Below are 44,269 nucleotides of genomic sequence, written 5' to 3' on the forward strand. Positions count from 1 at the left end.
GACCCCGCGCAACACCCCGGCGCCGTCACCTCGCCGATGGTCGGCACCGCCTATCTTTCCCCCGAGCCGGGCGCCGACCCGTTCGTGACGGTGGGCGCGCAGGTCAGCGAGGGCCAGACCGTGCTGATCATCGAAGCCATGAAGACCATGAACCACATCCCCGCCCCCCGCGCGGGTACCGTGAAACGCATTCTTGTCAGCGACGCCTCGGCCGTGGAATACGGCGCGCCGCTGATGATCATCGAATAAATCGGGGCGGCGATGCTTCTGAAAAAGATCCTGATCGCCAACCGCGGCGAGATCGCGCTTCGCGTCATCCGCGCCTGCCGCGAGATGGGCATCGAGTCGGTCGCGGTGCATTCCACGGCTGATGCCGATGCGATGCATGTGCGCATGGCGGACGAGGCCTTGTGCATCGGCCCGCCCTCGGCCAGCGAGAGCTATCTTTCGATCCCTGCGATCATCTCGGCCTGCGAGATCACCGGCGCCGAAGCCATCCATCCCGGCTATGGATTCCTGTCGGAGAATGCGAAATTCGTGCAGATCGTCGAGGATCACGGCCTGACCTTCATCGGCCCCTCGGCCGAACATATCCGCATGATGGGCGACAAGATCACCGCCAAGGAAACCATGCGCGCGCTCGGCGTGCCCTGCGTGCCCGGCTCCGAGGGTGGCGTGCCCGACCTGGAGGCGGCGCGCAAGGTTGCCAGTGAAATCGGCTATCCGGTGATCGTCAAGGCCACCGCGGGCGGCGGCGGGCGTGGCATGAAACTGGCGCGCGACGCCGCCGGGATCGACGCCGCCTTCCAGACCGCGCGCAGCGAGGCCAAGGCCGCCTTCGGCAACGCGGACGTCTATATCGAGAAATACCTCACCCGGCCGCGCCATATCGAGATCCAGGTCTTCGGCGACGGCAAGGGAAATGCCGTGCATCTTGGAGAGCGTGACTGCTCGCTCCAGCGCCGCCACCAGAAAGTGCTCGAAGAGGCCCCCGGCCCGGCCATCGACGCCGAAACCCGCGCGCGGATCGGCAAGGTCTGCGCCGATGCCGTGGCGCGTATCGGCTATTCCGGCGCCGGAACGATCGAGTTTCTCTATGAGGACGGCGAATTCTATTTCATCGAGATGAACACCCGCCTGCAGGTCGAACACCCCGTCACCGAGGCGATCTTCGGCGTCGACCTGGTGCGCGAGCAGATCCGCGTGGCCTCGGGGCTGCCGATGTCCTTCGGGCAGGACGATCTGGTCCTCAACGGCCACGCCATCGAAGTGCGCATCAATGCCGAACGACTACCCAATTTCGCCCCCTGCCCCGGAATGGTGAAGACCTTTCACGCGCCGGGCGGGCTTGGCGTGCGCATGGATTCGGCGCTCTATGGCGGCTACACGATCCCGCCTTATTACGACAGCCTGATCGCCAAGCTGATCGTGCATGGCCGCGACCGGCCCGAAGCACTGGCGCGTCTGCAGCGCGCGCTGGGCGAGCTGATCGTCGACGGCGTGGAGACCACCGTGCCGCTTTTCCACGCGCTTCTGGCCGAACCGGACATCCAGCGCGGCGATTACTCGATCCACTGGCTCGAGAAATTCCTAGCCGAGAAGCTGAATCAGGGCTGAAAACCAGATCCGGGAGCTCTTGCAAGGTGCTTCCGCGCCAGCGCAGGGCTCGAGCACATGCAAAAGCCCCCGCGCGCCCTTTTGCCGGCGGGGGCCTCCGGCGGGGATATTTTTTTCACAGTGAAGGGGAGGAGCGCGCCCTTGATGGCAGGCGCGCACCAGTATACGTGGCGCCGCGCCGGAGCCACGTAACGCCTGTGTCCGGCGGGATCAGACGATCTCGATCATCTCGACATCGAAGGTCAGATCCTTGCCTGCCAGCGGGTGGTTGGCATCAAGCAGGACGGTGTTTTCCGTCACCTCGGCCACCGTTACCGGCATGGCGCGGCCGTCGGGAAGCTGCATCTGCAGGGCCGTGCCCGGATCGAGCGGGATGTTTTCCGGGATCTGGTCGCGCGGGATTTCCTGCCGGCCGTTCGGGTCGTGCTCGCCATAGGCCTCGGCGCAGGGCACCTGCACGGTTTTCTCGTCGCCGGCCTTCATGCCCGGAAGGGCTGCGTCGAGACCGGGGATGATCTGCCCCGAACCGACGGTGAATTCCAGCGGATCGCGCTCGCGCGAGCTGTCGAAGACCGTGCCGTCGTCGAGACGCCCGGTATAATGAATGCGGACGGTGTCGCCCGTCTTGACCTCGGTCATGGATATCTCTCATGTCGGGGATGGGTTTGGGGAGGCCGCGCGTGCGGGTGGCTCCCGGATGAGGCAAGAAGGGTCTGCGATTCTGCCGGGGATGTAAACCCCGCCCCTTTTCGCCCCGCGCGGGCTGTGCCAATCTCGCGCGGTGCCTGACCGTCCAGTCACACCGAACCTGCGCGGCAAACCGAAAAGGGGGGCCCATGCAAACCGAAACCTGCGTGTTCGATGCCTATGGCACGCTGTTCGATGTCGATGCCGCCGCCCGCGCCGTCGCCGGCGCGCCGGGGGGCGAGGCCCTTGCCGCCTGCTGGGAGCGGGTCGCCGCCAACTGGCGGCTCAAGCAGCTTTCCTATACCTGGCTGCGCGGGCTGGCGCGGGCGCATGTCGATTTCTGGACGGTAACGCGCGATGCGCTCGACTGGACGCTCGAGGCCGAGGGCCTTGCCGATCCGGAACTGCGCGACCGGCTGCTTGCGCTTTACTGGGAGTTGCCGGCCTATCCCGAAGTGCCCGCCACGCTCGAGGCGCTGGCCGCGCAGGGCTGCCGCCTGGCGATCCTGTCCAACGGCAGCCCCGACATGCTGCGCGGCGCGATCGAGGCGGCAGGGCTGCAAGGCGCTTTCGCGGCGGTCATCTCGGTCGAGGAGGTGGGCGTGTTCAAGCCTGATCCGCGCGTCTATCGGCTGATCGGGGCGCAACTGGACACCGCGCCCGAGAAGGTGCTCTATGCCTCGGCCAACGGCTGGGACGCGGCCTGCGCCACCGGCTTCGGGCTGCGCACGGCCTGGATCAACCGCACCGGAGCGCCGGCCGAGCGGCTACCCTGGCGCCCGGCGCATGAGTTGCCCGACCTCGGCAAGCTGCCGGGCCTGACCGGGCGGAAGGGGGGCTGATGCCGTATTTCACGGCGGCGGACGGCGCGCGGCTTCATTATGACGACAACGGCCACGGGCTGGCGCTGCTGTGCCTGGCGGGGCTGACGCGGACGGGGCGCGATTTCGACTATCTCGCGCCGCATCTGCCGCCCTTGCGGATGCTCCGCATGGATTATCGCGGGCGCGGGCGCTCGGACTGGACCGGGGCCGAGACCTACACAATCGCGCAGGAGGCCGCCGATGCGCTGGCGCTGCTCGATCACCTCGGGCTGGACGAGGCGGCGGTGCTGGGCACCTCGCGCGGGGGGCTGATCGGCATGTATCTGGCCGCCACCGCAAGGGAGCGGCTGCGCGGGCTGTGCCTCAATGACATCGGCCCGGTGATCGAGCCCGAGGGGCTGGAGCATATCCGCGCCACGCTGGGCCGCAACCCGGAGGCGCGCAGCCATGCGGCGGCGGCGGTCGCGCTGGAACACGCGGCGCAGGGCTTTGCCAACCTGCCCGCCGGGCGATGGCTGGAGGAGGCACGGCGGCGTTATGCCCCGACAGAACAGGGCCTGACCATCAGATATGACCCGGCGCTGCGGCAGGCCTTTCTGGCCGGCATGGCGACAGAGCCTGCGCCGGATCTCTGGCCGATGTTCGACGCCTGCGCGGGGCTGCCGCTGGCGCTGATCCGGGGCGAGAACTCGGCGTTGCTGTCGGCCGAGACAGCCGAGGAAATGTGCCGCCGCCGCCCCGACATGATCTACGAGGAAGTGCCGGATCGCGGGCATGTGCCCTTCCTCGACGAAGCCGAGAGCCTGCGCGCCATTCATCAATTCCTGGGGTTATGCCTGTGAGTGACATTTCCATGATCGAGGCCGCCGCCGGCCGGCTGTCGGGGCATGTGCGGCACACGCCGCTGCTGACTTCGCCCTTTCTCGACGAAATCGCCGGGCGGCGGGTTCTGGTCAAGCCCGAGTGCCTGCAGCATACGGGCTCGTTCAAGTTTCGCGGGGCGTGGTCGGCCGTCTCGGCCCTGCCCGAGGCTGTGCGGGCGCGCGGGGTGATCGCCTATTCCTCGGGCAACCATGCGCAGGGCGTGGCCTGGGCTGCGCGCCAGCACGGGGTGCCGGCGGTGATCATCATGCCCAAGGACGCACCCCGGCTAAAAATCGCCAACACCCGCGCGCTGGGGGCCGAGGTGGTGCTGTATGATCGCGGCACCGAGAGCCGCGAGGAGATCGGCGAGGCGCTGGCCAGCGCGCGCGGCCTCAGCCTGATCCGCCCTTATGACGAGTCGCTGGTGATCGCCGGGCAAGGCACCTGCGGGCTTGAGATCGCTGCGCAGGCCGATGACGCGGGCGTGCATGAGGCCGATGTGCTGGTCTGCTGCGGCGGCGGCGGGCTGACATCGGGCATTGCGCTGGCGCTGGAGGCGCGCGCGCCGGGGCTGCGGGCGCGCCCGGTGGAGCCCGAGGGCTTCGACGACACCGCGCGTTCGCTTGCGGGGGGGCAGATCCTGCGCAACACGGGCCCGGAAAGCGGGCTGTGCGACGCGATCGTGACGCCGCAGCCCGGCGCGCTGACATTTCCGGTGATGGCGCGGCTGTGCGGGCCGGGGCTGGTGGTGAGTGACGACCAGGTGCTGCACGCCATGGCGCTGGCGTTTGCGCGCCTCAAGCTGGTGCTGGAGCCGGGCGGCGCGGTGGCGCTGGCGGCGGCGCTGTTTCAGCCCGAGGCGATGGAGGGCGCGGCGGTGATCGCCGTGGCCTCGGGCGGGAACGTGGATGCCGCGCTGTTTACCCGCGCGCTGGAGCGTTTCGCCCCCTGACGGGCTGCCTTGCGATTTGCCGCACACATATAATTGACACCGCAAACCATATTCTGCATGTTTCTTTTCGAAACAGGGAGGCGATATGCGTACTCAGGTCTGTATCATCGGCGGCGGCCCCTCGGGGGTGCTGCTTTCTCAACTGCTGCACCAGGCTGGCATCGACAGTGTTGTGCTGGAACGCCGCCCGCGCGAGCATGTGCTCGCACGTATCCGGGCGGGCGTGCTGGAATGGGGCACGGTCGAAATGCTGCGCAAGGCCGGCGCGGGCGCGCGGATGGATGCCGAAGGCTTCATCCACGCCGGCACCTATCTTTCGGCACAGAACCGCGGCTTCCGAATCGATTTCGAGGGGCTGACCGGCAAGCGCGTCATGGTCTATGGCCAGACCGAAGTGACACGCGACCTTTACGATGTGCGCGAAAAGTCGGGTGGCGCCATCATCGACCGCGCCGAGGGGGTGCAGCCGCACGGGCTGGATACCGAGGCGCCCTTCGTCACCTATGTGCGTGACGGCGAAACCCAACGGGTCGATTGCGATTTCGTCGCCGGGTGCGACGGGTTCCACGGCATCAGCCGGCAATCCATCCCCGATTCGGTGCTGCGCACCTATGAAAAGGTCTATCCCTTTGGCTGGCTGGGCGTTCTGTCTGAGACCCCGCCCGCGCACGAGGAACTGATCTACGCCAACCACGAACGCGGCTTTGCGCTGTGCTCGATGCGCAACAAGATGCTCAGCCGCTACTACATCCAGGTGCCTCTGGATCACAAGGTTGAAGACTGGCCGGACCAGGCCTTCTGGGACGAATTGCGCCGCCGCATCCCCGCCGACGCGGCCGAAACGCTTGTCACGGGCCCGAGTATCGAGAAATCCATCGCACCGCTGCGGTCCTTCGTGGCCGAGCCGATGCGCTGGGGGCGGCTGTTCCTGGTGGGCGATGCCGCGCATATCGTGCCGCCCACCGGCGCCAAGGGGCTGAACCTGGCGGTGTCGGATGTGCACTACCTCCACGAGGGGCTGCGCGCGCATTACCTCGACAAGGACGATGAGGGGATCGAGCGGTATTCGGAACGCGCGCTGGCCCGCGTCTGGCATTCCGAGCGTTTCTCCTGGCAGATGACGACGCTCCTGCACCGCTTCCCCGACCAGGGGGCCTTTGGCCAGAAGGTGCAGGAAAGCGAGCTGGCCTATCTGGAAATGTCGCGCGCGGCCCGCACCGCGCTGGCCGAAAACTATGTCGGCCTGCCCTTTTGATGAATGACATGAGGAACGCGATGCAAGTTACTGAATTAAATGGAATCCATGTAAATTACCGCGATGAGGGCGAAGGCCCCGCAGTGGTGTTTTGCAATTCGCTGGGCACCGACATGCGCCTGTGGGACAAGGTGCTGCCACTCTTGCGCCCTGGTCTGCGGCTGATCCGCTATGACAAGCGCGGCCACGGGCTGACCGACGCCACCCCCGCGCCATACGGCATGGGCACACTGGTGCGCGATGCCGAGGTGCTGCTCGACCATCTGGAGGTGCGCGATTGTGTCTTCATGGGTTGTTCCATTGGCGGGCTGATCGCGCAGGGGCTGGCGGCCAAGCGGCTGGACCAGGTGCGCGCGCTGGTGCTGTCGAACACCGGCGCCAAGATCGGCACCCGCGAGATGTGGCAGCAGCGGCTTGACCTGATGGCGCGCGAGGGGGTCGAGGCGCTGGCCGACACGATCATGGAGCGCTGGTTCTCGCCCCCCTTCCGCGAGGGGGCCGAGATGATCGCCTGGCGCAACCTGCTCACCCGCACGCCGCTTGCGGGGTATTCGGGCTGCTCGGCGGCCATCGCGGGCACCGATTTCTACACCACGACCGCCGCGCTGAGCCTGCCCGCGCTGGGCATCGCCGGCGGGCATGACGGCTCCACCCCGCCCGATCTGGTGCGCGAAACCATGGGCCTGATCAAGGGATCGCGCTTCGAGTTGATCCAGCAGGCCGGGCATCTGCCGATGATCGAACAGCCCGAAGCCTATGCACAACTGCTCAACACCTTCTTCGAGGAGATCGGCCATGGCTGACGAGATCACCAAACTGGGCGAGGCCACCCGCCGCCGCATCCTGGGCGACGCGCATGTCGAACGCACCCGCCCCAGCCCCGGCCGGATGGACGAGCCCTTCATCGCCATGATCACCGATGCCGCGTGGGGCCATGTCTGGGGCCGCGACACGATCAGCGACCGCGAGCGTTCGATGATGACCATCGCGCTGCTGGCGGGCTTGGGCAATTTCGAAGAACTGGCCATGCATATTCGCGCCACCGCGCGCACCGGCGCCAGCCAGGCCGACGTGACCGAGGCGCTGATGCATGTGGCAATTTACGCCGGCCTGCCGCGCGCCAATCACGGGTTCAAGATCGCCCGCGACATCTTTGCTGAATTGGAAACGGAGGAGAACCGCAAATGACCGACCTAGGCACGTTGATCCCGCGAAACCGGGAGATCCACCCCCCCGCCTATGACGTGGGTTACAAGACCAGTGTCGTGCGTTCGCCGACGCAGCCGCTCCTGTCGATGGAATCGACGCTGACCGAGGAAACCGGCCCGATGTTCGGCCACAGCCTGCTCGGCCCGCTCGATAACAACCTGATCCTCAACTACACCCAGGGCCGCGCCCCGGCGGTGGGCGAGCGCATCCTGGTGCATGGCCGCGTACTCGATGAAAACAACCGCCCGCAAAAGGGCGTTCTGGTCGAGGCCTGGCAGGCCAATGCCGGCGGTCGCTACCGCCACAAGAAGGATGGCTACCTCGCCCCGCTCGACCCCAATTTCGGCGGCTGCGGCCGGGCATTGACCGATGAGAACGGCTATTACGAGTTTCTCACCATCCGCCCCGGCGCCTACCCCTGGCCCAACCGCGGCAATGACTGGCGCCCGATGCACATCCATTTCTCGATCTTCGGCACCGGTTTCGGCCAGCGCCTGATCAGCCAGATGTATTTCGAGGGCGACCCGCTGATCCGCAACTGCCCGATCGCCGCCACGATCAAGAACCGCAGCCACCTCGACCGGCTGGTGGCCCCGCTCGACATGTCGAAGTCGCGCCCGCTCGACCACCTGGCCTACAAGTTCGACATCGTCCTGCGCGGCCGTCGCCAGACCATGTTCGAGAACAAGATGGAAGGGATGTGAAAGATGGTTCAGAAACTCGACACGCTTGAAGAAACCCCGTCGCAAACCGCTGGCCCCTACGTCCATATCGGCTGCATCCCCACGTTCGCCGGGGTCGAGGGCGTCTATCCCGAAGACCTGGGCAAACGTGCCATCGAAGACGGCGCCAAGGGTGAGGTCATCACCATCACCGGCTCGGTATTTGACGGCACCGGCTGGGCGCTGCGTGACGCGATGATGGAAAGCTGGCAGCCCGATGCCGCCGGCAAGTTCCCCGGCCAGAAGGGTGCCGACCCCAAGGTCAACGGATTCTGCCGCTTTGCCGCCGATGGCGAAACCGGCGAATTCACCCTGAAGACCGTCAAACCAGGCAAGGTCCCCTATCGCGAGGGCGGGCACCAGGCGCCCCATATCGCGCTGTGGATCACCGCGCGCGGCATCAATACGGGGCTGCAGACGCGCATCTACTTCGAGGACGAAGACAACGAGGGCGACCCGCTTCTGTCGCGCATCGAACAGCAGCATCGCCGCGACACCCTGATCGCGAAGAAAACCGGCGAGGGGCAGTACCGTTTCGACATCCGCCTTCAGGGCGAGGGCGAGACCGTCTTCCTCGACCTCTGAAAAGCCCGCGCGCGCCTTTCCCGGGCGCGTGCGGCGTGGTTCATTTCCTCCCCCGGCCCCCGCCATGTCTCTGCGTGGCGGGTTTTTTTCGGGGTTCGCGGGAAATCCGGCTTGCCCCTCGCGCTTTGCGCCCGTGGCGGATAAAGTGGCGCCAAATCCCGACTGAAACTGCGGAGTCCCCATGCCCAACCCCTGCATCCTCTGTGTCGCCATCACCGGCTCGGTGCCCACCAGGCAGGACAATCCCGCCGTGCCGATCACCGTGGCCGAACAGATCGAAAGCACCCACGAGGCCTATGAGGCCGGCGCCTCCATCGCCCATTGCCATGTGCGCAACGACGACGGCACCACCAGTTCCGACCCGGAAAAATTCGCCCGCCTCAAGGAAGGGCTGGAGAAGCACTGCCCCGGCATGATCATCCAGTTCTCCACCGGCGGGCGCTCGGGCGCGGGGGCGGCGCGCGGGGGCATGCTTCCGCTGCGGCCCGACATGGCCTCGCTCTCGGTGGGCTCGAACAACTTTCCCACCCGCGTCTACGAGAACCCGCCCGATCTGGTCGAGTGGCTCGCCGCCGAGATGCTGAAATACGACGTGAAGCCCGAGATAGAAGCCTTTGATCTCAGCCACATTTTCCAGGCAGCGAAACTGGCCGAGGCCGGCAAGATCAAGACGCCGCTCTATGTGCAGTTCGTCATGGGCGTGAAAAACGCCATGCCGGTGGATCGCGAGGTGTTCGATTTCTATGTGCGCACGCTCAACCGGCTGGCGCCCGATGCGCAATGGTGCGGCGCCGGGATCGGCGCGCATCAGGTCACGCTCAACGAATGGTCGATCGCCGCGGGCGGCCATACCCGCGCCGGGCTGGAAGACAACATCCGCCTCGACCGCAACACGCTGGCGCCCTCGAACGCGGCCCTGATCCGCCGCGCGGCCGAGCTGTGCGAGAAATACGCGCGCCCCGTCGCCACCCCCGCGCAGGCGCGCAAGATCCTCGGCCTGAGGCCCGCGTGATGGGAGCCTGCGCCTTCGATTCCGCGATTCTCGGCGGGCTCTACCACGACCCGGAAATCTCGCCGCTCTTCACCGACAGCGCCGAGATCCGCGCCATGATGCTGGTCGAGGCTGCCCTGGCCGAGGCCCAGGCCGAAGCCGGCCTGATCCCGCCCGAGGCCGCCGCCGCCATCGCCCGCGCCGCCCACGAGGTGCAGATCGACCCGGCCGCGCTGGCCGCCGAGACCGCCGCCAATGGCGTGCCGGTGCCCGCGCTGGTCGCGGCCTTCCGCAAGGCGATGCAGGCCCCCGAACACGCGCAATACCTGCACTGGGGCGCCACCACGCAGGATATCATGGATACCGGCCTGACCCTGCGCCTGCGCCGGATGCTCGAGATCATGGAAACCCGGCTGAACCGGCTGCTGGCCCGGCTCGCCGACCTGGCCGAGGCACATGCCGAGCAGCCACTGGCGGCGCGCAGCTATGGCCAGGCGGCCACGCCCACCAGCTTCGGCGCCGTGGTCGCAGGCTGGGGCGGGCCGCTCCTGCGCCACCGCGACCGGCTGGCCGAGATGCGCCCGCGCCTGCTGGCCGTCAGCCTGGGCGGGGCCTCGGGCAACCTCTCGGTGATGCAGGGCAAGGGGCCGGAGCTGCGCGCGAGGCTCGCCCGGCGGCTCGGGCTGCACGACCCCGGCGCCAACTGGCACACCTCGCGCGACCGCGTGGTCGAACTGGCCGCCTGGACCACCGCGCTTTCAGCCAGCATCGCCAAGATCGGCGAAGACCTGATCCTGCTCACCCAGACCGGCATCAGCGAGCTGCGCCTGGGCGGCACTGGCGGCTCCTCGACCATGCCGCAAAAGCAGAACCCGGTGGCGCCCTCGGTGCTGGTGGCGCTGGCACGCTTTACGGTAGCGCTCAACGCCGCCGTGCAAGGCGCGGCGCTGCACCGCCAGCAACGCGACGGCGCGGCCTGGTTCACCGAATGGCTCAGCCTGCCGCAGATCTGCCTCGCTTGCGCGCGCAGCCTCGCCATCGCCGGCGATACCGTGGCCGGGCTCACCCCCGACCCCGCGCGCATGGCGGCAGGCCTCGAGGGCGACGGGCTGGGCCTGATCCATGCCGAAGCGCTCAGCTTCGCCCTGGCCGCCCATATGCCCCGCCCCGAAGCCCAGGCCGCGGTCAAGGCACTCTGCGCCGAGGCCCGCCAATCCGCCACGCCGCTGCCGCGCCTCGCGGCCGAACGCTGGCCCGACCTCGGGCTCGACCACACGCTCACACCGCAGGCGCAACTGGGCACCGCCCCCGAAGAGGCCCGCGCCTTCGCCCGCGCCGCCCGCGGCTGAAACCCACCCTGGCGGTCATCTTCTTGGCAAAAATATCCTCGCCGAAGGCATTCGTCAGGCGCCCCGACGGGGGCGTCTGACGAAAACCGCGCGCCCAGCTTCAACGCGGCGCGATCCCCCCCTCGCGGCACAGGAACTCAACGATCTCGCCCACCCCAACGCCCGCGCGCAGCCGTGCCATCACATGGGGCCGGCCTTCGCGCGCGCGGGCCGTGTCGGCCTCCAGCTGCGTCAGATCGACCCCGACATGGGGCGCGAGATCGGTCTTGTTGACCACCAGCAGGTCCGAGCGCGTCACCCCCGGCCCCCGTTTGCGCGGAATGTCCTGCCCGGCGGCGGTGTCGATCACATAGATCGACAGATCGGCCAGTTCCGGGCTGAAGGTCGCGGCCAGATTGTCGCCCCCGGATTCGATCAGCACCAGGTCCAGATCGGGAAACTCGCGGCGCAGATCGGCCACTGCGGCCAGGTTGATCGAGGCATCCTCGCGGATCGCCGTGTGCGGGCAGCCGCCGGTCTCGACCCCGCGGATGCGCGCCTGGGGCAGCACCTGCGCGCGCATCAGGTATTCGGCATCCTCGCGGGTGTAGATGTCATTGGTGATCACCGCCATCGACAGGCGCGGCGCAAGGGCGCGCGCAAGCTGCTCGGTCAGCGTGGTCTTGCCCACACCCACGGGGCCGCCGATACCCACGCGCAAGGGGCCGTTGGGGCTGCTCATGTCCTGAATATCCTCACATCCATGGTTTCGTGGCGCATCGCGGCCAGGTCCGCGGCCAGAACCGCAGTGCCTATCTCCTCGGCTTCGGCACGGGCCGCAGCCTCGGCCAGCCGTTCGATCAGCCCGCCCAACCGCGCCAGCACCCCCTGCCCCTCGGTCTGGCCCAGCGGCACATGACGGATGGCGATGGTCACCAGATTGCCGGCGAATCCGTGCAGGTAAAGGGCGATCACATCGCCCGGCGGCAGGCCCAGCGGCGCAGCCGCCTCGCCCAGCGCGACGGGCAAGGGGCGCGCGGGCAACGCCCGGCCCGTCATCGCGGCCACCGTGCGCGCCAGCGCCACGCCCTGATCGCAACTTTCTGACAGGCGCTCGGCCGAGGGCTGCAGCGCGCGCGCCAGCGCATCCAGCGCGTCCATATCGGCGCCCGCGCGCAGCGCCTGCGCCAGCAGCACCGCATCCTGCCAGCCCGCGCCGTGCTCCAGCACCGCGCGCAGCCAGCGCTCAAGCGATGGCGCATCCGCCACCGCCCCGTCGGCGATCACCTGTTCGAGCCCGTGCGAATAGGCAAATGCTCCGGTGGGAAAGGCAGGCGAGAGCCATTGCACCAGAGAAAGCAGTGCCGCGCGGCTCACCGTTCCGGCCCCGCTGCGGCAACGCTGTGGTGGTGATGGTGGTGGGAAGGCCCGTGGTCGTGCCCCATGGTGCGGCCATGGCCATAGGCGCCGCCTTCGGGGGTGAAGGGCGCCTGCCCCGGCGCAACCTCGGCACCTAGCTGGCGCAGCATCGCCTCGATCACATGATCGGCGCGGATCACCAGCCGGTCAGGTCCGATCTGGCAAGGCGTGTGGCGGTTGCCGATATGCCAGGCCAGGCGGGGCAGATCGCCCCTCACCTGCAGCACCGGCTCAGGCGCGGCGCGCACCGCGATCAGCCGGCCATCGCCCAGCCGGAAGGCATCGCCATCGTCCAGACTGACGGTTTCGGCCAGATTGACCAGAAACCCGGCGCCCGACTTGCAGACCAGACGCTTGCGGCGCAGAAATCGCGCCTCGTAGTCAAGCAGAACCTCGTCCGTCGCCGGGCCTTTCCAGTCACCGGCGCGCGCAATCTCATGGGCTGCGGGCAGGTCGCTCATGCCGCCCCCCCTGTCCGAAGGGCCGGCCCGCCCGCGGCGGGGCAGGCGTTTCTCAGAACATCAGCTTGTCGCGGAAGACATGCTGCACGATCTGGTCGCGGGTCAGGCCGCGGCGCGTAAGCTCGGCATCCGAGAGACTGTTGAGATATTCGATTTCGTCGCGCCGGGCGAGGCATTCCAGATACGCGTTGAAGCCCTGCCCGATGCGGGTAAAGACGCGGTCGATCTGGGCGCGCAGCGCCGGTGCAAACTCGGTTTGCGAAAGATAAGCCATAGGAAACCCCTGGTTCATGTGGTTTCCTCCCCTGCAACCCAAGATAGGCCCGATGATGCGCGGGCACTACTGCCAATGCGGAATTGCTGCGTTGCGGCAAGGTCATGGCTGGTCTTTCCTTCGATGCGGTCAATACAGGAAGTAGCGCTGCGCCAGCGGCAGCTCGCACGCCGGTTCGCAGGTCAGCAGCACGCCGTCGGCGCGCACCTCATAGGTTTCGGGATCGACCTCGATTTGCGGCGTGGCGTCGTTGAGGCGCATGTCGGCCTTGGCCAGCCCCCGGCAGCCCTGCACTGCCAGCGTGCTTTTCGCCAGCCCGAGGGATGCGGCCACGCCGGCCTCCTGCGCGGCGGCGCTGACGAAGGTCACGGACGAAGCCTCGAGGCTGCGGCCCAGCGCACCGAACATCAGCCGCGAATAGACCGGCTGCGGAGTGGGGATCGAGGCATTGGAATCGCCCATCTGCGCCACCGCGATGGTGCCGCCCAGCAGCACCATTTCGGGCTTGGCGCCGAAAAAGGTCGGGTTCCACAACACCAGATCGGCGCGCTTGCCTTCCTCGATGCTGCCGATATGGGCCGCGATACCATGCACGATGGCCGGGTTAATGGTGTATTTCGCGATATAGCGGCGCACGCGGAAATTGTCGTTCTCGCCCTGCTCCTGGGGCAGGCGTCCGCGCTGCTGTTTCATCTTGTGGGCGGTCTGCCAGGTGCGGATGATGACCTCGCCCACCCGGCCCATGGCCTGGCTGTCCGAGGCCATGACCGAGAACGCGCCCAGATCGTGCAGGATATCTTCGGCCGCAATCGTTTCGCGCCGGATGCGGGATTCGGCAAAGGCCACGTCTTCGGGCACTTTGGCGTCCAGGTGGTGACACACCATCAGCATGTCGAGGTGTTCCTCGATGGTGTTGACGGTGTAAGGCATGGTCGGGTTGGTCGAGCTTGGCAGGATGTTCTGGCTGGCCACCACCTTGATGATGTCGGGGGCGTGGCCGCCGCCCGCGCCTTCGGTGTGGTAGGCGTGGATGGTGCGCCCGCCGATGGCCTTGATCGTGTTCTCCACAAAGCCTGACTCGTTGAGTGTATCGGTATGGACCATCACCTGCACATCGGTTTGCTCGGCCACCGACAGGCAGCAGTCGATCGCCGCCGGGGTGGTGCCCCAATCCTCGTGCAGTTTCAGCGCCGCGGCACCCGCGCGCACCTGCTCGTGCAGCGCATCGGGCAGGCTGGCGTTGCCCTTGCCGGCGAATGCGAGGTTCATCGGCAACGCATCGGCTGCCTGCAGCATCCGCCCGATATGCCAGGGCCCCGGCGTGCAGGTAGTGGCCAGCGTGCCATGCGCAGGGCCAGTGCCGCCGCCCAGCATGGTGGTCAGGCCCGAATGCAGCGCATCCTCGATCTGCTGCGGGCAGATGAAGTGGATATGCGCATCAAAGCCCCCGGCGGTGAGGATCTTTCCTTCGGCGGCGACGATCTCGGTGCCGGGGCCGATGATGACATCGACGCCCGCCTGCGTGTCGGGATTGCCCGCCTTGCCGATCTTCGCAATGCGCCCGTCGCGCAGGCCCACATCGGCCTTGTAGATGCCCGTGTGATCGACGATCAGCGCATTGGTGATGACCGTATCCATCGCGCCCTGCGCGCGGGTGATCTGGCTTTGCCCCATGCCGTCGCGGATGACCTTGCCGCCGCCGAACTTGACCTCGTCGCCATAGGTTGTCAGGTCGCGCTCGACCTCGATGATCAGGTCGGTATCGCCAAGGCGCAGCCGGTCGCCCGTGGTGGGGCCATACATGCCGGCGTAATCGGCGCGGGAAATCGTGTAGGGCATCAGATGTCCTTTCGGGAAAGGGCCGGATCAGTGGGCGGGCGACAGGCGTGGAAAATGGTTCTTGGCCACGTCAGCCAGAGGCTTGGCCCGGGTGTCAGCCCGGGCCGCGCCCGCCCCGCCCCCCGGGAGGGCGCTCTGGCGATGCCGCGCAAAGCAGTGACCCTATTCATGCTTTTGAGAAATGCGCTCTGAGTTATCGTCGCGATGCGCCCACCCAGGGTCCGGCGCGTCCCTCTGCGCCACGGGTCCGACGAAGCCACAAAGTAAGATAGCCCAGTGGCCTTGCATTGAAAATGACCCGCCAGCAGCCTGTCACTCCTGCCCGCCACAGCGCCACCCGCACATGGATCACGCCGCGCGGCCATCACAGATCCCCCATCACATGCCCGTTGAAGCCGAACACCCGGCGCGCGCCGCCATAGGGCACAAGCCGCACCTCGCGGCTCTGGCCGGGCTCGAAGCGCACCGCCGTGCCGGCGGGAATATCCAGCCGCTTGCCCCGCGCCGCCGCGCGGTCGAAATCGAGGCCGGGATTGGCCTCGGCGAAATGATAATGCGAGCCCACCTGCACGGGGCGGTCGCCGGTATTGGCCACCATCAGCACCGTAACCTCGGCGCCCTCGTTGAGGGTGATGTCGCCCTTGGCGGGCAGGATCTCTCCGGGGGTCATGGCGTGCCCTCCCCGCTCAGATCACGGCCAGCGCGGCGCCGCCCAGCGCCACGCCGCCGCCGATCATCCGCACCGCCACCGGCCCCAACCGCGCCAGCGCCAGCCCCGCACCGTGCAGCGCCGCCGTGGCCAGCATGAAACCGGTCGCATAGGCACCGCCGCCCGGCCCTTCGACCCCGTGCGCATAGCCATGCGCAAGCCCGAACACCGCCACCATCGTCAGCGCCGATGCAAGCGGCATCGCCAGCGCCACCGCCAGCCCGGTGATGATGACCGAGGCGACGATCACATGCTCGGCCATCGCGAATGCGGGCTGGCCCGCGCCCGCCAGCCCCGCCAGCAGCATCGCCCCCAGAAACACCAGCGGCCCGGCCCAGAGCGCCCGCCCCCCGGCCAGCGCAGCCCACAGCCCCACGGCCACCATCGCCAGCACATGGTCGAGCCCCAGCAGCGGATGCGCCAGCCCCGTGGCAAACCCGCCCCCGGCGTGGTCGTGATGCGGATGCGCCTGCGCGAATGCGGGCAGCAGTGCGGCACCCAGGGTCATTGGAAGGAGAAATCGCATATCCGGACCTTTCAGGTAGCGCCGACGCGTGACGCGTCAGCGGATGGGATGATGCACGGTCACCAGCTTGGTGCCGTCGGGAAAGGTGGCCTCGACCTGCACGGAATGGATCATCTCGGGGATGCCCTCCATGCAGTGCTCGGCGGTGATGACATGGGCGCCGGCCTCCATCAGGTCGGCCACCGAACGCCCGGCGCGCGCGCCCTCGACCACGAAATCGGTGATCAGCGCCACCGCCTCGGGGTGGTTGAGCTTGACGCCGCGCTCAAGCCGGCCGCGCGCGACCATGGCCGCCAGGCTGATCAGAAGCTTGTCTTTCTCGCGTGGGCTCAGGTTCATCTCGGTCCTCTATATCTGCCAGACGCGCGGCGCAGGGGCGCGGCGCAGGATCTGCAAAAGCCGCAGGATCTGCCGGCGCAGCGGCCAGCCATCGGCGGCGATCAGGCGCAGGGTCAGCTTGCCATCGAAGCCCGAGGCGCCGCCCGCGACACCCGGCTCATCAAGGGCGGCGCGCATCGGGGCTAGCGCGTCCTCGGCCCCCGGCGCCACCAGCGCGAGGCTGGCAAAGGCCCGCGCGCCCTCGGGCAACACCGCCGCGCCCGCTTGCAACGCCGCCGCATTCAGCATCAGCGGCTCGACCAGCACCGGGCGATCGCCGCGCCAGATCTCGCGCCGGTCGCGCAACAGCAGCTCGCGCACCGTCTCGCCCATTGCCGCGCGGCCCAGCACCACGGCCTCCAACATCAGGCAGCTTGCCTCCGGCCCGTCCAGGATGATCCGCGTGCGGCGGCTGAGCGCGCAGCCATCGAACAGGATCGTCTCCTGCGGCAGCCAGTCGAGATGCCCTCCCGCGCCGACATGATGCGTCACATCCACCCGCGCCACGCCGCCCGCACTGCGATAGGCGCGTTCGGCTGTCTGGGTGGTGGCTGTGGCGCGCAGCCCGACAGCCAGCTCAACGCCATAGCGCAGCCTGTCCCCGCCGGTGAGGCCGCCCGAGGTGTTGAGAAACACGACCTCCGGCGGGCCGGCAACGCGCGGCAGGATCGCCTTGGCCGAACCGGCTTGTCGCAGTCCCGCCAGCCGCGCACCGCCCGCACCTGCCGCCAGCGCGACATGCGCCTCGCCATGGCTGCGTTGGGCCGTGCCTTCCGGCATCATTGGGCGCACAATCAGCGGCACGGCCTGCGCCGCGTCGGGCTGGCCGCTTGCGGGCCGCAGCCCTGCGGACAGGGCCTGCCGCGTTCCGGTCAAGAGGGTGGGTGCCTGCATCGCTCGCCCTTCCAGTTGCCGCCAGATGAGCGGCCCGCCCCCCGCACGGCAATCGCCGCACCACCGCAAGCCGGGTGGCACGCGCCCCGCGCCTGCGGTTTTGCCCAATCGTTGGGCGCCCTGCCTGCTTTGCAGGCGACAGGCGAATCCCCCCCCGCGATCGCCGCCCTCGGCAAGAGCCCGCGCATTCCCCGGCTGCGCGGATGCACGCGCCGCCCCGTTCTGCTAGTCTTGCAGCATCACAAGATGCGGCGAACCCGCGCGGCAGGGCAGAACAGGCAGGACAGGTAACCATGCAGGCAATCGCGGCAAAGACACGTCTGATGGATGTGCCCGTCAAATGGCAGCGGCGCGCCCTTTTCCCTGATGACGAAGGCTGGCTCAGGCAGGAGGCCGATGGCCGCGTCACCGTACTGGTGCGCCACCGCCCGCGCCCCTTTGCATTCCTGCGTGCGCCCCGGCTGGAGCGGCTGGGCGATCTCGCCCCTGCCCTGGCAGACGAACTGGCGCCCTTGCTCGAGCGCGCGCAGCGCTTTCGCGTGCGGGTAGTCGATGTTGCCCCCGTCTACCAGCGGCCGCGCGGCCAGAGCCCCGAAATCTGGGTTTCGGTCTGGGCCAGGCGCGCGCCCGAGCCGATCGCCCCCGCGCGGCGCGGTCCGTCACCCGCACATAAAGCAGCCGCCTCTGCCCAGCGGGACGGCGAATGTCTGGCCACATCCCCCGACACCCCGCGTGAGCCCCGCGCAAGCTATCCGTTCGGCCCGAACCGCAAGGCAGGCACACTCCAGCCGCCGCAAGGCGACAAACGCCGCTGATACCCCGCACGACGCGCCAAGGCCAAGGCCTGCCCCGAGTGCATCTCCTGCCGCCGGGCAGGATACGGCGGCATACCGCCCTTATCAAACCCGTCCGGCTGCGCTATTCCTGTAGGGACAGCGGCACGGCATCTCATCCCGGGGCCGCGAGATCAGGGAAGGAAAGCCACATGGCAGCGGTAATCGGGATCCCCGCCTCGGGGGAAATGGGCGCGGGACTCGCCAAGGTCCTGACAAAACACGGCGCGCGCGTGCTGACCAACCTGGAGGGCCGGTCGGCGGCCAGTCGCGGGCGCGCCGCGGATGCAGGAATGGAACATGCCGGCTGGGAGGCCATCGCCAGGGCCGACATGATCCTTTCGATTGTGCCACCGGGCATCGCGCTGGATATCGCAAGGCGGCTGGCCGCGCATTTCCCGCCCGGCGCCGCGCCGTTCTATGCCGATCTCAACGCGATCCACCCGGCGCTGACCCGGGAAATCGGCGCCACCGTCACTGCCGCGGGGGCGCAATTTGCCGATGGCGCGATCATCGGCCCGCCCCCGTCAGATGGCAAACAGCCGCGCATCTATGTCTCGGGCGATGCGGCGGCGCAGCTCTTGCCGCTGTGTGATCTGGGCCTCGACATAAGGGCCGTTGACGGCGGCATCGGCGCGGCATCGGCGCTCAAGATGTGTTACGGCGGGATCACCAAGGGGCTGACCGGGCTGATGGCGGCAATGATGCTCGCGGCCGAGCGCGAAGGCGCCGGTGCGGCGCTGCACGCCGAGCTTTCCGGCAGCCAGGCCGCGCTGCTCAAACGCGCCGGGAACGCCACGCCCGAAATGTATTCCAAGGCCTATCGCTGGGTGGCCGAAATGGAATCGATTTCCGAATTCATCGGCAGCGACCGCCCCGAGCACATGATCTGGCAAGGCATCGCCGGGCTTTACCAGCGCATCGCCGCCGACAATGACGGCCCGCGCCGCGAGATCGCCGAGATGGACAGGTTCCTCGCCCGGAGCCAGGACGGCTGAACACCACGAGGCGCAGGGGCGCACTGGGCGCGCGGGCGGGTTACTCGTCAGGGCGTAGGGGCGTGTATTTCCAGGTCGCATCGCGCGGCAGCGGACCCTTGTTGCGCTCGCCGCGCTGCATCTGCTCCCAGGCGTGGGCCAGCACCCCGACCGAGCGCGACAGGACGAACAGCCCCCGGCAGAGCGGTGGCGCAAAACCCAGCTCTGCATAGATCGCGCCGGTCGCGCCGTCGATGTTCATCGGGATGCGCCGACCTTTGCGGTGGGCGATCTCGTCCTCGGTGGCGCGGGCAATGGCAGCAAACCGGCCGGAAACCGCGCCCTGCGCGGCGGCCTCGTCAATCAGCGCCAGCAGGCGTGGGCTGCGCGGATCGGTGGGGTGGAAACGATGGCCAAAGCCCGGCACGTATTTCACCCCGCGCGCCGCCATCACGTCCAGCTCATCGGCCACGGCCTGCGCGACATCGCCCCCCTCGCCCGCGCGTTCATCCACCGCGCTGTAGAACGCCACCGCCTGCTCACCCGCCCCGCCATGCACATCCCCCAGCGCATTGATGGCCGAGGCCATCGCGCTGTTGATGCCCACGCCGCAGGTCGCGGCCATGCGCGCAATCGCGATCGAGGGCGCCTGCGGCCCGTGATCCACCGCCGCCACCAGCGCGTGCCCCAGCAGTGCCGCCTGCCCGGCATTCGGACGGGTGCCGCGCAGCATGAACCAGATCATCTCGGGAAAGCTGACATTGCCGATCAATTCCTCGACCGGGGTGCCGTGATAGCGGATCACGCCCGGCGACATCTCGATGATCGAGGTCTCCCACCAGGCTTCTGCCTGCTCCTTCCAGCCGTTTTCGCCCTCATGATCCTGCATGCGTCACCCTCCCTGGCCCGTCCGAGGCAAGCCCCACGCGATGCTGGGCAGGGCGCCCCCGAATGTCACATACCGCAGCCCGTTGCCAGTATCGACTCCCGCACGTCGCAAGGCCATCCGCGCGCGTTTTGCCAATGGGGGCCTCCGGCGGGGATATTTTCTTCACAGTGAAGATCACGCCGCGCGCCCTACCCCTTCACTGTGAGAAAAATATCCCCGCCGGAGGCATCGGCGCGGCCCTGGCCGCGCCGAAAGGCACCGCTCAAGATCTTCACCGGCGGCGATCACTCAGGCGCAGGCGCGCAGGCGATGATGCCGGCCTCTTCGAGACAGGCCACGGCAGCCGTGTCATAGCCCAGCGCGGCGAGCAGGCCGCGGCTGTCCTGCCCCAGACCGGGCGGCGGGTTGCGCAGCCCCGGGCGGAAGGCCCCGATCTCCAGCGGCAGCCCCGGCAATCCGGCCTGCACCCCACCGGGCAGCGCTGTTTCCAGCAGCCGCCCGCCGGCGCGCAGATGCGGGTCATCGAACAGGTCCTCGGGGCGCGCGACGGGGGCAAAGGGCAGCCGGGCCGCTTCGCACAGGCGCGCGGCCTCGGGCAGGTCATGCTGTGCAAGAATATCGGCGATCAGCGGTTTGAGTCGCGGCTTGGCCTCGATCCGCCGGTTGTTGGTGGAAAGGCTCTCATCGGCCAGCAGGTCGGGCCGGGCGAAGGCGTCGCAAAAGGCCCGCCAATGCTTGTCGGAGGTGATGCCCAGAAAGAACTGCGTGTCGTCGGCCAGCGTGAAAAGGTCATAGATCGCCCAGGCCGAGACCCGCGCCGGCATTGGCGGTACCGGGTGATCCGCCAGCGCCGCATAGGCCAGGTGCTGCCCCATCAGGAACACCGCGCTTTCAAACAGCGCGCTGCGCACCAGGCTGCCCTTGCCGGTGGCGTCGCGGTCGCGCAGCGCGGCCAGAACGCCGATCACGCCGAACATCCCGCCCATCACATCGGTGACAGAGGCCCCCGCGCGCAATGGCTGGCCGGGCGGGCCGGTCATGTAGGCCAGCCCGCTTTGCATCTGCACGATCTCGTCCAGCGCGGCGCGCTGCTCATAGGGGCCGGGCAGATACCCCTTGAGCGAGAGATAGACGATATGCGGGTGGCGCGCGGCCACGCTGTCGTAATCCAGCCCGAGCCGGGCGATGGTCCCGGGGCCGAAATTTTCCAGCATCACATCGGCGGTGGCCAGCAGCCGCTCCACGATCTCGCGCCCCGCATCGGATTTCAGATCGACCGCGAGGCTCTGCTTGTTGCGGTTGTAGAACGGGAAATACCCTGTGCCGAACCCCTTGAGCCGCCGCGTCGGGTCGCCCGCGGGCGCGGGTTCGATGCGGATCACCTCTGCGCCCAGGTCGGCCAGCACGAGGCCCGTGGTCGGCCCCATCACCGTATGGCCAAAATCGAGCACCCTGAGCCCCGCAAGCGGCCCGGCGGGAGATTTCGGCCGAACAGAAGGTGCGGGATCGTCCTGGGTGTCGCTCATCGGAAAAAGGCCTTTCCTTGCATCAGGAGCCGCGCCGTGCGGCCGATTTCCGCCTTGCTTACACGCATTCGGCCCTGGGTATCCAGATCGGTTCGGGCGCGCACCGACAGGCAGCCGCCCGGATGGCCGATGCGCATCTCGTAATCGCGCCCAGGTGCGGGCGCATTCCGGCAATACTCCTGCGCCAGGGTGCCTTCGATCCCCACCGCCACGGCAGTTCCCGCCGAGCCGGAGCCAGGATAAGCCTTGGAAAAGGCCCGCCTCCCGAAGGAGCGGGCGTAAAGATCATGATCCACCGCGCGGATCGATGTGCCATCGGTCGCAGCGTAATCGCGCGGTGCGGCCACCGCAAAGACCAGCGGATTCAAGGATACCATCAGTTCCTGGTCGGCATCCGGGCCAGTGATGAAACCCAGCTCGTGCGAGACCACCTTGCGGATCGCCTCGAGCTGATTCACCAGCGCGGGGTCGGCCTGCATCTCGTTGACCGACAGGCCCGTATCCAGGCCGACATCCGCGGCGCGCACAAAGATCAGCAGATTGGCCATATCGATCACGCTGGCCTCGATCGGGCCAAGGCCGGGAATGTCGTAGATGTCGCGCGCATTGCCCGTGGGCAGCACATCGCCGCCCAGTGCCGAGCCTGCGAAACCGCCGAAATCCACATCCAGGCGCGCGGCGGTGCCGGGCACACCGCCAATCGCGAAATCGCCCTCGACCGCAGGCGCGTCGCCCAGCATCGGCACCGTCGTGCGCAGCACCCGCCCGGTGTTGACCTGATGCACATCGATGCGCATTGCGTCGCCTTCCAGCCGGCCCTTGCCCAAGAGCGCACCATAGAGCGCGGCGCCGGCGGACAGATTGCCGCAGTTGGGTCGCCAATCGATGCGCGGCAGGGCCTGGTTGACCTGGCCGAACAGGTAATCGATGTCGCAACCGTCACGCGTGGGGGGGCCCATCACCGCAACCTTGCTGGTCAGCTTGTCGGCACCGCCAAGGCCATCGATCTGCCGCTCGTCGGGCGAGCCGAATATGCGCAGCACTGCCTCGTCGCGCTCGGGCCCCGCGGGGGGAAGATCGGCGATGTCGAGATAGACACCCTTGGACGATCCGCCGCGGATGATCATCGCATCAATGGCGCGCATGTTGAGAAGGTGCTCTATGGGCACGGCGAAATCCTCCTGAATGCTGATCTGGCGGCGCGAGTTGGTTGGAAATGGCTGACGGATCGCGCGCTCGGGGGGGGACGGCCGCCGAGGCCCAACTCGTAGCCTTGCGATACCGCCCCGGTTCGCGCCCCCGCACAACGCGGGGACGCGCCTTGTCTACAAGGGTCCGGCGCCGGGGGGGCGCCCCCAGGTTACTGAAGCAGCGGCAGGTAGGTGCGGATGGTATCCCCCGCACGATCATAGGCCGCCTGCGCCGAGGCGCGATCCTGATAGATCACTTCCTCGCCCAGGGCACGGATCAGCGACTGGGTCGAGGGCGCTTCGAGAATGGCGCGGATGCCTTCATCGAGCTTGTCGATGATCTCGACCGGCGTGTCGGGATGCACCCCGATCCAGCGCGGCTGCGGCAGCCCGTCATACCCCATGTCGCCCACCCAGGGCACATCGCCGCCCAGCTGTGCGTTCATCTCATCGCTGTTGGGCCGGGCCCCCAGGTTGGCGACTGACACCGCCTGATCGCCAAGCCCAATCGCAGAGGCCGGGGTCACGACCGCCATGTCGATATGGCCGCCCAGCATATCGGTCACCGCTGCGGCGGTGCCGGGATAGGTGATCACATTACCTTCGAGCCCAGCCTGGTCGAACACCGCAGCCACCGCAAGCGCCTGGGCCACGGTGCCGCCGATGGTCAGCGCGCCGGGGTTGGCCTCGGCATAGGCGACCATGCTGTCCCAGTCGGCCCAGTCGGAACCCGGCAGCGACATCAGGATCACGTTGAAGTCGGACACGATATTGACGATCGCGATGTCGTCATGGGTTACGGGCAACTCTTCGGACAGCACCGAAAGCTGTGGGCTGAGGCTGCCGATCATCATCGTATAGCCGTCTGCCGGTTGGCTGAGCAGATGCGCCCAACCCACGGTGCTGCCCGCACCGGGGCGCACCTCGACATTGATCGACTGGCCCAGATGCTCGCTGCCGCCCGAGGCGATCACCCGCGCCCAGCGGTCCTGCCCGCCGCCTGCGCTGTAGGGCACGATGAACTGGATCGCCTGTGACGGGTAGTCATCGGCGGCGAAGGCCGCACCGCCGCCCAGGGTCATTCCGGTCGCGACCACGACCGAGACGGTTGCCATTTTCAGGGTCTTGAACATCTGCTTTTCCTCCCGTTTCACAGATAGTCGCCTTGCCCCGCCGGCCTCAGTGGCCGGGGCCGGGGCGCTCTCCTCCTTCGCCATCGTCAGATCTGACGCTGGCCAGGGTCTTCACACGCTGGTTCACCTGCAGGCGGGCCAGAACGATGGTCACCACCACGCAGAACACCGCCAGGGCGATCGCCAGGTTGCTGGTGAACAACGCCGCCATCCAGTCGCCGCGGTTGATCATCAGCGCACGGCGCAGGCTCTCCTCAGCCAGCGGAGCAAGGATGAAGGTGATGATCAGCGGCGCCACCGGCAGGTTGAACACCTTCATGAAATAGCCCAGCAGCCCGAAGCCCAGCACCAGATACACATCGTAATGGTTGTTCTGATAGGCATAGGCCCCGAACAGCGCCATGATCAGCACCACCGGCACCAGCAGCGGCGGCGGCACCACCGCAAGCCGCGCATAGATGCCCGCAAAAAAGCGTCCGATGAACAGGTTGAAGACGTTCGATACCAGCAGGATGATGAACAGCGCGTAGATCGCAACGGGGTAAAGCTCGAACATCCGCGGCCCGGCCTGAACGCCCTGAATAGCCAGCGCCCCGCCCAGAAGCGCGGCGATGGTGCTGCCGGGAATGCCGAAGGCCAGCAGCGGGATCAGCGTGGGCCCGCAGGTGGCGTTGTTGCCCGCCTCCGAGGCGGCCACGCCCTCGAGCCGCCCCGAGCCGATGTTCTTCTCGGGAGACATCTGCTTGGCCACCCCGTAGGACAGGAAAGCGCCCACCGTCGCCCCAAGCCCCGGCAAGATACCCACGAAACTGCCGATGCCGGTGCCAATCAGCATTTCCTTCCAGCAGCTCAGGTATTCGCGGAAGGTCAGCGGCTCTCCACTCTTGCCGAAGGCCGGAGGGACAATCTGTGGCGCGCCACTGCGCGCGGCCCGATCGCGGATCAGCTCGACCAGTTTTTCGAGCATGGTCGCCACCGCGAAAAGCCCGATGATAAGCGGCACCAGATGGATGCCGTCCATCAGCCACCACTGCCCGAAAGTGTTGCGCGGCACCATGGTCACGGGGTCCGAGCCGATGGTGGCCAGGAAAAGCCCGATCGCCGCCGCGAGCATCCCCTTGGCGAAATGATCGCCCGACAGCGCCCCCAGAAGCGTAACCGCCAGCACGATCAGCCATAGCCGTTCCGACGGCCCGAAGCTGAGCGCGATCAGCGCCAGCGTCGGTGCGAGGATGATTGTGATGATGTCACTCGTGACATCCGCCGTGACCGACGAATAGAGCGAGATGTGCAGCGCCTTCTTGCCCTGCCCGCGCTGCATCAGCTTGTGGCCATCGAACACGGTCGTGGCGGCATCGGCGGTACCCGGCGTGGCAAAACTGATCGCCGAGATCGCCCCGCCATAAACCCCGCCCTTGTAGACCCCGATCAGCAGGCCCAGCGCGGCGGGCAGGCTGAGCGTGAAGGTCAGCGGCAGCAGCAACGCAATGGCTGGCGCCGGGCTGAGCCCCGGCATCGCGCCCACACCGACGCCGACCACCACACCCAACAGGATCCAGGCCATCGTCTCGAAGGCGAAGACCAGGTGAAACGCCTCGATTACATGCGCCATATCGACCATTCGTTCACCCGTTCACAAGCGCCAGCAACGGGCCATGCGGCAGCGGCACACCCAGAAGATAGGCGATCAGGCTGAGGGCAAGCGCGGTGCCGGCCCCAGTGGCCAGCGCGATCCAGACCGGCCGGAACCCCAGCGCCAGTGCCATGCCGGCCACAAACAGCGTCACCGAAGGCGCAAAACCCAGAAGCCAGTAAAGCTGGAAGATGACGAGCAGCAACACCAGCCCGCCCAGCACCACCACCACCGAAAGCAGCGTGACAGAGGCGACCTCGGGCTCGATCAGGCGCGCGCGGCGGTCGAACATGAGCACCCCGATGCAAAGCACCATCAACCCCACGCCGATCATCGGGAAGCCGCCCAGGCGAAAGCCGTCGCGCAACACGCGATGCGCCCAGTCGCTCTGCCAGATCGAGAGGCCGATCGCCAGCACCAGCACCAGAAGCATCATGGCGATACCCCGGTTGCTGCGCCAGACCGATGACATGCCCCGGCGGCGCGACATGGCGCCACCCTTCCTGCTTGCCGACATTCTCCCCCCTTCACGCGACACGGGCTTGAGCTGGCGTCACATGCACAGCCGCCCACCCCACTTCCGCCTGTAACTGCGAAATCTTCTCTGATATTTGCGATTTAAGCCAGAGGCGGCAATAATAAAAACCTCAATGGGGATGTGAGGAAAACTCAACATGCAATACTTGCCCGCCTTTCGCGCGCTGCACGCATTCGAAGCAACGGTGCGGCTGGGGTCGATGTCGGCCGCCGCGCGCGAGCTGAACGTCACGCCAGGGGCCGTGAGCCGCCAGATCGCGGCGCTGGAGGAACAGGTCGGCACCGGCCTGCTGGAGCGCAACCGCCAGGGCATCGAGGTCAACCTACGGGGCCGCAAGCTACATGAGGGAATATCGAAAGCCTTCGAGATGCTGAATTCGGCGATGGACGAGGCCCGGAGCCGTCACGACACGCGGGCGGTGACGATCAACCTGTTTCCGACGTTCGCGATCCAATGGCTGATGCCCCGCCTGGAGTTGCTGCACGATCATGCCCCACAGACGAACCTGCGCATCCAGACCTGCCTTCGCGGCACCGATTTCGCCCGCGACGATATCGACATAGGAATCGAGATCGTCGAAGGCCCCCGGCCCGGTCTGCACATGCGGCTGCTGTTCGGACGCGCCTTCACCCCGATCTGCGCGCAGCATCTGCTCGAGCAATACGGCGGCGATCCGATGGTGGCGCTGATGCGCTCGCATATCCTCTATTCCGACCTGCACCGCGAGAAATGGGAAACCTGGGGGCATATGCTGGGAATCGGCTTCGATGAAAGCCGCATGATCCGGTTCGAGAATTCCACATTGGCCTATCAGGCCGCACGCGAGGGGGCGGGATTTGCCATCGGGCAGCCGGTTCTGCTGCAAAACGACCTCTCGGTCCGGCGGCTCGTCACGCCCTTTCCGCAGCGGTTGCAGGGACGACGGTGCTATTACGCGGCCTGCCGCGAAGACAGGAAGGACGAGCCGCTGATCCGCACGGTGATGGAATGGCTGGTGGAACAATCGGCCGAATCGCGATTGGCCCTGGCCGCCTGAGCGGCGCCCGTTGCGGTGCCTCCTTCGCGTTTCGGGCGCCGCCCCGGCGGCAGGGACTCGGCCGAAACTTCCTTGCCTTCGGCGAGGATATTTTTGCCAAGAAGAAGCCCGGCGCCTGTGGATCATGTGGCGTGCGCGGGCGGCGGTCACGGGGAATTGACCGGCTGTCATCGCGGCATCTGCTTCTTTTTGGCGCAGCCCTTGCGACAGGTCATGCATCCGCGCGTAACATGAGGCATATTCGCCGCGAAATATCTTGAAGCGCCCCTGGAAAGGGCTGATGGACTTTTTCGGTTCTCAGTGGCGCAGGATCAAGGAGCTACAGCGTTTGGGCTGTTTCAACGAAAAGTCGAAACGCGGTGAATACGGTAACAGGCGGCTGCAACGGCCGTGCGACGGGTGAGACGATGAAATCTCTGAAAAAGCAGCGGCGCATTCAGATCATTCTGCTGGCAAGCATTGCGCTTGCCGCTTCCACCGCGCTGATCGGCTATGCCATGCGCGATGGAATCAATCTGTTCAGGTCCCCATCCGAGATTCTGGCGGCGCCGCCCGAGGCCAGTGAGACCTTTCGCATCGGCGGGCTGGTCGCGCCCGGAACGATTGAGCGCGGCCAGGGCGCCGAGGTGCGCTTTCTGGTGACCGATGGTGGCGCCGATGTGCCGGTGGTGTTTGCCGGGGTTCTGCCCGACCTGTTTGCCGAGGGCGAGGGCATGGTCGGCACCGGGCGCTATGTGGACGGGGTCTTTCACGCCACCGAGATTCTTGCCAAACACGACGAGACCTATATGCCCAAGGAAGTGATGGAAGCGCTCAAGGCGCAGGGGCACTGGCAGGACGGCACCGGCGATTACGGATCGGGCGATTACGGGGTTACGGCAAGGCCAGGCGGAAGCTGACGGGCCGCCGCACAAGGCAGAGGTAGCATTCGGGAATGTTCATAGAGCTTGGTCATTTCGCGCTGATCCTGGCATTCATGATCGCCATCGCGCAGGCGTTGATACCGCTGGTCGGGGCACACAAGGGCTGGCGCAGCTGGATGGCCGTGGCGCAGCCCATGGCTTCGGCCCAGTTCTTTCTGGTGACGTTCAGCTTCGCGGCGCTGACCTGGGCCTTTGTCACCTCGGATTTCTCGGTCGATCTGGTGGTAAACAATTCGCATACCGACAAGCCGATGATCTACAAGATCTCGGGCGTGTGGGGCAATCACGAGGGCTCCATGCTGCTGTGGGTGCTGATCCTGACGCTGTTCGGGGCCAGCGCCGCCTGGTTCGGCAGCAATCTGCCCGACAGTCTGCGTGCACGGGTGCTTGCGGTGCAATCCTCGATCACCGTGGCCTTCATGGCGTTCACGCTGTTCACCTCCAATCCGTTCCTGCGCCTTGGCCTGCCGCCGTTCAACGGCACCGATCTGAATCCGCTCTTGCAGGATCCGGGCCTCGCGCTGCATCCGCCGTTTCTCTATCTGGGCTATGTCGGGCTGAGCATGGCGTTCTCCTTCGCCGTCGCCGCGCTGATCGAGGGGCGCGTGGATGCCGCCTGGGGGCGCTGGGTGCGGCCCTGGACGCTGGCGGCCTGGGTCTTTCTGACCATCGGCATCGCGCTGGGGTCGTGGTGGGCCTATTACGAGCTGGGCTGGGGCGGTTTCTGGTTCTGGGATCCGGTGGAGAACGCCTCGCTGATGCCCTGGCTTTTCGCAGCCGCACTGCTGCACTCGGCCATCGTGGTGGAGAAGCGCGAGGCGTTGAAAAGCTGGACCATCCTGCTGGCGATCCTGGCATTCGGCTTTTCGCTGATCGGCACCTTCATCGTGCGCTCGGGGCTGCTGACCAGCGTGCATGCCTTTGCCATGGACCCCGAACGCGGCATCTTCATCCTGATGATCCTCGGTGTTTTCATGGGCGGGGCGCTGACCCTTTTTGCCCTGCGCGCCCCGGCGATGGAGGCCAGGGGCGTCTTTGCCACCGTCAGCCGCGAATCGGCGCTGGTGATGAACAATGTGCTGCTGGCAGTGTCGTCCTTCGTGGTGTTCGTGGGCACGATGTGGCCGCTGGTGGCGGAAATGCTGTTCGACCGGGTGCTGTCGGTGGGGCCGCCGTTCTTCAACATGGCGTTCTCGCCTTTCTTCGTGGGGCTGGCGGCGATCCTGCCGATCGGGGCGATGCTGCCCTGGAAGCGCGGTGACCTGCGCCGCACCATGCAGCCGCTCTGGCCGATCCTGCTGCTGTCGATGGCGATGGGCGCGCTGGTCTGGGCGATGCAGACCGGGCGTTCGGCCTTGGGACCGGTGGGCGTGCTGCTGGGCCTTTGGGTGGTGCTGGGCGCGGGCGCGGACCTGTGGTCACGCACCGGGCGCGGGGCGCTTGCCGGTCGCCTGGGCCGCCTGCGGCGCGTGCCGCGCGCCGACTGGGGCAAGGCCACGGCGCACGCGGGCCTTGGCATCACTGTCTTTGCCGTCGCCGGGCTGATCGCCTGGGAGAGCGAGGATATCCGCGTGGCGCAGATCGGCGAGACCTTCAGCCATGACGGCTATGAGATCACCCTGGCGGATGTGCGCAACGTGGAAGGGCCGAACTATCACTCGACCATGGGCTTCATGGAAGTGCACCGCAATGGCCGCCACGTCGCCACGCTGACGCCCGAAAAGCGGATATATCCGGCGGCCGGGATGCCGACCACCGAAGCGGGCATCGACTATGGCCTGTTCCGCGACGTCTATCTTGTGCTGGGCGATCCGCAGGCTGGCGGGGGCTGGGCCGTGCGCACCTACATCAAGCCCTTCGCCAACTGGCTGTGGGCGGGCAGCGCGATCATGGCGTTGGGCGGGTTGCTCAGCCTGAGCGACCGGCGCTACCGGGTGGCGGCAGGTGCGGCCCGCCGCCGCCGCGAGGGCGCGGCCACGGTGGCGGCGCAATGAGGGCGCGGGCAATGGCGGCGATACGCGCGGGGCTTGTCGCGCTGGTGCTCGGGCTGCTGGTGCTGCCGCTCGGGCCGGGTCCTGGCGGCGTGGCACAGGCCGGGCCGCAACCCGACGAGATCCTCGACGATCCCGCGCTCGAGGCGCGCGCCCGCGCCCTGTCGAAGGATCTGCGCTGCCTGGTCTGCCGCAACGAATCGATCGACGACTCCAACGCCGAGCTTGCGCGCGACATGCGCCTTCTGGTGCGTGAACGCCTGCTGGATGGCGACAGCGACGACGAAGTGCTGGATTTCATCGTGGCCCGCTATGGCGAATTCGTGCTGCTGCGTCCGCGCACCTCGGGCACGAACATCATTCTCTGGACATCGGCGCCCGCGATGTTTCTGATCGCGCTGGGCGGGGCGCTGTTCTACCTGCGCCGCCGCTCGAACATGGCGGACGAGGTCACGCGCCTTTCCCCCGAGGAAGAGGAGCGGCTGCGCAAGCTCTTGCGTGACTGAGTGCGCAAAAGGGCTGCGCCGCAAGGGGCGGAAGAGGCTGACGAGGCGGGCGATGGAATACCAGACGCTAATCTACGAGCTGGCCGATGATCTTGCGGTGATCACGCTTGACCGGCCGGACGTGCTGAATGCGCTGAACGCGCAGATGCGGGCCGAGTTGCGCGACGCGCTGTCGCGTGCGGGCCAGTCGGCGCGGGCGGTGGTGCTGACCGGCGCGGGGCAGGCGTTTTGCTCGGGGCAGGATCTGGGGCAGGCCGGCGCAGGGGATGGCGCAAGCCTTGAGCAGGTGCTGCTGGATGAATACGCCCCGCTGGTGCGGGCCATGGTGGACTGCCCGGTGCCGGTGATGGCGGCCGTGAACGGCGCCGCCGCCGGGGCCGGCGCCAATCTTGCGCTCATGGCCGATGTGGTGATCGCCGCCGAACGGGCCAGTTTCCTGCAGGCTTTCACCCGCGTGGGGCTGGTCCCCGATGCGGCGAGCACCTGGATGCTGCCGCGCCTTGTCGGCCCGGCGCGCGCCATGGGGGCGGCCCTTTTTGCCGAGCGGATCGAAGCGCGCCAGGCGGCCGACTGGGGCATGATCTGGGAAGCGGTGCCGGATGATCTGTTCGACGCGCATTGGCGCGCCCGCGCGGCACATCTGGCCAAGGGGCCGACGCTGGCCTATGGCGCCCTGCGCCGGTTGATGCGCGAAAGCTGGGCCAATGATATTGAGGTCCAGTTTTCTCGCGAGGCGGCGGCGCAGGGCCAATGCGCCCGAAGCCGCGACTTCCGCGAGGGGCTGGTGGCATTCGCCGAAAAACGCCCGCCGCGATTCGAGGGGCGCTGACGCCCTGGCCCCGTTGCCGGGTCTTGCGGTGCGGGTGGGGTGAAGCCGGTCGAAGGGGGCACGCCGCAACGGGAATCTCCCCGGGGGCGAAGTTTCCCGAATGCCGGTGCCGGACATCCCTGGGGTGGAAGCTGCGGCGATAATCACATTCACACCTTGCAATATATCCTGAATCCGCTATGTGTCTTTCCAGAAACTTGGAACGGGCTGCGGCCCGGCATTCGGGAGCATGTGAAAGATGATCGAGACTGACTGGATATGGGGCTTTGCCGGCGGGCTTATGATCGGCGTCGCCGCGGCCGTCTACCTGCTTTTCAACGGGCGCATCATGGGCGCCAGCGGAATCATCGGCGGGCTGGTCGACCGTTCGGGCCTGGCAACCGGCTGGGAGCGCGCGGCCTTTCTTGCCGGGCTGGTTCTGGTGCCGGCGCTGATGGCGCTGACGTTTCTGCCCGGCGCAGACACCAACATCACCAACAATTACACCGCGATCATCGGCGCGGGGCTGCTGGTGGGCGTGGGCACGCGGCTGGCCAATGGCTGCACCTCGGGCCACGGCGTCTGCGGTATCTCGCGCTTTTCGTTGCGCGGGATGGTGGCGACCGTGTTCTACCTTCTGGCCGGGGGTGTTTCGGTGGTTCTGTTCAAACATCTTCTGGGGGTGGTGTGATGCTGCGCAATCTTTTCGCATTCCTTTCAGGCGGCCTGTTCGGCGCCGGGCTTCTGGTTTCGGGAATGACCGACACGACCAAGGTGCAGGGCTGGCTGGATGTCTTCGGCGACTGGGACCCGACGCTGGCCTTCGTGCTGGGCGGGGCGATCCTGCCGATGGCGATCACCTGGCACCTGAGCACCGGCCGCGCGCGCGCCATTCTCGGCAGCGAGTTTCCTGGCCGCCCTGCCCCGAAACTGGGGCATAACCTTGTGATCGGCTCGGTGCTGTTCGGCATGGGCTGGGGGCTCGTGGGGTTGTGCCCGGGGCCGGCGATAGCCTCGCTGAGCTGGGGCGGCACGGGTGGTCTTGTCTTCCTCGCCGCGATGGTGGCAGGTATGATGATCGCTCCCGGGGTCAGAACCCGGATCGACCGGATCGCCGCCGCAACCTGACAAGAGGATGAAATCGCATGGATATCCGCCCGCTTTCCGACAACTACGCGGTCAGCCCGCAGATCACCGTTGACGATGTCCCGGCGATCCGCGAGGCCGGCTTCAAGGTGGTGATCTGCAACCGGCCCGACGGCGAAAACTCGCCCGAGCAGTCGGCCAAGGCCCTGCGCACGGCGGTGGAAGCCGCCGGGATGCGCTTTGTCGAGAACGGCTTCACCGGCCAGACGCTGGGCATGGAGCATGTGGAAACCCAGGCAAAGGCACTGGACGAGGCCGAAGGGCCGGTGCTGGCCTATTGCGCCTCGGGCAACCGCAGCTCGATCGTCTGGGCGATGGCGCTGGCCGGCACCCGCCCGACCGACGAGCTGATCGCCGCCGGTGCGAAATACGGCTACCAGGCCGCAGCCTTCCGCGCACAGATCGAGGCGCTGGCCAAGGCGCGCGGCTGAACCGCACATTCCAACGATCCCGCAGGCCCCGGAGCACTGACGCTTCGGGGCCTGCTTGCGCTCAGAGCGCGATGTTGTGCAACCGGCATGAACCTGATTACCTGAAGATCACCTCAGGGCCGGATCGGTTCCGGGGGGGGGGCATTGATCAGATCTTTCGCGCTCGTGCCAAAGGCACGAGCAGCGCCCGACCGCCCCCCCCGGGCGGGCGCTTCGCTTCCGCCCGCGGTCGGGCACTGCCCGTGCGCGCATATGGATTCGCGTCTACCAGAATCGCTCGCACCCAAAATGACGCCTGCTGAGACACAAGACGCAAGGAGCACCGCATGACCGACCCTTTCATCGACGCCCGTGATCTGGGCCACCTCGGCCCGATCCAGCTTCTCGATGCCCGCGACAGCGATGCGCAGGATGTCGAGGGCGCGCCGGCCGGCAGCATTCGCGTACCGCTCGACGAATGGAACCGCGCGGTCAAGGAGGAGGCCACCGCACTGGATCAGGCCGCGCCCTGGACGGCGCGGCTGGACGCGCTCGGCCTTGACCGGGGCGCCACGGCAGTGGTGTTCGACGAGGGCGGCATGACCGCGGCGGCGCGGGTCTGGTTCATCCTGCAGTATTTCGGGCTGCCGGTGCGGTTGCTTAACGGCGGGCTGCCCGCGTTGAAGGCGGCAGAGGCTCTGCCCGCTCTGACGCGCCCCGCCACCGGCGGCGCGCTGGCAGAGCCGAAGGCACCCGGATCAGGCGCGGCGGGGCTGGTCGACCGACACGCGCTGCGCGCAGCCCTCGGACAGGTCAATGTCTTCGACACCCGTTCCGCCGCCGAGTTCAGCGGCGAGGACATGCGCAGCAACCCGCGCGGCGGGCATTTGCGGGGATCGCACCTGTTGCCGCATGGCGAGCTGATGGATGCGGCAGGCCAGGTTCACCCCGCCGCAACGCTGCGCCCGATGCTTGAAAAGGCGGGCTTTGCCGAGGGGGATGCCATCGTCACCATGTGCCAGGGCGGTGGGCGCGCGGCGCTTGGTGCGGCGGCGGCCCTGCGCGCGGGATATGGCGATGTGCGGGTCTATTACCTGAGCTTCGGCGACTGGGCCGCCGATGAAAGCTGCCCGCTGGAGCGGTAGAACAGCGGCGGACGCTCTGGCGGGGCCTGCCCCACGAGAACCGAAGGACAGCGCCGCGCCCGGGCGGAAAGGCGAAGCCCGGCGTCTCCGCCGGGCCGCAACCTCATCTCACTCGATGCCTCCAGAACCGCGGCGCATCGCTGAATGGCGCCAACAGCCGCGGCGCCACCTCAGCCGGGTGACATGCCGCGGATACGCTCGGACCGGCGGCGCAACAGCTCGACCGTGGTCAGCAGCGCGATGGAGATCAGCACCAGGATCGTGGCCACCGCCAGGATCGTCGGGCTGATCGATTCGCGGATACCCGACCACATCTCGCGCGGGATGGTGCGTTGCTCGACCCCGGCGACGAACAGGACGATAACGATCTCGTCGAACGAGGTGATGAAGGCAAACAGCGCGCCCGAGATCACACCCGGCAGGATCAGCGGCATGGTGATCTTGAAGAAGGTGCGCGTGGGCGAAGCCCCGAGATTGGCCGCAGCACGGGTGAGCGAATGGTCAAACCCCACCAGCGTGGCCGTCACCGTTATCACCACGAAGGGCGTGCCCAGCGCGGTGTGGGCGAGGATCACGCCCAGATAGGTCTGCGCCAGATTGACCGACGAGAAGAAGAAGAACATGCCGGCGGCCGAAATGATCAGCGGCACGATCATCGGCGAGATCAGGATGCCCATGATCAGCCCCTTGAAGGGCATCTGCGAACGGCTCAGCCCCAGAGCGGCCAGCGTGCCCAGCGTGGTGGCAAGGAAGGTCGCCGCGATCCCGATGATGAAAGAGTTGCGGATCGAGCGCATCCAGCTGTCGGATGAGAAGAGATCCTCGTACCAGCGCAGCGAATAGCCCTCAGGGTTCAGCGTCACCATCTCGCGGGTGAAGGTGAAATAGGGCTGCGCGTTGAAGCTGAGCGGGATCATGATGATGATCGGCGCGAGCAGGAAAAAGAAGATCAGCCCGCAGATCACACGGAAGCTGTAATACCAGACCCGTTCGGCCGGGGTCGCGTAGGAGGGAATGGCCATCGCGCGGATCTCCCAATCAGCCCAGTTTCAGATTGTCGGCGCCAACCAGCCGGTTGTAGGCCCAGTATAGGATCAGCACACCCACCAGCAGGATCGACCCCAGCGCGGCGGCAAGGCCCCAGTTCAGCGATTGCTGCATGTGGCGCGCGATCTCGTTCGAGATCATCCGCCCCGACTGCCCGCCAACAAGCGCCGGCGTGATGTAGTAGCCGATCGAGATGATGAAGACGAGCACCGCCCCCGCGCCGATCCCCGGCAATGTCTGCGGGAAATACACCCGGCGGAAGGCCGTGGTCGGCGTGGCGCCCAGGCTCTTGGCGGCCCGCAGATAGGAGGGCGGAATGGTGCGCATCACCGAGTAGAGCGGCAGCACCATGAAGGGCAGCAGGATATGCGTCATCGCGATGATGGTGCCGTACATGTTGTACATGAGCGAGAATCGCCCGTCATCGCCGATCAACCCTATGTTAACCAACACCTCGTTTATCACGCCTTGCTGCTGCAACAGCACGATCCAGGCGGTGGTGCGCACCAGCAGCGATGTCCAGAACGGCAGCAGCACGCAGATCATCAGCAGGTTGGCATGGCGCATCGGCAGGATCGACATGTAATAGGCGATCGGAAAGCCCAGCGCGAAGGTCAGGAAGGTGATGCCCAGGCTCAGTGCCAGAGTACGCATGAACAGGCCCACATAGATCCGCCGGTTCTCGTCACGGCGGACGATATTGCCCTCGTCATCATACTCGCGGTCGAGTGCCGCTACATAATAGGAGGCCGTCAGCGGCCGCCCCTCGCGCTGAATCACGCGCCAAAACGCGGGATCACCCCAAAGCCGGTGCGAGTCGGTGAAGGCCTCCCTGTAGGGAGGTTCGAAATCTGGAACATTGCGAACCGTACGCGCCACGGCGCCGCGCGCCGCGCTGAGTTCATAGTTGAGGCGCACGCCTAGCGGGCCCCAGGTCTGATCCGCGCGCGGGCGCTGCAGATCTTCGCGGAAATCGGCGGCAAGAGCGGCGAACACTTCTTCGGACGGGACTTCGCTGCCATCCCAGCCCTCGAGCGCATTCAGCGTGCGGGGAAGCGCATTCACCACCTGCGGATTATCCACGCTGCGCCACATCATCTGTCCGATCGGGAACAGAAAGACGATCAGGAGAAAGGCCAGCAGCGGCGTGACCAGCAAGAGTGCCGCAATCTTTCTCCGGCGTTCAGCACGCTGAAGGCTGCGCTTGAGTGGAATGCCATCGGCTGTGACCATCCGCGTGACATTGCCATCACGGCCGTCAAGCGCCCCTGCATCAGCCTGTGCCATGTGCCTGTTCTCCGGCTGTTTCCTGTCGGTGCGGCAGGGGCGCGACCGCCCCTGCCCTTCGTCACGTCCTGATTACTGCATCATCCAGTTGGCGTAGATCTCGCGCAGTTCGTCGCCATAATCGGTCCAGAAATCGTTATCGAGGATGATCGGCGCGAAGTAGTTTTCCGGCGAAGTTGGCATATGAGGCGCCATGTCGAAGCCGTCGACATGCGTGTCCACCAGCACTGCAGAAGATGCGCGTGCGGGGCCATAGCTGATATAGCGGGCTTGGTCAGCAAGGCGCTGCGTGTCGGTAGCGAAATACAGATAGTCCAGCACCGTCTCCAGGTGCGGCCCGCCTTCCGGAATCACCCAGCCGTCCCATTCCACGACCTGCCCGTCCCAGATGATCTCGAAGGGTTGGCCCTCGTCGACCTGCGCCTCGAATATGCGTCCATTGTAGGCAGTCGTGAACGCAACCTCCTGATCGGCCAGAAGTTGCGGAGACTGCGCGCCTTCGGTCCAGAAGATCAGGTGATCCTTGATCGTGTCCAGCTTGGCAAGGGCCCGGTCCACCCCTTCGGGGGTCGCCAGCACGTCATAGATGTCGTCGGGGTTCACCCCATCGGCATAAAGCGCCCATTCAAGGCTTCCGCCGGGCCGATCCTGCAGCGCGCGACGGCCGGGGAAGTTCTCGACGTCAAAGAAATCGGCTACCGTCGAGGGCTGGGCGTCCTCCGGGAACATCTCGGTGTTGAATGCTATGATATTGGAGTAGACGATCTGAGGGATGAAGCATTCGCCAAGCGAGCCAGGCAGGAAATCCTCGCTTGCCGGGGTGCCGTCAGGCGCGGCAGCAAGCATTTCGTCATGGTCGATCGACATGATGATGCCTTCGTCGCAGGCAAGCTGCGCGTCCGACGGCAGCATGTCGACCAGCGCGAGCGTGACATTGCCCGCCTGCGACTGTGCGCGCAACGTGGCAAGGGCGTTGGCCGAACCGTCGTCGTTGATGATGTTCACATGGGGGTTCATCTCCATGTAAGGTTCGTGATAGGCTTGTTGCTGACTATTCGTGTAAGCACCTCCCCAAGACATGACGACAAGGTCGATACGGTCCTGCGCCTGCGCGGCGCTGAGCGCCATGAGGCTGACCGCCCCGCTGGCGCCGATCAGTTTAAGCATTTTCTGCTGCATGAGAGTCTCCTGTGCTTTTTCCATGAGACGCCAGAACCGGGTGCCCCGGCATCCCTGCTGTAACGGCCCCGACAGAGAGGCCGCAATCGTCACGCACGCGCCCTCACGACGGGTCGAGCGCGCGGCAATCCGCCTTCGACCAGCCCAGTTTGAGCGTTTCGCCCTTCTTGACCTGACGGCCGTTTGCGGAGTTCGGCACCTTGACGATGAAATCGTCGTTGCCGCCAACACTCACACGGACGCGGATGTGATCGCCAAGGTAGATCAGTTCCTGCACGACACCTTCAAAGACATTGTCAGCCGTCTCCGGTGCGATGCTCACACGCTCGGGGCGCAGCGAGAGCGTGGAGCGTGCCCCTTCGCCCTCGATATTGACCGCCAGCGCCTCGACCTTCGATCCATCGTCGAGTCGCACCGTGCAGTGATCGCCATCGACCCCGACGACCTTGCCGCGCAAGGTGTTGTTTTCGCCGATGAAGGCCGCGACGAAAGCGTTTTCAGGCCGTTCATACAGATCATCGGGCGTGGCAAGCTGCTGGATGCGCCCGTCATCAAACACCGCGATCCGGTCCGACATGGTCAGCGCCTCGGACTGGTCATGCGTGACATAAACCACCGTCACGCCCAGATTGTCATGGATGTGCTTGATCTCGAACTGCATCTGTTCGCGCAGGTTCTTGTCGAGCGCGCCCAGCGGCTCGTCCATCAGGACTAGCTCAGGCTCGAACACCAACGCGCGGGCCAGCGCGATGCGCTGCTGCTGCCCGCCCGAAAGCTGCGCGGGCCGGCGGCCGCCAAACTTGCCCATCTCGACCATGTCGAGGGCGCGCTTGACCTTCTTCTCGCGCTCGTCCTTGCCCATCCCGCGCACTTCCAGCGGAAACGAGAGGTTCTCGCCCACCGTCATGTGCGGAAACAGCGCATAGTTCTGAAACACCATCCCGATACCGCGCTTGTGCGGCGGGATGTTGTTGATCGGCTTGCCGTCAAGCAGGATGTCGCCGAATGTCGCTGTCTCGAAACCCGCCAGCATCATCAGGCAGGTTGTCTTGCCCGAGCCTGACGGCCCGAGCATGGTCATGAACTCACCCTTGCCGATGCCGAGGTTGAGATCCTTCACCACGAGGGTCTCGCCGTCGTAGCTTTTCTGCACACGGTCGAATTTCACGAATGCCGTGTCGTGGTCGTTTCCCACCACTCCAGTCTCCCTGTGTGTCCGGCAGATTTGTACTGCACTTTGTAACAATTAGTAAAAACCAAACACGCCCTGCAATGCAACAGCCTTGCCCGGCACAGCCTGCCGAAAGCGCGATTGCAGAGACTTCGGGCAGCTTTGACGAGGTTTGGCGGTCGATTTTCCCGCGAATTCCGGAAATTCAGAAAAATTGCCTACGCCCTTCACGGCGAAGCGCGCCGTGACGCGCCCCCACACGGGCCCCTCACAGCCCGAACGCACCCCGCCAACACCCCCGGGGCACAACGCGACAAAACCCGCGAATCGCGGGTTTGTGGCCGAAATTTTCCAAGGGTCTATGGTGCGGTCGAGAAGACTCGAACTTCCACGGGTGTTACCCCACAGCGACCTCAACGCTGCGCGTCTACCAATTCCGCCACGACCGCCCGTGACTTCACGGGCCGCGTCTTAGCGGCTCACGGCGCAGGAGCGCAAGGGGAAAAAGCGTGCAGGACCCGATTTTCAACCCGGCCGCGCAGCTTCCTGCTCGACCGGCTGGGCGCGCCACAGCCAAACCGAAAGACAGCCCAGTAGCAGCGCCGCCACCGCAAAGCCCGTCCAGCTGTCGCCACCGAACAAGACCGCATTCAGCCGCCGCCCCGGCAGCAGCGTGAAGCCCCCCGCAACCAGCATCGACATGATGTAGAGCTGCGTCATTGTCCGCGCGTGCTGCACCCTTCGCCCCGCGCGGATGGCGGCAACCGCCCGCCAGAGCATGACCGGCACCAGCAATGCCAGCAGATGTATCGGCGAGAACGGCCCGATCAGGCGAATCTCGAAGATGCCCAGCGCCGTCAGCGACGTCACCACCATTGCCGCCACCCAGACATGACCCGCGACCCGATGCCAGACGTCACGCCGGCGGCGCAGGATCGCGAAAGGGCCGATACCAAAGGCGACCAGCGCCGCCCAGATGTGAAGCTGGATCAACGGCGTCGAATAGATGATCGGATCAGGATTCATGACGTGCCCCCAATTTTCCGCACTGGTTTTCCCGGCTTGCTTTCCCCTGCCCGCTCGGGCTGTGATGGCCTCGCAAGCCGCACCGGCGCAGGCAATCGCGGCTTCATCACTGACGGAGGGGGTTCGTGACTGACGGCAAGACGTCACTGGCGCTGCGCGAGTTGCGGGCGCATCTGACCGATCCGGTCGTGCTGGCGGTGCAGGCGGGCGTGGCACTGGTGCTGGCGGTGTCGGGGCCGTTCGGCACCTTCGAATCGCTGTCCCTGGCCGCGCGGCTGCTCTACTGGCCCGCGATCGTCTTTGGCACCTACGCCATCGGGGCGGCGCTGACGCTGCTCGTCCTGTCGCCGGCGAACCGGCCCGCGCCGCCATCGCCCTGGCTGGTCTTGCGTGGCACGGTGGTGGTCGGCATCGCGGTCACGGCCTTCGTGTCGCTGCTCAACCTGGCGGCCTTCGGCTGGCGCGGGTATGCGGGGATGCTCGCGCCGCCAGCCCTGCTGGGCACGTTCCTTGTTACGGGCGTGGTCCTGGGCATCCGCGAGATCATCCTCGTGCAGCAAACGCCCGGCCGTCGGCCGCCGCCGATCCTCGCGCGGCTCCCCCTGGGCAAGCGCGGCGCGCTGCTCGCCCTCACGGCGCAGGATCACTATGTCGAGGTTGTCACCGAAAACGGCGCCGAACTCGTGCTGATGCCCCTGCGCGACGCGATTCGCCTTTCCGGGGGGCAGCCGGGGCTGCGGGTGCATCGCTCGCACTGGGTCGCCCTCGATGCGGTGACTGACGCGCGCAGGCGCGGCGACGGGGCTGTGCTGACCTTGACGAACGGGCTGGAAATCCCGGTAAGCCGCGGCCATATGGGGGCAGTCAGGCGCGCCGGGCTTATCGCCGCGCGGCAGGAGAGGTAAGATCGCGCATGGTGGAATGGCACCATATAGACGGGCTTGCGCCCTACGCCGCAACGCTCACCGCCATGGAAGAGCGCGTCGCCCGGATCGCCACCGGCGAGGCCGGCGAGGCCGTCTGGCTGCTCGAACACCCGCCGCTCTACACCGCGGGCACCTCGGCCCGCTCCGGCGATCTGACCGACCCCGGCCGCTTCGAAGTGCACCCGACCGGGCGCGGCGGGCAATACACCTATCATGGCCCCGGGCAGCGCGTGGCCTATGTGATGCTCGATCTGGGCCGCCGCGGCCGCGACGTGCGCCGCTTCGTGAACCTGCTGGAGGAATGGGTGATCGCCACCCTGGCCGAGTTCAACGTGACCGGCGAGCGCCGCGCCGGCCGTGTCGGCGTCTGGGTCGTGCGCCACGACAAACCGCCCCTGCCCGACGGCACCCCGCGCGAGGACAAGATCGCCGCCATCGGAGTGAAACTGCGCCGCTGGGTCAGCTTTCACGGAATCAGCATAAATGTCGAACCCGACCTGAGCCATTACACCGGGATCGTCCCCTGCGGCATCAGCGACCACGGCGTGACCAGTCTGGTCGATCTGGGCCTGCCCGTCACCATGCCCGATCTCGACCTCGCCCTGCGGCGCAGCTTCGAAAAGGTGTTCGGCGCCGCAGACTGACCGCCCCGGCCAACCTGCCCTACCCCGCGCCCCCCGACGCCACCTGCGCGCGCCCTGCCCTTCACTGTGAGGAAAATATCCTCGCCGAAGGCATCCCAAGCTGCCACATGCGCCTGGCCCCGGGCCTGCCGCGCAAGGCTGCCGCGCTTGCAACTGCCGCCGGCCGATGCCGGTGCCGCGGCCGCCAGGGTGTGACAACCCGCCGCAGGCAACACGCATCCGCCATTGCCGCGCCTTCGCGCGTGGCGACAAATCCGCATTTTTCTGCCCTTGCCGGCCATCCTTCACATTGCCCATCGGCGGTTTGCGCTCTAGAACACGCATGGAAACGATGCGGGGCGGACTCGGATTTTGCACCGCGGGGGACAAACGACAACGGGAGCTGAGCATGGCGGACGCAGCCACTCACGGACATGGGCACGAAGACAAGCGCGGCTTCTTCACGCGCTGGTTCATGTCCACCAACCACAAGGACATCGGGATCCTCTACCTGTTCACCTCGGGGATCGTCGGGTTCATCGCGGTGGCCTTCACGGTCTACATGCGCATGGAACTGATGGACCCCGGCGTGCAGTACATGTGCATGGAAGGCGCGCGCCTGACCGCCGCGCCTGAAGGCGAATGCACACCGAACGGTCATATCTGGAACGTCATCGTCACCGCACATGGCGTGCTGATGATGTTCTTCGTCGTGATTCCGGCATTGTTCGGCGGTTTCGGCAACTACTTCATGCCGCTGCATATCGGCGCGCCCGACATGGCGTTCCCGCGCCTGAACAACCTCAGCTACTGGCTCTATGTCGCGGGTTCGACGCTGGCGGTGCTCTCGGTCTTCTCGCCGGGGGGCAACAACCAGCTTGGCGCGGGGGTGGGCTGGGTGCTCTATCCGCCGCTCTCCACCGCCGAGGGCGGTTACGCGATGGATCTGGCGATCTTCGCTGTGCACGTCTCGGGCGCCTCGTCGATCCTCGGCGCGATCAACATGATCACCACTTTCCTGAACATGCGCGCGCCGGGCATGACGCTGCACAAGGTGCCGCTCTTTGCCTGGTCGATCTTCATCACCGCCTGGATGATCCTGCTGGCGCTGCCGGTTCTGGCCGGTGCCATCACGATGCTGCTCACCGACCGCAACTTCGGAACCACCTTCTTCGATCCGGCCGGCGGCGGCGACCCGGTGCTTTATCAGCACATCCTGTGGTTCTTCGGCCATCCGGAAGTGTATATCATCATCCTGCCCGGCTTCGGCATCATCAGCCATGTGATCGCGACCTTCTCGCGCAAGCCGGTCTTCGGGTATCTGCCGATGATCTACGCGATGGTGGCGATCGGCGTGCTGGGCTTCGTTGTCTGGGCGCACCACATGTACACGGTGGGCATGAGCCTGACGCAGCAGTCCTATTTCATGCTGGCGACGATGGTGATCGCGGTGCCCACGGGCATCAAGATCTTCTCCTGGATCGCGACCATGTGGGGCGGCTCGATCGAGTTCAAGACGCCGATGCTCTGGGCTTTCGGCTTCCTGTTCCTGTTCACCGTCGGCGGCGTGACCGGCGTGGTGCTCAGCCAGGCGGCTGTCGACAGGCTTTATCACGACACCTATTACGTCGTGGCGCATTTTCACTATGTGATGTCGCTCGGGGCGGTGTTCGCGCTCTTTGCCGGGATCTACTACTGGATCGGCAAGATGTCGGGCCGGCAATATCCGGAATGGGCGGGCAAGCTGCATTTCTGGGCGATGTTCATCGGCTCGAACATCACCTTCTTCCCGCAGCACTTCCTGGGCCGTCAGGGGATGCCGCGCCGCTACATCGACTACCCGGAGGCCTATGCCTACTGGAACTACATCAGCTCGATCGGCGCGTTCATCTCCTTCGCCTCGTTCGTCTTCTTCATCGGGGTGATTTTCTACACCCTGCGCTACGGCAAGCGCGTCGAAGAAAACAACTACTGGAACGAGCACGCCGACACGCTTGAGTGGACGCTGTCTTCGCCGCCGCCAGAGCATACGTTCGAGACGCTCCCCAAGCGCGAGGACTGGGACAAGTCCCCGGCGCACTGAAGGTAGCCAACAACCCATGCCTTACGAATGGGTAAAGGGAAACGCGAAGGCCCCGGCATTGTCCGGGGCCTTCTACAATGGCGGCCGCACCCCGCCTGCCGCCGTGTTGCACCTCTGGCCGCACCGTTCTCTGCCCGCGCGCGGCTTCGTGCTGTTCATCGCGCTCACCTGCGGGCTGGTCGCCGTTCCGCTGCTCGCGGTGCTTGGCACACCGGTGCTCTGGGGGCTTTTGCCCTTTGTCGTGCTGGTGATCGGCGGCGTGTGGTATGCGATCCAGCGCAACTATCGCGACGGGCAGGTGCTGGAAGAGTTGTCGCTGTGGAGCGACCATCTGCGGCTGCAGCGCCATGGCCCGCGCGGCCAGCGCCGCGAATGGGAGGCCAACCCCTACTGGACCCGCCTGCACCTGCACGAGAAGGACGGCCCGGTCGAAAACTACCTCACCATTGAGGGCGCGGGGCGCGAGGTGGAACTGGGCGCCTTTCTCAGCCCAAAGGAACGGCGCGAGCTTTTCGAGGCGCTGCGCGGCATCATGGGCGGCCGCGCCGGCTGACCTGCGCGGGCAGGGGCCACACTCCATAGTTGTCTGAGCCCAGAGCGGATGGTCGGGGCAATTCCCTGCGCGGAATCAAGGGGGTCAGCCCGCCGCGCGACTGGTCAACCTCTCCTTCGCCTCGCAAAGCGGGTCTCGCAATGTCATCCATGCGGG

Annotated in this window: 48 protein-coding genes and 1 tRNA gene; 27 read left to right on the forward strand and 22 right to left on the reverse strand. The window is 66.6% G+C overall.

Going from position 1 to position 44,269, the window contains the following annotated elements; genetic code table 11:
• The coding region (locus DQ229_RS09185) for an acetyl-CoA carboxylase biotin carboxyl carrier protein (RefSeq protein WP_274378830.1) at positions 1-249 on the forward strand (249 nt) is incomplete at its 5' end.
• Between the two features lie 12 nt (positions 250-261).
• Positions 262-1,617: an acetyl-CoA carboxylase biotin carboxylase subunit gene (gene accC, locus DQ229_RS09190; protein WP_114965986.1), complete on the forward strand. Its 1,356-nt coding sequence runs from the start codon at positions 262-264 to the stop codon at positions 1,615-1,617.
• Positions 1,618-1,827: 210 nt separating this feature from the next.
• Here the strand turns inward: accC and DQ229_RS09195 are convergent, their stop codons facing one another.
• Positions 1,828-2,256, reverse strand: a complete 429-nt coding sequence (locus tag DQ229_RS09195) for an FKBP-type peptidyl-prolyl cis-trans isomerase (RefSeq protein ID WP_114965987.1) — start codon at positions 2,254-2,256, stop codon at positions 1,828-1,830.
• 197 nt (positions 2,257-2,453) lie between these two features.
• Here DQ229_RS09195 and DQ229_RS09200 point away from each other — a divergent pair, with 197 nt between their 5' ends.
• From DQ229_RS09200 to DQ229_RS09245, 10 genes are all read left to right on the forward strand, one after another.
• On the forward strand, positions 2,454-3,146 hold the full coding sequence (locus tag DQ229_RS09200) for a haloacid dehalogenase type II (protein WP_114965988.1): 693 nt from the start codon (positions 2,454-2,456) through the stop codon (positions 3,144-3,146).
• Complete coding sequence (locus DQ229_RS09205; RefSeq protein ID WP_114965989.1) at positions 3,143-3,970, forward strand: alpha/beta fold hydrolase; 828 nt, start codon at positions 3,143-3,145, stop codon at positions 3,968-3,970. Before DQ229_RS09200 ends, DQ229_RS09205 begins: the two co-directional genes overlap by 4 nt.
• A complete protein-coding gene (locus tag DQ229_RS09210) occupies positions 3,967-4,944 on the forward strand; it encodes a threonine ammonia-lyase (protein ID WP_114966026.1) in 978 nt (325 codons plus the stop codon). Before DQ229_RS09205 ends, DQ229_RS09210 begins: the two co-directional genes overlap by 4 nt.
• 85 nt (positions 4,945-5,029) lie before the next feature.
• A complete protein-coding gene (gene pobA / locus DQ229_RS09215; protein ID WP_114965990.1) occupies positions 5,030-6,199 on the forward strand; it encodes a 4-hydroxybenzoate 3-monooxygenase in 1,170 nt (389 codons plus the stop codon).
• A 20-nt stretch (positions 6,200-6,219) separates the two neighbouring features.
• Positions 6,220-7,002: a 3-oxoadipate enol-lactonase gene (gene pcaD, locus DQ229_RS09220; protein ID WP_114966027.1), complete on the forward strand. Its 783-nt coding sequence runs from the start codon at positions 6,220-6,222 to the stop codon at positions 7,000-7,002.
• Entirely contained in the window at positions 6,995-7,387 is a 393-nt protein-coding gene (gene pcaC / locus DQ229_RS09225) for a 4-carboxymuconolactone decarboxylase (RefSeq protein WP_114965991.1), read from the forward strand. Before pcaD ends, pcaC begins: the two co-directional genes overlap by 8 nt.
• Entirely contained in the window at positions 7,384-8,112 is a 729-nt protein-coding gene (gene pcaH / locus DQ229_RS09230) for a protocatechuate 3,4-dioxygenase subunit beta (protein WP_114965992.1), read from the forward strand. The genes pcaC and pcaH overlap by 4 nt, the downstream gene beginning before the upstream one ends.
• Positions 8,113-8,115: 3 nt before the next feature.
• The gene (gene pcaG / locus DQ229_RS09235; RefSeq protein ID WP_114965993.1) at positions 8,116-8,715 is read left to right on the forward strand and encodes a protocatechuate 3,4-dioxygenase subunit alpha; all 600 of its coding nucleotides are present in this window, start codon (positions 8,116-8,118) and stop codon (positions 8,713-8,715) included.
• A gap of 181 nt (positions 8,716-8,896) precedes the next feature.
• Positions 8,897-9,727: a 3-oxoadipate:acetyl-CoA acetyltransferase gene (locus DQ229_RS09240; protein ID WP_114965994.1), complete on the forward strand. Its 831-nt coding sequence runs from the start codon at positions 8,897-8,899 to the stop codon at positions 9,725-9,727.
• Positions 9,727-11,055, forward strand: coding sequence for a lyase family protein (locus tag DQ229_RS09245; RefSeq protein WP_114965995.1), 1,329 nt, complete (start codon positions 9,727-9,729; stop codon positions 11,053-11,055). Before DQ229_RS09240 ends, DQ229_RS09245 begins: the two co-directional genes overlap by 1 nt.
• Before the next feature lie 100 nt (positions 11,056-11,155).
• On the opposite strand, the gene ureG is transcribed toward DQ229_RS09245, so the two are convergent.
• From ureG to DQ229_RS09290, 9 genes are all read right to left on the reverse strand, one after another.
• Positions 11,156-11,776, reverse strand: a complete 621-nt coding sequence (gene ureG / locus DQ229_RS09250) for an urease accessory protein UreG (protein WP_114965996.1) — start codon at positions 11,774-11,776, stop codon at positions 11,156-11,158.
• Positions 11,773-12,411, reverse strand: coding sequence for an urease accessory protein UreF (locus tag DQ229_RS09255; protein WP_114965997.1), 639 nt, complete (start codon positions 12,409-12,411; stop codon positions 11,773-11,775). The genes ureG and DQ229_RS09255 overlap by 4 nt, the downstream gene beginning before the upstream one ends.
• On the reverse strand, positions 12,408-12,914 hold the full coding sequence (ureE, locus tag DQ229_RS09260; protein WP_114965998.1) for an urease accessory protein UreE: 507 nt from the start codon (positions 12,912-12,914) through the stop codon (positions 12,408-12,410). The genes DQ229_RS09255 and ureE overlap by 4 nt, the downstream gene beginning before the upstream one ends.
• Before the next feature lie 52 nt (positions 12,915-12,966).
• Entirely contained in the window at positions 12,967-13,206 is a 240-nt protein-coding gene (locus DQ229_RS09265) for a hypothetical protein (protein WP_238381018.1), read from the reverse strand.
• A gap of 111 nt (positions 13,207-13,317) precedes the next feature.
• The gene (ureC, locus tag DQ229_RS09270; protein ID WP_114966000.1) at positions 13,318-15,027 is read right to left on the reverse strand and encodes an urease subunit alpha; all 1,710 of its coding nucleotides are present in this window, start codon (positions 15,025-15,027) and stop codon (positions 13,318-13,320) included.
• A gap of 364 nt (positions 15,028-15,391) precedes the next feature.
• Positions 15,392-15,697 carry an urease subunit beta gene (locus DQ229_RS09275; protein WP_114966001.1) on the reverse strand — a complete coding sequence of 102 codons (306 nt, stop codon included), beginning with the start codon at positions 15,695-15,697 and terminating at the stop codon, positions 15,392-15,394.
• A 16-nt stretch (positions 15,698-15,713) separates the two neighbouring features.
• The gene (locus DQ229_RS09280) at positions 15,714-16,244 is read right to left on the reverse strand and encodes a HupE/UreJ family protein (protein WP_238381019.1); all 531 of its coding nucleotides are present in this window, start codon (positions 16,242-16,244) and stop codon (positions 15,714-15,716) included.
• Between the two features lie 54 nt (positions 16,245-16,298).
• Positions 16,299-16,601, reverse strand: a complete 303-nt coding sequence (locus DQ229_RS09285; RefSeq protein WP_114966003.1) for an urease subunit gamma — start codon at positions 16,599-16,601, stop codon at positions 16,299-16,301.
• A gap of 9 nt (positions 16,602-16,610) precedes the next feature.
• Entirely contained in the window at positions 16,611-17,423 is an 813-nt protein-coding gene (locus DQ229_RS09290) for an urease accessory protein UreD (protein ID WP_114966028.1), read from the reverse strand.
• 404 nt (positions 17,424-17,827) lie between these two features.
• On the opposite strand from DQ229_RS09290, the gene DQ229_RS09295 reads away from it, so the two are divergent.
• Positions 17,828-18,349 (forward strand): hypothetical protein, encoded by a 522-nt coding sequence (locus tag DQ229_RS09295; RefSeq protein WP_155326484.1) that lies wholly within the window; start codon positions 17,828-17,830, stop codon positions 18,347-18,349.
• Positions 18,350-18,519: 170 nt separating this feature from the next.
• On the forward strand, positions 18,520-19,365 hold the full coding sequence (locus tag DQ229_RS09300; protein ID WP_114966005.1) for an NAD(P)-dependent oxidoreductase: 846 nt from the start codon (positions 18,520-18,522) through the stop codon (positions 19,363-19,365).
• Positions 19,366-19,405: 40 nt separating this feature from the next.
• Here DQ229_RS09300 and DQ229_RS09305 read toward each other — a convergent pair whose 3' ends face one another.
• The 6 genes from DQ229_RS09305 to DQ229_RS09330 all read right to left on the reverse strand — a co-directional run bounded on the left by DQ229_RS09305 (position 19,406) and on the right by DQ229_RS09330 (position 26,232).
• A complete protein-coding gene (locus DQ229_RS09305) occupies positions 19,406-20,233 on the reverse strand; it encodes a citryl-CoA lyase (protein ID WP_114966006.1) in 828 nt (275 codons plus the stop codon).
• A 284-nt stretch (positions 20,234-20,517) separates the two neighbouring features.
• Positions 20,518-21,759, reverse strand: a complete 1,242-nt coding sequence (locus DQ229_RS09310) for a CaiB/BaiF CoA transferase family protein (protein WP_114966007.1) — start codon at positions 21,757-21,759, stop codon at positions 20,518-20,520.
• Positions 21,756-22,928 (reverse strand): PrpF domain-containing protein, encoded by a 1,173-nt coding sequence (locus DQ229_RS09315; protein ID WP_155326485.1) that lies wholly within the window; start codon positions 22,926-22,928, stop codon positions 21,756-21,758. Before DQ229_RS09315 ends, DQ229_RS09310 begins: the two co-directional genes overlap by 4 nt.
• Before the next feature lie 191 nt (positions 22,929-23,119).
• Positions 23,120-24,082 carry a Bug family tripartite tricarboxylate transporter substrate binding protein gene (locus tag DQ229_RS09320; RefSeq protein ID WP_162300810.1) on the reverse strand — a complete coding sequence of 321 codons (963 nt, stop codon included), beginning with the start codon at positions 24,080-24,082 and terminating at the stop codon, positions 23,120-23,122.
• A gap of 46 nt (positions 24,083-24,128) precedes the next feature.
• A complete protein-coding gene (locus DQ229_RS09325) occupies positions 24,129-25,703 on the reverse strand; it encodes a tripartite tricarboxylate transporter permease (RefSeq protein WP_114966010.1) in 1,575 nt (524 codons plus the stop codon).
• Positions 25,704-25,707: 4 nt separating this feature from the next.
• The gene (locus DQ229_RS09330; protein ID WP_162300811.1) at positions 25,708-26,232 is read right to left on the reverse strand and encodes a tripartite tricarboxylate transporter TctB family protein; all 525 of its coding nucleotides are present in this window, start codon (positions 26,230-26,232) and stop codon (positions 25,708-25,710) included.
• Positions 26,233-26,389: 157 nt separating this feature from the next.
• Between DQ229_RS09330 and DQ229_RS09335 the strand changes: the two genes are divergently transcribed.
• The 9 genes from DQ229_RS09335 (at position 26,390) to DQ229_RS09375 (ending at position 34,218) form a co-directional block, all read left to right on the forward strand.
• Entirely contained in the window at positions 26,390-27,289 is a 900-nt protein-coding gene (locus tag DQ229_RS09335) for a LysR substrate-binding domain-containing protein (RefSeq protein ID WP_114966012.1), read from the forward strand.
• Positions 27,290-27,696: 407 nt separating this feature from the next.
• Complete coding sequence (gene ccmE / locus DQ229_RS09340) at positions 27,697-28,188, forward strand: cytochrome c maturation protein CcmE (protein WP_114966013.1); 492 nt, start codon at positions 27,697-27,699, stop codon at positions 28,186-28,188.
• 35 nt (positions 28,189-28,223) lie between these two features.
• Complete coding sequence (locus DQ229_RS09345; RefSeq protein WP_114966014.1) at positions 28,224-30,206, forward strand: heme lyase CcmF/NrfE family subunit; 1,983 nt, start codon at positions 28,224-28,226, stop codon at positions 30,204-30,206.
• Positions 30,207-30,217: 11 nt separating this feature from the next.
• Positions 30,218-30,709, forward strand: coding sequence for a cytochrome c-type biogenesis protein (locus DQ229_RS09350; RefSeq protein ID WP_114966015.1), 492 nt, complete (start codon positions 30,218-30,220; stop codon positions 30,707-30,709).
• 52 nt (positions 30,710-30,761) lie between these two features.
• The gene (locus DQ229_RS09355; RefSeq protein WP_114966016.1) at positions 30,762-31,538 is read left to right on the forward strand and encodes an enoyl-CoA hydratase-related protein; all 777 of its coding nucleotides are present in this window, start codon (positions 30,762-30,764) and stop codon (positions 31,536-31,538) included.
• Between the two features lie 241 nt (positions 31,539-31,779).
• Positions 31,780-32,208: a YeeE/YedE family protein gene (locus tag DQ229_RS09360; protein WP_114966029.1), complete on the forward strand. Its 429-nt coding sequence runs from the start codon at positions 31,780-31,782 to the stop codon at positions 32,206-32,208.
• A gap of 2 nt (positions 32,209-32,210) precedes the next feature.
• Positions 32,211-32,645: a DUF6691 family protein gene (locus DQ229_RS09365; RefSeq protein WP_114966030.1), complete on the forward strand. Its 435-nt coding sequence runs from the start codon at positions 32,211-32,213 to the stop codon at positions 32,643-32,645.
• Positions 32,646-32,662: 17 nt separating this feature from the next.
• Positions 32,663-33,094: a protein tyrosine phosphatase family protein gene (locus DQ229_RS09370; protein ID WP_114966017.1), complete on the forward strand. Its 432-nt coding sequence runs from the start codon at positions 32,663-32,665 to the stop codon at positions 33,092-33,094.
• Positions 33,095-33,420: 326 nt separating this feature from the next.
• The gene (locus DQ229_RS09375; protein ID WP_114966018.1) at positions 33,421-34,218 is read left to right on the forward strand and encodes a sulfurtransferase; all 798 of its coding nucleotides are present in this window, start codon (positions 33,421-33,423) and stop codon (positions 34,216-34,218) included.
• A 170-nt stretch (positions 34,219-34,388) separates the two neighbouring features.
• Here the strand turns inward: DQ229_RS09375 and DQ229_RS09380 are convergent, their stop codons facing one another.
• The 6 genes from DQ229_RS09380 to DQ229_RS09405 all read right to left on the reverse strand — a co-directional run bounded on the left by DQ229_RS09380 (position 34,389) and on the right by DQ229_RS09405 (position 39,928).
• Positions 34,389-35,240, reverse strand: coding sequence for an ABC transporter permease (locus tag DQ229_RS09380; protein WP_114966019.1), 852 nt, complete (start codon positions 35,238-35,240; stop codon positions 34,389-34,391).
• 16 nt (positions 35,241-35,256) lie between these two features.
• Positions 35,257-36,552, reverse strand: a complete 1,296-nt coding sequence (locus DQ229_RS09385; protein ID WP_202909547.1) for an ABC transporter permease — start codon at positions 36,550-36,552, stop codon at positions 35,257-35,259.
• A 72-nt stretch (positions 36,553-36,624) separates the two neighbouring features.
• Positions 36,625-37,731: an ABC transporter substrate-binding protein gene (locus DQ229_RS09390; protein WP_114966032.1), complete on the reverse strand. Its 1,107-nt coding sequence runs from the start codon at positions 37,729-37,731 to the stop codon at positions 36,625-36,627.
• Positions 37,732-37,834: 103 nt separating this feature from the next.
• The gene (locus DQ229_RS09395) at positions 37,835-38,929 is read right to left on the reverse strand and encodes an ABC transporter ATP-binding protein (RefSeq protein ID WP_114966020.1); all 1,095 of its coding nucleotides are present in this window, start codon (positions 38,927-38,929) and stop codon (positions 37,835-37,837) included.
• A 335-nt stretch (positions 38,930-39,264) separates the two neighbouring features.
• A tRNA-Leu gene (locus tag DQ229_RS09400) sits at positions 39,265-39,351 on the reverse strand.
• Between the two features lie 76 nt (positions 39,352-39,427).
• A complete protein-coding gene (locus DQ229_RS09405; RefSeq protein WP_114966021.1) occupies positions 39,428-39,928 on the reverse strand; it encodes a DUF2306 domain-containing protein in 501 nt (166 codons plus the stop codon).
• A gap of 125 nt (positions 39,929-40,053) precedes the next feature.
• Between DQ229_RS09405 and DQ229_RS09410 the strand changes: the two genes are divergently transcribed.
• The 4 genes from DQ229_RS09410 to DQ229_RS09425 all read left to right on the forward strand — a co-directional run bounded on the left by DQ229_RS09410 (position 40,054) and on the right by DQ229_RS09425 (position 44,113).
• Positions 40,054-40,833 carry a LytTR family DNA-binding domain-containing protein gene (locus tag DQ229_RS09410; RefSeq protein ID WP_114966022.1) on the forward strand — a complete coding sequence of 260 codons (780 nt, stop codon included), beginning with the start codon at positions 40,054-40,056 and terminating at the stop codon, positions 40,831-40,833.
• 8 nt (positions 40,834-40,841) lie between these two features.
• Positions 40,842-41,498, forward strand: coding sequence for a lipoyl(octanoyl) transferase LipB (lipB, locus tag DQ229_RS09415; RefSeq protein ID WP_114966023.1), 657 nt, complete (start codon positions 40,842-40,844; stop codon positions 41,496-41,498).
• 388 nt (positions 41,499-41,886) lie between these two features.
• The gene (ctaD, locus tag DQ229_RS09420; protein WP_114966024.1) at positions 41,887-43,560 is read left to right on the forward strand and encodes a cytochrome c oxidase subunit I; all 1,674 of its coding nucleotides are present in this window, start codon (positions 41,887-41,889) and stop codon (positions 43,558-43,560) included.
• Between the two features lie 16 nt (positions 43,561-43,576).
• Positions 43,577-44,113: a DUF2244 domain-containing protein gene (locus tag DQ229_RS09425; protein WP_114966025.1), complete on the forward strand. Its 537-nt coding sequence runs from the start codon at positions 43,577-43,579 to the stop codon at positions 44,111-44,113.
• The last annotated feature ends 156 nt before the right edge of the window (positions 44,114-44,269 follow it).

The sequence above is a fragment of the Alkalilacustris brevis genome, assembly GCF_003350345.1.
Taxonomy (GTDB): Bacteria; Pseudomonadota; Alphaproteobacteria; order Rhodobacterales; family Rhodobacteraceae; genus Alkalilacustris; species Alkalilacustris brevis.

Bases quoted from the DNA above. Each gene is read 5' to 3' on its own strand.
- accC (WP_114965986.1), top strand. From the start codon at position 262: ATGCTTCTGAAAAAGATCCTGATCGCCAACCGCGGCGAGATCGCGCTT.
- DQ229_RS09195 (WP_114965987.1), bottom strand. From the start codon at position 2,256: ATGACCGAGGTCAAGACGGGCGACACCGTCCGCATTCATTATACCGGG.
- DQ229_RS09200 (WP_114965988.1), top strand. From the start codon at position 2,454: ATGCAAACCGAAACCTGCGTGTTCGATGCCTATGGCACGCTGTTCGAT.
- pobA (WP_114965990.1), top strand. From the start codon at position 5,030: ATGCGTACTCAGGTCTGTATCATCGGCGGCGGCCCCTCGGGGGTGCTG.
- pcaD (WP_114966027.1), top strand. From the start codon at position 6,220: ATGCAAGTTACTGAATTAAATGGAATCCATGTAAATTACCGCGATGAG.
- pcaC (WP_114965991.1), top strand. From the start codon at position 6,995: ATGGCTGACGAGATCACCAAACTGGGCGAGGCCACCCGCCGCCGCATC.
- pcaH (WP_114965992.1), top strand. From the start codon at position 7,384: ATGACCGACCTAGGCACGTTGATCCCGCGAAACCGGGAGATCCACCCC.
- pcaG (WP_114965993.1), top strand. From the start codon at position 8,116: ATGGTTCAGAAACTCGACACGCTTGAAGAAACCCCGTCGCAAACCGCT.
- DQ229_RS09240 (WP_114965994.1), top strand. From the start codon at position 8,897: ATGCCCAACCCCTGCATCCTCTGTGTCGCCATCACCGGCTCGGTGCCC.
- DQ229_RS09245 (WP_114965995.1), top strand. From the start codon at position 9,727: ATGGGAGCCTGCGCCTTCGATTCCGCGATTCTCGGCGGGCTCTACCAC.
- ureG (WP_114965996.1), bottom strand. From the start codon at position 11,776: ATGAGCAGCCCCAACGGCCCCTTGCGCGTGGGTATCGGCGGCCCCGTG.
- ureE (WP_114965998.1), bottom strand. From the start codon at position 12,914: ATGAGCGACCTGCCCGCAGCCCATGAGATTGCGCGCGCCGGTGACTGG.
- DQ229_RS09265 (WP_238381018.1), bottom strand. From the start codon at position 13,206: ATGAACCAGGGGTTTCCTATGGCTTATCTTTCGCAAACCGAGTTTGCA.
- ureC (WP_114966000.1), bottom strand. From the start codon at position 15,027: ATGCCCTACACGATTTCCCGCGCCGATTACGCCGGCATGTATGGCCCC.
- DQ229_RS09275 (WP_114966001.1), bottom strand. From the start codon at position 15,697: ATGACCCCCGGAGAGATCCTGCCCGCCAAGGGCGACATCACCCTCAAC.
- DQ229_RS09280 (WP_238381019.1), bottom strand. From the start codon at position 16,244: ATGACCCTGGGTGCCGCACTGCTGCCCGCATTCGCGCAGGCGCATCCG.
- DQ229_RS09285 (WP_114966003.1), bottom strand. From the start codon at position 16,601: ATGAACCTGAGCCCACGCGAGAAAGACAAGCTTCTGATCAGCCTGGCG.
- DQ229_RS09290 (WP_114966028.1), bottom strand. From the start codon at position 17,423: ATGATGCCGGAAGGCACGGCCCAACGCAGCCATGGCGAGGCGCATGTC.
- DQ229_RS09295 (WP_155326484.1), top strand. From the start codon at position 17,828: ATGCAGGCAATCGCGGCAAAGACACGTCTGATGGATGTGCCCGTCAAA.
- DQ229_RS09300 (WP_114966005.1), top strand. From the start codon at position 18,520: ATGGCAGCGGTAATCGGGATCCCCGCCTCGGGGGAAATGGGCGCGGGA.
- DQ229_RS09305 (WP_114966006.1), bottom strand. From the start codon at position 20,233: ATGCAGGATCATGAGGGCGAAAACGGCTGGAAGGAGCAGGCAGAAGCC.
- DQ229_RS09310 (WP_114966007.1), bottom strand. From the start codon at position 21,759: ATGAGCGACACCCAGGACGATCCCGCACCTTCTGTTCGGCCGAAATCT.
- DQ229_RS09320 (WP_162300810.1), bottom strand. From the start codon at position 24,082: ATGTTCAAGACCCTGAAAATGGCAACCGTCTCGGTCGTGGTCGCGACC.
- DQ229_RS09325 (WP_114966010.1), bottom strand. From the start codon at position 25,703: ATGGTCGATATGGCGCATGTAATCGAGGCGTTTCACCTGGTCTTCGCC.
- DQ229_RS09330 (WP_162300811.1), bottom strand. From the start codon at position 26,232: ATGTCGGCAAGCAGGAAGGGTGGCGCCATGTCGCGCCGCCGGGGCATG.
- DQ229_RS09335 (WP_114966012.1), top strand. From the start codon at position 26,390: ATGCAATACTTGCCCGCCTTTCGCGCGCTGCACGCATTCGAAGCAACG.
- ccmE (WP_114966013.1), top strand. From the start codon at position 27,697: ATGAAATCTCTGAAAAAGCAGCGGCGCATTCAGATCATTCTGCTGGCA.
- DQ229_RS09345 (WP_114966014.1), top strand. From the start codon at position 28,224: ATGTTCATAGAGCTTGGTCATTTCGCGCTGATCCTGGCATTCATGATC.
- DQ229_RS09350 (WP_114966015.1), top strand. From the start codon at position 30,218: ATGGCGGCGATACGCGCGGGGCTTGTCGCGCTGGTGCTCGGGCTGCTG.
- DQ229_RS09355 (WP_114966016.1), top strand. From the start codon at position 30,762: ATGGAATACCAGACGCTAATCTACGAGCTGGCCGATGATCTTGCGGTG.
- DQ229_RS09370 (WP_114966017.1), top strand. From the start codon at position 32,663: ATGGATATCCGCCCGCTTTCCGACAACTACGCGGTCAGCCCGCAGATC.
- DQ229_RS09375 (WP_114966018.1), top strand. From the start codon at position 33,421: ATGACCGACCCTTTCATCGACGCCCGTGATCTGGGCCACCTCGGCCCG.
- DQ229_RS09380 (WP_114966019.1), bottom strand. From the start codon at position 35,240: ATGGCCATTCCCTCCTACGCGACCCCGGCCGAACGGGTCTGGTATTAC.
- DQ229_RS09385 (WP_202909547.1), bottom strand. From the start codon at position 36,552: ATGGCACAGGCTGATGCAGGGGCGCTTGACGGCCGTGATGGCAATGTC.
- DQ229_RS09390 (WP_114966032.1), bottom strand. From the start codon at position 37,731: ATGCAGCAGAAAATGCTTAAACTGATCGGCGCCAGCGGGGCGGTCAGC.
- DQ229_RS09405 (WP_114966021.1), bottom strand. From the start codon at position 39,928: ATGAATCCTGATCCGATCATCTATTCGACGCCGTTGATCCAGCTTCAC.
- lipB (WP_114966023.1), top strand. From the start codon at position 40,842: ATGGTGGAATGGCACCATATAGACGGGCTTGCGCCCTACGCCGCAACG.
- ctaD (WP_114966024.1), top strand. From the start codon at position 41,887: ATGGCGGACGCAGCCACTCACGGACATGGGCACGAAGACAAGCGCGGC.
- DQ229_RS09425 (WP_114966025.1), top strand. From the start codon at position 43,577: ATGCCTTACGAATGGGTAAAGGGAAACGCGAAGGCCCCGGCATTGTCC.